Genomic DNA, 57,671 nt, shown 5'->3' with positions numbered 1-57,671 from the left:
CTGTCTTCAAGCCCCACATCTTTTAAAAGTTTTTCGGCAATACCCTTTGCTTCGTCCCTGCTCTTTCCCGCAATCAGGAGCGGCATCATCACGTTTTCCAGAGCAGTGAAATCCGGCAGCAGGTGGTGATACTGGAAGACAAAGCCGAGCATCCTGTTTCTCATCCCGGAACGATCCTTATCCGACATTTTTGTAACGTCATTTCCGTCTATCAGGATGGTTCCCGAACTGGGCGTGTCGAGAAGACCTATGAGATGCATAAGTGTGCTTTTACCTGAGCCAGAAGGACCTACAATTGCAACAAACTCTCCTTTTTTAATATTCAGGTTTGCATTGTTGAGCGCGCGAAATTCCACGCCATCTTTGTAAACTTTGGTCAGGTTCCTAAGCTCTATAATCGGGCTTTCGTCTGTCATGCTTTTCCTGTGTTTTCAAAACTTTAATATTTAAAATAAAGGGGTTCTTAAGTAAAGAGCTTTTGGGAAGAAAGACAAAAAACCCTTTTCGAGCTCTACATTTCCTTAAAAAATTCCCTTTAGTTCTAAAGAATTGGGATGAGTTATCAGGCTGGACGCAGGAAATACCCCCTGTTGAGTCGCCTGCTATTAAATTATCTGCCATTATACCTGCGGGCTTTTGAGAGCAGGTAAAAATAAAAATCAGGTTTCACGAAACCTCAGCTCTCAGATACCTCCACAGTTCCTTTTTCCAGATTTTCCGTTACCACGTAAATCTGGACTCCTGTGCCCTCAGGAGACAGGGCAAAAGCTAAGTCTCTTCCGAAGTGCAGACCTGTAAACCGGTGTCTTACCCTGTAAGTGCTCAGGCTTTTGATTTCTCCTCTTTCACCTGCCCCATACAAAGTGACAGCCTCCCGGGCTCCGTAAAGGGCCAGAGCTCCACCCACCTTTTTTCGAGGGACCTGGTGCCTCTTTCTCCTATAAACCCGAGCTCTACCGAGTTATAGGGGTCTTCTGTCTTAAAAAGCAGGACTCCTTCTTCTGAGGCGACTGCAAGCCTGTCTCCAGACAAAAGGAGATTGAAGTCATTCTGCCTCTTTTTCTTTCCGTTAGTGCTAACGAGGTATGCCACCGTGAGGACTACAAAACTATAGTTCCAAACCCAATATTTTTATATCAAATTAATTATATTTACTATGAAATGAGCTAGATGAATTAGTGTTAATAAGAGGACGCCTTCTGAAGAACTTGAATCTTTGATTAAAAGTATGATTCACTGAGTTAAAAACTATAATTAAATTATATAAGAGTTCTGAACATGGAATTAGAATACGTGCCCACACCCTGTCCCTATTGCGGAACAGGATGTGGCTTTAACCTTGTAGTAAAGGATGGAAGGGCTGCAGGCATCGAGCCATGGCACCGGGCTCCTGTCAATTCAGGGAAGCTTTGCTAGAAAGGCAGGTACGCACACGAGTTCATCCACAACAAGGACCGGCTTGTAAAGCCGCTGGTCAGGAAAAACGGGCAGTTTGTGGAGGTGGGCTGGGAAGAAGGGTGCAGAACTGCTTGAACAGGCAAAAACTGCAGGTGCGGTTGAAATCATTCTACCGGTCCCGAAAGGGCTGAAGATCCGGGAGAAAACGGAGCAGTCGATGCTGAACCTGGCTGAGGACTGGAGGAAGAAAGACTTCCTGGCCCTCGGGAAAGGAAAAACTCGCCTGCGGCAGATGGTGGAGGAGACTTCCCGCTGCATCAGGTGTTACACATGCGTTGAGGTCTGCCCTGCCATTCCCCATGCAAAACCCTCAGATTTTACAGTGGACACTTCCGAAAAAGTGCCTCCTGCTTTTGCGTTCCACATACTTCGCTATTCCCTTGTTGCGGATTCCTGCATCGACTGCGGGCAGTGTGAGGAACTCTGTCCCATGGACATCCCTAATGCGCTTTTCATGCATTCCCTTGCTGTGGAGCTTCAGGAACTCTATGGGTACAGGGCAGGTGAGGATATCTCCCTTCCGAAGGTCTCGCCTGTGGAAACTTTCTTTCGAGAAAAAGAGCACGAAGAAAAAGAGCACAAAGAAAAAGAGCATGAAAATCAGGCAAGCGAGGAAGAAGGTGAATCTGCCTGGGCCTCATCTGTGGGTCTTGCCCGGCTCACAAGATAAGCTGCTGTAAGGATGAGCACACAACCCAGCAAGGTAGAGGCATAGAGTGGGTTTTTCAGGACTGCGGTGTCAAAGAAGATTCCTGATACAGGCTCGAGAAGGGCAAGAATACTGCCTGTCTGTGCCCTGATACCCGAAATTCCTTTGAGGTAGAGGATAGCAGCGAATGTAATGGTCAAACCGAAGAGAAGCAGGGTATTGAAGTTTCTAAAGTAGACGGGAACCGGAGTCGAAAGGGCAGATGGCAGCATAAAAAGAAGGCTTATCCCGGTCAGCCAGAAAGTCTGGGATATCCCTGTATAGTCGTGCCTCAGGTAGCGAATCGTGACTATGGTGGTGCCAAAAGAGAGGCCTGAAAGCAGCCCGAACAGTAAACCTTTCATAAAATCGGACCCTGAACTCAGGTTTCCCATAATCTCTCCGGGGCGAGCAATGAGCAACACCCCTGCAAGTGAAAGGAAAAGAGGCAGAAAGCTTTTACTGTTACTTCTTTCTCCAAGGATCGAAGGAGCGAGCAGGTTGACATATACAGGAGCCGTATAAAGGAGCAGGACAGCAACGGAAATCCCGCTGTACCTTATAGCCGAGAAATAGCATATGCCTGTTACCGCATTCAGAAAACCCAGCAGCAGCAGATATTTTCGATTCCTGCCGGGCCTGAGCTGCTCAAGACTTCCGCTCAGCAGCAGGTAAAAGAAAATCATGCATAAACCGAAAAAGAGCCTGCAGAATAGAACGGACCCCACGGACATGTCCTGAACCCTGTCAAGAAAAACTCCTATGGTGCCATAGATAATGCTCCCCGTTATGACCTCGGAGTAAGGTCTGAAAGAGTTTTCCTGTGTGGGCATATTCCGGAAATAGAAGACTGCAGATATATATTTTTTGGGAATGGACAAAAAAGTAAGAGTTGAAAAAGCTCGAATTAAATTCAAAACCTATTTGCACTTCCCGATTTGGGATTCGCCCGAATTGCGCCTCGGGAGTACGCGGTCTGTTTCACTCGCTTCGCTCGCTCAAGCAGACTATATTATGGATTTTATCAATAAGCTGCGCTCGAGAGGACGAGCTTGATATCGACGGTAAATAAAGAGATGCAAGAGAGCGGTTTGTTTCGGTCTTATTTTCTCTTTCAAATATGTTTTTGTCTGTTTTTTCAGGGCTGTCAGACAGGCTGTCGGAGGCAGACTAAAATGAATGGATTCGAAACCAATCTCCGGAATTAAGGGAAGTATTCTCATCGGGGGTATTTTTTCCCTTATATTTTGATCTCTATAGTCGCGATCAGTATCGTTTTGCCTGTTGATTTTTACCTGACTTGCGGCCGTTTTCAATCCATTAGGGCGCGGAGGAAAAAACAAAAGATTGCACTTTAGAGATTGCAAATAATGTCAAAAATCAATCAGGGACTGCCGGATTTATCTAAAGTATAATTTTCAGGAATTGAATTTATCAAAAATAGGAGATCAAAAACAGGACTCTTGCAGGGAAATAAAATAAAAAAAGAAAGTGGGGTATTTATTTACCCTGTACCCTTAAAAGTTCTTTTTTCCAGGAGGGAAACTTTTTGCTTGATATTATCTTTTCCCCAAAGATCAACTTCTTCAGGAAATCGGAGTTTTCCAGGCTTATTACGATTGCTGCTGCAAGGATAAAGAAGGAGCCTATAAGCATTCCGCTGTGAATTGGACTTCCAAGAACCGTGTAATCAAAGAAGATACAGGAAACCGGTTCAAGAAGAGTGAGGATACTGCCTGTGATGGCGCTTACACCCGCAACTCCTCTGATATAGAAGACTGCACCTATGCCGGTGATGAGGACTCCGAAGAGCATGAGGACGGGAAGGTTTGCAGCGAGAACCTGACCTGGAAGAGTAACTGCGAAAGGAGACAGGAAGACCAGGCTGATCGCACTCTGCCAGACAAGCTGGGTAAGGCCGTTATACTCATCCCTCAGGAAACGGACGGATATTATGACTCCACTGCTGAAGAGGCCTCCTACGAGCCCGAAAATTACGCCTTTCAGATAGTTGCTTCCAAATTCAAGCTGCTCAAAACCGCCTTCAGGTCTTGTCACGTAGAAGACGCCTATAAGGCCCAGGAACAGAGCAAGAATAGTCTTTTCAGTATTCTTTTCTCCGAGAAGAACGGGGGCAAGTAAAGTCAGGTATATAGGGTCGGTATACAGGAGCAGGACAGCAGAAGAAGCTCCAAGGTACCTGATTGCAGAATAGTAGGAAAACATCTGTAAAACATATAAAATCCCTAGAAGAAGCAGGTATTTTTTCTTTCGTTTCAACGAGAGTTGTCCTAGATTTCCGGTAATTGCAAGATAGCATAATATGGCTGATAGCCCGAAAAGAACCCTATAGAAAATAATAGATCCTACAGACATATCCTTAAGCAATTCCATGAAAATTCCGACGGTACCGTAAATAATGCATGCAGTGAGTAGTTCAAGATGATGTTTGGGGGCAGCAGTCAAAGCAACAGTCATATATATTCAGGGGGTATGAATGTATATATATTTTTAGTAAGATAACGGCAATTCCAGTGGTATAATACTTCGTAAAAAAATTGGATAATTTAACACAAAATATTTCCCACAGCCGGGACAGGTCCTTAATGTTAAATTATATTTTAAGGTAAAAATTCAACTTTCAGACTTTTTAAGGTTAAGAACCACGTACTGCCTGCTTCCTGTCCTGTAGATTGTAAGCCCCTTCAATCCCTGCTCCCAGGCGTATATCAGAGCCTGCTCAATATCTTCCTTCCCGGCATCTGCAGGCATGTTTATGGTCTTTGAGATTCCTGCATGGCAGTGGCGTTGAAAGGCTGCCTGTATGTCAATATGAGTTTTCCACCCAATATCAAGAGCTGACATGAAGAGCTTTTTTTCATTCTCGGACACTATCTCAGGGTCATTTATGTCCTGCAGGGTTCCATGCGTGTAGACATGCTCAAGGAGTCCATTGTAATCAGATTCCGGGAGTCTTGGCTTGAAATATGCTTCAAAGAGCGGGTGTACGAGCAGGAATTCTTTTCCCACTGTCCGGGTCCGCCTGTAGACCCAGCTGAAAACAGGTTCAATCCCTGCAGAGCAGCCGGCAAGAATGCTGATAGTGCCAGTCGGCGCTATTGCTGTCAGTGTGGCGTTTCTTATTGGGAGTTCCCAGGTGGAGTTTTCATGTTCCGGAAAAGCCCCCTTTTCTGCCGCAAGTTTTCTTGATTCCCGGACCGCAGCCCAGTTAATCTGTTCCATAAGCTTTTCTGCAAGTTCGACAGCTTCTGTTGAGTCATAGGACAGCCCCAGTTTCAAAAGCATATCGTGGAATCCCATAACTCCAAGTCCGATTTTCCTCGTCTTTCGGGTCGCCTCCTCAATCTCCGGGACAGGGTACACATTGATATCGATTTCATTATCCAGGAAACGGACGGCTTTTCCGGCTGTTTCCCTTAGAGAATCCCAGTTGATTTTTCCGTCCTCAACGAAAAGGGAAAGGTTAAGGCTGCCCAGATTGCAGGATTCGTAAGGAAGGAGAGGCTCTTCTCCGCAGGGGTTTGTGGCAGTGATATCCCCCAGCACCGGGGTGAAGTTATCCCTGTTAATACGGTCGTAGAAAAGAACTCCCGGTTCCCCGTTTTTCCAGATCCCGTCAACGATCTCGGAGAAGATATCCCCAACTGTTTTACCTGTCCTGGGGTTCCAGACCTCTTCAGTGCTGCCTGCTTCAACAAGCCTGATAAAAGCATCAGGGACCATTACGGAGAGGTTAAAATTTCTAAAGCTCCCTTCAACATGCTTTGCCCTGATGAAAGGGATAATATCATCATGTGAGACATCAAGTATTCCTATATTTGCGCCTCTGCGCCTGCCGAACTGTTTGATGACTTCGGTTGCCTCGTTAAAGAGCCTCATGAAAGAAAGAGGGCCGCTTGCAACCCCGTCAACGCAGAGGGCCTGAGACCCTTTTGGGCGTACCTTAGAGAAGTTGAACCCGCTCCCTCCCCCTGTTTTCTGGATGAGGGCTGCGGTTTTGAGGGCATCGAAAATTTCCTCGACACTATCCTCCACAGGTACTACGAAACAGGCGGCAAGCTGGCCGAGTTCCGTGCCTGCATTCATAAGCGTGGGAGAGCTCGGGAGAAATATTTTACGGACCATAAGGTCTTTAAATTCCAGATATTCGTCTTCGCCTGTTGCAATTGCCCTTGCCACCCTCTCACAGACGTCCTCCCAGCCTTTTTCCCCTTCGCGCAAGTACCTGGCTTTGAGGGCTTCGGCAACAAGAACATCCCATCCTTCGGTTGTTTCCCACACAGAAATCATTCCCCAGATAGTCAGCAGACTTCGGTCCTCGATAAAAGAAGTTATAAAGAAGTTATATTCAATATTGGGCAGGATTTTTTATCATTGTATCCGAATAAGCGTTCAGAAATTATGATCAGAATCCATGATTAGAATCTATTTACTTGAATTTAAAAAGGTTTTTGTGGTTAAGGAAAATTATTTTTCCAGCATGGAGCACATTTCTCCAAATTATTGTTTCTCTAAATTGCGCACTTGTCTGCAGTTGTTTTTGATCTGGAAATAGCTGATCTGAACTTCCTGTGAGGCAGGGGAGAGAACTGAAAGATTTCCTTCAGGATTCCGGAACAGATCGACCGATTAATCAGGAACCACCGTATTTGGGAAAAACAAACTAAATCAAAAAAGAACAATCAGAAGAAATAGAATCCGAAGAGAAGAGATAGAAGAAATAGAATCGAAAAGGACAATCGGAATATACGGGCTTAATACTGTCCACCAACTTATTCCTATATCCGGGTTTCCTCTTTGTCCATTCCCAGGATGAGAGGACTTACTTTATTATCCATTTTTTCGATCAGCCCGTTCATCTGGCAGTACCATTCGTCAACATTCTTTTTTACCACCCGCTTCATTTCCCAGGGTTCGATAGCTACATATTCATGATAGTATCCTCCGCTTTCCAGAGATTTTGTTTCCCTGTAAACAACCCCACACGTTATGAGGTTCTGCAGAGAACGGTACGCAGTACTTCTTTCCCTGTTAAGAATTCCCCCAAGCCTGTCGGTTGTTAGAGGCCCGTGCATGAGCAGGACCTTGTATGCTTCGATGTCAAGAGCCTTCAAGCCGAGCACACATTTTACCATATCTTCACATCTGAAGCTTGTTCTGATCATCTCGTGAATAGAATCAACCATAAAACCACAATTTGAGAAATTTCGTTTTCATTAAAGCTAATCAGGGCAGATCTGTTTTTTTCCACTCTTAAATCCAATCTTTTCTATCCTTATTTGAGGATCACAGGAAAAAGCAAGTTTTTCGGACAATCTGGCAAATCAGATATTTGCAGACTTCCGTATACTCGCTTCCAGTGTGGTCCTTCTCTCCCTTTCTAATTAGAGTGTCCGGGTTTGTCGATGACCACCTGCGGAATCTCCGCTTCCGAAAAGGGAAAGGGTCATTATCCTGTGTACCATCCCTGTGGATTAAAGTAGAAAAGGCGGTGTCGAATCAACGTCCTGTCTTCTTTGTAGCAGAGTTCAACTTTCTCTTCTGCCCAGATAATATCCTTCAGGAAATAGCAATCTCTGGTATTCTCTTTTATTGTTCCTGGAGCAAGGATCTCAAAATTAAAGAATTTCTTTATCCTGAAAAGAGATAGGACTTCGGAAAGAAGAGTTAATTTTCTCTCGCCATGTTCCCCTATATTGATAAAGCTGGGTGGTTCAAGGAAAGAGTACCACATTGTTTTACCGTTGCTGAGAGGCATATGCATTTTATCCTTTTCGGGGATTGACAGCTTTTTTTCGAACACCGTTTTCCACTCCTGTGATCCTCAATTTGCCATTAATGCACACATACTATATATAACGTTATGTTTAAGCAAACATAACGACTTGAAAATTAATGGTAAGGTAAAAATGGAAAAGCCAGGTTAAACAGAGAGGTCATGAGAAACGTCAACTTGTACTGAAAATTGCCTGGACTATAAAATTTCAGAACCAATAAAGGACCTGAATATAAGAAATTTCGGAAAAATAAATTAAGAAAATTAAAAAAAGGCCAGGATTTTTTGGAAAACGCTCACGTCTCGAGCAGCCTGAACAAGTCTCAGACTACCTCTGTTTCAGACTACCTCTGTTTCAGACTACCTCTGTTTCAGACTACCTCTGTTTCAGACTACCTCTGTTTCAGACTACCTCTGTTTCAGACTACCTCTGTTTCAGACTGCCCCTGGCTGAATTTATACGAACTTATACCATTCTGAAACCGAGACCGATATTCTTTCCCGAATCCCCGAAATGGTTCCTTACTTTAGTTTTCCTCAGACCAGTTCGGCCTTCACGATTTTTACTTCGGTTTTCGGGCGGTCCTGACGGTCGGTTTTTACCTTTCCCATGGCATCGACAACGTCCATGCCTTCTACAACCTTTCCGAAAACAGGGTGCATTTTGTCAAGGTAATTGTTGTTTACGAGGTTAATGAAGAACTGGCTTCCGCCTGTGTTCGGGCCTGCATTTGCCATGGAGATAGTGCCCTTGTCGTTCCTGTTGTGCTTTGTGAACTCATCAGGGATCTCATAACCAGGTCCTCCCATACCTGTTCCTGTCGGGTCTCCACCCTGGATCATGAATTTATCGATTATCCTGTGGAAGATGACGCCATCATAGAAGCCCTGGTCCACAAGTTTTGCAAAGTTTCCCGCAGTAATCGGCATGTCCTCAAACAGTTCAATAGTGATATCGCCCATAGTGGTGTGTAAAACCACTTTCTTTCCCTTCCATACAGCCATTTATTTTCCTCTAAAGGTCTTTTAATCTGATTATTAAGCGTGCCTGGCTTTTTGCCGGCTTTTTGTGCATTGTATGTTCGCCTTGCATGTAAATCCTGCGCTTCCCGAGCTTCGCCTCCCGAGTTTCGCTTCGGGATCGCAGGAAATCGAAGATTTTCTGGGAGTTGCGATGTAATCGCAACAGCACGAGGTCCTTTTCACTCGCTTCGCTCGTTCAAGAGGACTACTTGAGGGTTTTTACAGTTAGTTTCGCTCAAGAGAACGAATTTATAGGTTGTAGTAGTGCGTCTCATTCGGGACTACAGGTTAATAATAGTGAGCTCATTCAAGAAGGTTGATTTGAAAGGTAACAGCCTTCATTTTCTTCTAATTGCACTGTGCGTTCAACATTCTCTGTTATTTTTTACTTTTACAGGATGGGAAAAAGGTCTGGACTTCGGGCATTTCATGAGGCAAAAGGGAGAGAAATTAAGTCTCTTAATTATTCGTTATTGTTATGGATTTTAGATGCCCGAGTGTTCTATTGATATCGTATTTGAGGAAGGCTATTGAAAAGAAAGATTTGAAACCTGATAGAACTCTCCAGAATCTATTTATTTAAACGTTAAAATATATTTATAATTAATTCAAATATATAAAGTTTTTGAGTGAGATTTGAAGCTTCTCTTTTCTGGAGGCACAAATTGAGACTTTTTTTTCTACACTTTCAAAAAACAGTTGTTTAAATTTTAAGGGAAATGAAAAAAATTGCACAAACTTTGCATAATATTGTCCGTTTAAAGGCACCTCACTTATTTAATTATTTCATACAAATCCTCACGTTTTTATAGGCAGCTTAGTTTATTTTTTATTGGGAAGAAATTACGAAAAGTTCCGTTAAGTTACGTCAAATATTGTTAAAATTAGATAGAAGTTCCTTTAAGTTCCTTTAAGTTCCTACGGGTTCCGATAGGTTCTGATAGGTTCCGAAAAAAAATAGTTCCGACAAACGACAGTGGGGGAAATTATTATGGACAGATTTCAGGTTTTTTGCCTGTGGATAGCCGCAGGACTCCTCATTATTCTATCTGTGATCCCGGTTTCGGCAGAAACGACCTATGATGCCGGGAAAATTCTTGATGAAAACGATGACATAAATTTAACAGAATACTCAACGGCTTCGTACAACGAAACCGAAGTTGTTGAAGAGGAACTGGGGCTGGGGCTCCGTTTTCTTGAATCGATGCTTCGGCTGCTCAGCCTCAACCTGAACCTCATAAACCAGACCCTCAGTGACCATTCTGCGGAATATCCTTTCCTGCAGCCTACAATAGAGGGAACGTCTACAGGCATAGAAGCCGTGGACTCTTCGATTGTCTTCGTGGAGGATCCCACGAACATGAGTAAAGCAAATTCAGCCATGAACAGCTTCGACGGTGCTATTTCAGACCTGAACGCAAGCCTCGTATATCCGCAGGACATGCTCGATGCTGCAAATGCAACCCTCGGACAACCGGAAGCCACAACCCCGATACTTGAAGACATGTACAAAATAACAAAGGCGATGGTCACGATTTATGACCATATTTAAGACTTAACGGAGAGGACGGGATCCGTGAGACTTTAAGGTTTTTTGTGCTCGGGTCCCAGCTTATCTTTTCTACTTTTAAGGTTTCGGGCAGTTCTTTTAATTGGAGAAATTATTAGCGTGAACCTTAATTGAGTGCTTCCGTGTTTTAGATCACCCGATCCGATGGGGTTTGAGCCCGGCGGTTTTAGCAAAATAATGAAGACATAAGCTGAACTGTGGCAATTGAATCCGAGAATATCAACTAAGTCTGCAGACATGAAGAAAGGAAAGAATGGTTAAAGGTGTAAAGGGATTTGTTGAAAATATGACTTCATAACTTGTAGTTAAAACTCCCCCTTTAGTCAATCTATTTATCAAAGCTGAAAGCCATTTGTCACAGACCATTTTTAAAGCATTGATAGCATACAGGTTTCTCTTTGGAAGTGTCTACTGGTTTGCCGCATTTATGACAAAACTTTTCCTTATACTTTGGATTTCCAAATCTGGCCCATGAATTATAACAGTCGATACAAAACGGTTCATCTGGGTTATACCTTATTTTTTCCCCACAACGAATGCAAGATCCAGAATCATTAATTAGGTCCTGTTTAGAGTAGTTTGCAATTTCCCGGAGGAAAACAGACCCGTATCTTTCAAGTTTCTTTTGCCCTACTCCTGTAATACTTAAAAACTCGTTAGAGTTCTTTGGAACCTTAGAGCATATTTCTTCAAGAGTTTTATCCGTGAATATATAGTACGCTGGTACATTTTCCTGTTCTGCAACTTTACTTCGAAGTATTCTCAATCTCTCGAAAAGATTCAGATCGCTTGAGCTACTATCATAACTTGCTATTTCTTTTTCACTTTCAATTTTCTCTTCTGTTTTCCATTGTTCGTTTACTTTTGAGGGCTCGATTGATCTTGAAACCCGATCATCGATCTCACTATCCCTTGGCACTATTTTTTCAACTGTCACTTTAATTTCTTCACTGATCCTGAATAACCTTCTCGCTTCATCATAAATATCTGAGTATAGTTTTGGGTCTTCGTCCTTTGCCACATATATACCCATTTCATAGTTATTGACCTGTGAATACTCGTACAAATTCATTGAGGTGACAATTGCCTCACTTTCATTTAAATAACATTTTGCATGTAAGTCCTTGCAAAACCCTGTACGAACGGAATTAAGTTGCTTAAGCCAATTATTTTCATCAGGCTGCAGTTCATTTTTTCCATAGACTATTGTTATGTTAATTTTCATTCTGTCTTTATCTTCAATTAAATCTTTAAGCTTATGATTTATTTTCAAATATGGACTAATTATAAAAACTTCTTGCCTCGCGTTTTTGATTATTTTTGTTAAATGATGGGTAGTTCCTTCAGTGTCTAAAAACTCAGCCATCTTTTTCCCCCAGTTATTTCAATTACGTTAAAACACTTTCTAAATCAATTAAGTATGAATACTTAAGAACTTTTTTTATATAATACTTGTCCAGACAAAAATATAAATAAATCTAAAATTATACAATTGTCGGTATTTTATAAAAATCGGCAACAGTTTATCCTCATCCAAAAGCTTTTTATAGCAAGTACCGTATTAGACATTGTAGTACACAAATATACATTAGTGATAATTTATGCACGATTCAATCCTCCACATCCTCAACACAACAAAGACCCGGATCCAGACTTTTGGGGCCGACGTTCATAAGGAAGAAACGCAACCGCAGTTCCAGAAAAGAGACTTTATTGCCGCCGTGGCAGCTGTAAGGGCAGATGGGCGGGTGCCTGTAATTGCGGAAGTCAAGCCGGCATCCCCGGGGAAGAACTTCAGGGACATACCGCCGGCAGCGGCTGCCGAGCTTGCATGGGAGATGGAGGAAGCCGGAGCTGTTGCAATTTCAGTTCTCACAGAGCCTGGGGTGTTTCGGGGCTCACTCGAAAACCTGAAAGAGGTCAGAAAAACCGTATGTTTGCCCGTACTCAGAAAGGACTTCATTATTGACAGGCTGCAGCTTGAGGAAGCGGGAAGTGATCTCATACTCCTGATTGCAGGCATCCTGGGGCAGGAACTCGACGCTTTTGTTGACCTTGCTCTTGAAAAAGGCTTTGAGCCACTGGTAGAAGTCCACAACAGGGAAGAGCTCGAAATTGCGCTGGAAACCGATACAAAGCTCATAGGGATTAACAACCGGAACTTTGAGACCCTTAAAATTGACCTGGCTACCACAGAAGCACTTGCACCCCTTATCCGGGAGTACGACCTGGACCATGGGACAAGCCATATCATCATAAGCGAAAGCGGGATGAATGGTCCCGGGGATGTCAGGCGTGTGGTGGAGGCAGGGGCTGATGCTGTATTGATAGGGTCTGCACTTATGGAAAGTAACTCTGTTTTTGAAAAAACTAAAGAATTCGTCCAGAGTTTTTGCTGGCGTGAATAACTGCTTTTCTTTGGCTTATCGGAGCTTTCAGCCTGCGGAAATGAGGTTGAAAAATCCGTTTTCATTTCAACACTAAATTCTGTTCATAATATCACAACGAAAAAGCTCGGGAATCAAAAATTCAAAATTCAAAAATTAAGGCTCACAAAATCAGGAATCAAAAATCAGGAATCAAAAATCAGGAACCAAAAATCAGGTACAACGGAGTAATCGAATTGACAGGAACTAAAACTTCAGAATCTCAGCTAAAAGGGAAATACGGAAAATACGGGGGACAGTACGTACCCGAAGTCCTCATGCCGGCCCTGGAAGAACTGGAAGCAGGGTATGAAGAGTACAAAAACGACCCCGAATTCCTTGCAGAGCTTGACCATTACCTCAGGGACTTTGCAGGCAGGGAAACGCCCCTTTACTTTGCCCGGAACCTGAGCAAGAAATACGGGACAAAGGTCTACCTCAAGCGGGAAGATCTGGTGCATGGGGGTGCCCACAAGCTAAACAACGCTCTCGGGCAGGCCCTTCTTGCAAAATTCATGGGAAAGACCAGGCTTATCGCCGAAACCGGGGCAGGACAGCACGGGACTGCAACAGCAATGGTTGGAGCAACCCTCGGGTTTGAGACCATTGTCTACATGGGAGCAAAAGACGTCAAACGCCAGCAGATGAATGCTTACAGAATGGAACTCATGGGGACCGAGGTAAAAGCCGTGGAGACCGGCTCAAAAACCCTCAAGGACGCGATCAATGAGGCTTTCAGGGACTGGGTCACGAACATAGGAAATACTCACTACCTGATAGGTTCGGTTGTGGGTCCTCATCCCTATCCTGTAATAGTCAGGGACTTCCAGAGCGTGATCGGGCGGGAGGTAAAGGAACAGGCGATGGAAAAAGAAGGCAGGCTGCCGGATTCTATTATTGCCTGTGCGGGCGGTGGGAGCAATGCAATGGGGATTTTCCATCCCTTTATCGAAGACAGAGAAGTCAAACTCATTGCCGTAGAAGCCGGGGGAAAAGCCCTGAAGTGCACGGAAAAAGCTGCCCTTCACTCAGCTTCCCTCTGCGCCGGAGAAGAAGGTATCCTGCACGGGGCCCGGACAAAGGTCCTGCAGGACAAAAACGGGCAGATCCTTGAATCCGAATCCGTATCAGCAGGGCTTGATTACTCGGGGGTAGGCCCGGAACTTGCTTACCTTTCGGAAAGCGGCAGGGTTACAGCCCGCTATGTCACAGACGATGAAGCGCTTGATGCTTTTAACGAACTGAGCCGGCTCGAAGGGATTATTCCGGCTCTTGAGTCCTCCCATGCCCTTGCCTACCTGAAAAAAGCCGCTGAGTCAGGGGAACTTGGAGAGTTTGTGGTAGTGAACCTCTCAGGAAGAGGAGATAAAGACCTGGAAACCGTCCTGAGCCTGAGAAAGGGGGTCTGAAATGGTAGCTGAACTTAGGGCAACTGAACCTAGAAAACAAAAAATTTCAGAAAAATTCGGTGAACTGAAGCAGAAAAAAGAAGGAGCCCTCATCGGCTATGTGATGGCAGGGGACCCTTCGGCAAAGGCAACCTTCGGGATTGTAAAAGCCCTGGCAAACGGGGGCGCGGATATAATCGAGCTCGGATTCCCGTTTTCAGACCCCGTGGCTGACGGACCTACCATCCAGGCAGCAGGACAGAGGGCACTTGCAGCCGGCATGGACATTGAACGCTACTTTGAGCTTGTCAGAGCCCTTGAGGTTGATGTCCCTCTTGTGTGCATGACCTATTACAATCCGGTGTTCAGGTACGGCGTGGAAAAATTCGTAGCACATGCCGCAGAAGCCGGAATAAGCGGGCTCATTATCCCCGATATCCCGGTGGAAGAAGCAGCTGACCTGAAGAGCAGCTGTGAGAAATACGGGCTTGATCTGATCTTTCTGGTCGCACCCACGACAACCGACACAAGGATCCGGAAGATCGTGGATAGAGGCTCGGGCTTCATCTACTTGGTATCAAGGCTCGGGGTTACGGGGGCCAGAGAAAATGTTTCAGGTTCCACAAAAGAACTGCTCGCCAGGGTAAAAACCGACATTCCGAAAGCCGTGGGGTTCGGGATCTCAACCGGAAAGCAGGCTGCAGAAGTCAGAAAAGCCGGAGCGGACGCTGTAATTGTCGGTTCGGCTTTTGTCAGGATCATCGAAGAGGGAAATGATGTAAACGAAAAGCTGGAAGCCCTTGCAAGGGAGCTCAAATCCGGCATACTTGAAGCAAATTGAAACAGGAAATTAAAAAGGAGGCAGACTGATGAAGGGAATGAAAGAATACATTAAGAAACTGGAAGAAGGCTCTGATCTGAGTTCGGAAGAAGCCGAAGCCGCAATAGGGGAAATTCTCAGCACAGCTGAAGACGAAGAAATCGGGGCATTCCTGTTAGCCCTGAGGGCAAAAGGAGAAAAATCTCAGGAAATTGCAGGTTTTGTGCGGGGCATGAAGAAAGCCGGAAATACCATCAAACCGGGAACCCCTTTCAGGGTCGTGGATACCTGCGGGACAGGGGGAGACGGGCTCAATACAATCAATGTCTCAACCGCAGCTGCAATCGTGACTGCGGCAGCCGGGGTTCCTGTAGCCAAGCATGGAAACCGGGCTGCAACTTCAATGTCCGGAAGTTCGGATGTGCTTGAAGCTCTCGGAATCAAAGTGGATCTTGCCCCGGAACAGGTCAGGAAGACCATCGAAAAGATAGGGATAGGGTTTATGTTTGCCCCGGTTTTCCACCCTGCAATGAAGCGGGTTGCAGGGATCAGGAAAAAGCTCGGGGTAAGGACGGTTTTCAACATCCTTGGGCCCCTGACCAACCCGGCAGGAGCAAAAGGGCAGGTTGTGGGAGTTTTTGATAAAAGCCTCTGTGAACCGATAGCTTATGCCCTTGCCGAGCTCGGGACCGAACATGCCCTTGTGGTGCACGGGGATGGGATGGACGAAATCTCAAACACCGGGGAAACCTTTATTGCGGAATTAAAGGATGGAAAAGTTTCCACATGCACCATTACTCCGGAGTCTATGGGGATGCTGCGGGCAAAGCCCGAAGACATCAAGGGCGGCACACCGAAAGAAAATGCCCGTGACCTCCTCTGCATCTTTAAGGGACAGAAAGGACCCAAGAGAGACCTTGTTGTCCTGAATGCAGCTGCAGCCCTGTATGTAAGCGGAATCGTAGGCTCAATCCGGCAAGCGATCCCCATCGCCGAAGATGCGATTGACAGCGGGAAAGTAATGGTTAAGTTCAACCAGTTCCGGAATTTCACTGCCGAACTTTCCAGCCAGGGCAAAGAAAAGGGCTCTTGCTCGGAAGAAGCTTTTCTTGCCTCTTCCGATACGTCCATGTTAAGCCCGGCTTCCGGGGAAAAGGCATGAAAACAGGGCCAAAAACAAGGGTAAAAATCTGCGGGATCCGCAGTCAGGAAGATATAGAACTTGCAGCTCTTTACGGTGCCGATGCCGTGGGCTTTATCACGGAAGTCCCTGTGGAAAGCCCTCGGAAACTCGATTCGGATACCGCTGCTGCCCTCATTGCAAAAGTCCCGAAATGCCTTGATTCGGTAATGGTCATAATGCCTGAAACCTCTGCCTGCGCCCTGGAACTTATCGAGAAAGTAAAGCCGGACATAGTGCAGATCCACTCAGGTCTGCTTCTAAGCGAACTAAAAACCGTCAGGGAAAAGACCGACATCCCAATCATTAAGACCCTTTTTGTGCCTGCCGGAGGGGGAGCTTCCAAACTCCAGAACCTTGTAACACGCCTTCTTGAGGAGGTCCGCGAGCTGGAAGAAAGCGGCACTGTGGACGGTGTGCTTCTGGACTCAGGGATTGCAGGAAAAACCGGCGGTACAGGCTGTGTACATGACTGGAACCTGAGTCGGAGAATCGCGGAAGAAACAAAACTTCCCCTTATCCTTGCCGGCGGGCTCAAACCCGAGAATGTGCAGGAAGCTATCAGGGCCGTTTCTCCCTATGCTGTGGACACGGCTTCAGGGGTAGAGACCCTGGGGAAAAAAGATGCTGTGAAAGTCAGGAAATTTATTGAAGAAGTGAGGTGTACCGATGCTTTCCTTTGATCTTGGAAAAGAAGAATTTCTGGAGCTTGTCTCCGGGCTCGAAAAGCCGGGCCTTGTCCAGCTCTTTGCAAAAGTTAACGGCTGCTCCCCTGCCTGCTCTCCCCTCGAGCTTTACGGATCCCTGAGGGATTCGGGGATAACGGGCTACTCTTACCTGCTTGAATCCGTAGAAAAGCAGGAAAGCAGGGCGAGGTACTCTTTTGTCGGAAACGACCCTGATGCCGTGCTGAAAATAAGTGACCGAAAAATTTCCCTTGAACTCCTGAACCCAAAAGCTTCTCCTCTCTTTGAAGCTATCTGCGCAAAGATGGCGGAAGTTTGCGGCCCGGGAACCGCAGAAAAGGAATCAAAGAAAAATACAGGTCCGGAAAAGTTTACGGTTGCAATTCCGGAGGGAAAAGATGTTTTTGATGCCCTTCGCCTGGCTTTTCCTCCTGCAAACGGGATAGAACTTTTCAATTCCAGGCGTTTTGAGAGACAGACCTTTCTGGGAGGGGCTATTGGCTATACAGCGTACGATGCAATCTATGACAGCTGGTTAGGGGTCAGGAAAGGTTTTGAATCCGATATCCCCGAACTACAGTACCTCCTTGTTTCGAAAAGTTTTGTCCTCGACCACCTGACTGAAGAAGCCTACATAGTTGTCACCCCCTTCGTAAGCCCGGGTTCGAATGCAGGAAAAGTGTATGAAGAAGCGCTCATGGAAGCAGAAAGGCTTTACTCCGTAATTAAGAAAGTTGCCCTGCCGGAAGATATATCAAAGGCATCGGTAGAGGGGGCAATTGTATCTGGAGCAGTTTCTGACCCAGGAGCAGTTTCTGACCCGTCTGCAGCATCAGGTTCACGTATGCAGGTCTGCAGCGTTGACAGGTCGGGGTTTGAGGAGTCCGTACTCCAGGCAAAGGAGCATATTTTTGCAGGGGATATTTTCCAGGTAGTCCTTTCCAGAAAATGTGAGTTCAAAATGGAGCAGTCTCCTTTCGAACTTTACATGCAGCTCCGGGCAATAAACCCGAGCCCTTACATGTATATTTTCGAGTTTGGGGACCTTGCAATTGTGGGGGCAAGCCCTGAAACCCTGTTGACCGTACACAAACGCATTGTTATCATAAACCCTATCGCAGGCACCTGTCCGAGGGGAAAGTCCGAAGCTGAAGACGAAGCCCTGGCTTCACACATGCTCAATGATGAAAAGGAAAAAGCAGAGCATGTAATGCTCGTTGACCTCGGGCGAAATGATGTCCGGATGGTCTCGGAAAGCGGCTCGGTTAAGGTCTCAGGCTTTATGAAAGTCCTGAAGTATTCCCATGTCCAGCACATCGAAAGCACGGTTTCTGGAACCCTCAGGCCCGAGTGCGACCAGTTCGATGCCTTCAGGGCGGTATTTCCTGCAGGAACACTTTCGGGGGCCCCGAAAATTCGAGCAATGGAGATTATTTCCGAACTTGAAGCCGTTCCGAGAGGGATCTACGGTGGCGGGGTCGGGTATTATAGCTGGAACGGGGACGCTGATTTTGCAATCGTAATCAGGACCCTGCTTATACAGGGAAAAAAGGCTTCGGTGCAGGCAGGGGCAGGGATTGTAGCGGATTCCGATCCTGCATATGAGTTCAGGGAAACCGACCGGAAAATGGCAGCAATGCTTGTGGCTATCGGCGGGGAAATCCGGGTTGAAAAATGAACCCGGAGTGAGGAAATGGCGAATCCGGGAAACAGTGAGTAAATGAAGATAATTATGGGGTTGAAATCTGTGGACAAAAATTTACAAAGGGACAATTCAGGAAAAATGGATTTAATGAAAAAGCTTTCCGAAGAAAAAGGAAGTAAAGAGATAAATCAGGACGAAAAGGCTGAAGGAGGTATTTTCAGATGAAAATCGTTTTCATAAATAACAAAGATTCCTTTGTATGGAACCTTGTCGACTACATTTCATACTTTGAAAAAGATACCATGGTCCTTCCCAACACGGTTACCCTGGAAGAGTTAAGGGATATAAAGCCCGATGCGCTGGTGATTTCACCCGGGCCCGGAAACCCGTCTGACCCGAAAGACATTGGAAACTGCCTGGAGATCATCCGTGAAATGGGCAGGGTAACTCCTCTCCTTGGGGTATGTCTGGGGCACCAGGCTATCAACGTAGCTTTCGGAGGCCCTGTCAGGCGATGTAAGGTGGGACCTGTGCACGGAAAGAGTTCCAGGATCCAGCATACGGAATCTCCGCTCTTTACAACACTTAAAGAGCAGTTTGAAGCCGGACGTTACCACTCCCTGGAGATAGGAGAACCGGCTCCCGGAATAAAGATTACCGCACGGGCAGAAGACGGGACCATCATGGCAGTTGAACATGAAAAGTATCCTATCTATGGTCTGCAGTTCCATCCGGAATCCGTGCTGACCCCCGAAGGGTTAAAAATAATAGAAAGATTCCTTGAAATTTCAAAAAACTTTAATAAAAGGCAGCCGGCTGTTTAAAACAGCCAGGAACTTTTTTCTGCCTGACCTTTAATTTTTCCTTTCCAGTAGTTCAGGTTTCAGATTATTCTTCCTTACCTTCACCTTCTTCCTCAGCCTCTTCTTCGAAGAATTCCTCTTCCGTGAATTCCTCATTGGGTCTGCTACCTCCATATCCTGCAGGCTGAAGATTCTGCATATCTGAGAATTCACTTACCGTCTGGGAAATGAGTTGAGGGTATTTTACAATCTGTTCCCTGGTAACGAACCCTGTCTCTTCGGAAGCTTCTATAATTCCTTCCCTTGCAGTTTTTGCTGCGTTGCTCAGGTCTTCAAGTTGTTTTTTGCTCGCGAGGTAAGCAATTTCTTCCAGTGCCATGGTTGTCCAGAGGGTTACAACTTCCATTCTTTTTTCAACGGCCCCTCTTCCGATCATTTCAAGAACCTTAACAGCACTCCCTGCAGGCTCCAGCATATCCGCCTGTGAGGCTCCTTTTCCGATTTCCTGTGCGGCCTTTGAGAAAGACCAGAGAGCGTTGGAGAAGTCTTTTTCTACGGAAGAGTCTGCAAGAGTACCAATAGCCTCTATTGCATTGGATGCAACATTTTCAATCCTTTTCTGAACAGCTTTGTTGCCGATATTCCGGAGTGAAATCGCAACCCTTTTTAAATCGTTCTCAAGATTTGTGTTGAGCAATTCTTCCCCGAGTTCTCGGAGATATCCGATATATTGAAGTGCATCATATTCGTTTTGTTCCCTTACTGCCTTTTCTCCAGATTCTCCGAGTTCAATAGCTTTCTGTTCGTTTAATGAGAACATGTTTAAACCCCTTTGCAGTCAAATACTGTAAAAAATTCTGGTTTTGAGAATTAAATTATTTATATAGGAATACTCTGATATTAGTCTTCCTATATTTTTGGGAATTTTTAGAGAGTTTTCAGGTTTTTATGTTAAAAAGAGACGTACACAACTCCGAAAATCAAATAAAAAACATTTTGGAACCTCAATAGAACATAAACCATGTTCGGGTTGCTTATTGTGAGATGGTTGATAGCCGAATAAGAGGACTAATTTGGCAATTATAATTTTTTCGATACAGGAGAGCGATTTTCCCAAAAAGAAACATGAAGAGAAAAAACAACAGCAAAAAACGACTGAAGGCACCTATAAGAAACTATCGAATAGAAATGGCCGGAGAAGAGTTCTTTTTCCAGTTTTTTTCACCTATTTTATCTCTTTTCATTTGACGGGCAGCCGGGCAAGCTGGCGGCTACATCCTAAAATCAGAAATAAAAATCTGATTTCCGGGGTTCACGAGAGGTATTATCCGAACAAAAGGCTGGCTTCAGCCCTACAAGAGGCAGAGAAATAATATGGGGCGATTTCCAGAGATCCCTAATAATATTTGCCGATTTAGTAATAACTAAAAATTAATTTAAAAAGTAAAACGACAACTTTATTTTTTATATAAATGATTTTATAGAGTCATGGGTTTTTATATATTGGTTACTTATTCGGTCACCTGAAAAGGTACCGGACTAATTGATCAAATCCGCCAAACATTCACATAAAAGGAAAAGAGTTAAATGCATTTCCTACATAATATATATTATATGAGTAAAAAACTCAACCGGGGTTCTGGCATATTTACCCGTGTGAGTACCAACAACACAACCTCCAGGGCAGGGGAAAGGGTTCCACTCCTTACCTTTCCCCTTCCAGAATAAACTATTCTTAAGACTTAAGTATAAAGAAGAAGGAACGGGACAACCATAAAAAACGAAGGAGTACCCTCCGAATTCATTCTTGACTTAAAAAGATAAAGAGCTGTTTTAAAGAATTGTTTTACGGCATCCCTACAGGGCTCCTCGGAGTAAATTCGAAAAATCAGAAATCTTCCATCAGGGCTGCGGCATTTATTGCAGCTTTTTCAAGCCCTGCATCTGCAGCGCACCTTCCGATGTCCCTGATTAAAGAAAAAAAATCTTCATTGAAGGTTTTAAATTCATTTTCCGAATCTATACAAAAATCATGGAGTTCTTTTAAACAAAACTGGCTTGCAATAGCTTCCTTTTCCATTCCCTGTCTGACAGCTTCTTTTCCTACTTCTTTAAGGGAGATGGCGATCAGTCTGAGAGAAAAAAGAGTTTCCATGTCAGCTGTTTTTTTCCCCAGAGCTTTAAGAGCAAGAACAGTCTCAAGCACCGCTTCACTAACGCCATTTCTTGCAGCTTCCTGTCCAACCAGCCCGAGGGAAGCTGCAGAGTTAAGAACACAAGCTGTCATATTTTCCTCAGCTGCCGCCAGCCCCAGGGATTTAATACACTCGATTGTCCCGCCTGTTACCTCCTGCGGGGGGCTATCGGAAAAAAATCTTATGCCAAGCTCACCCAGCTCATCTATTATCCGGAGAAGCCGAGCCTCTTCTCGAACCCTGACAGCTTCAAGTCCGGGCTCACGCAGGAGGATTTCTTCTGTTAAAAGCACATTTAGCCTCCAGTTCCACAGCCGTTATTACAATTTATGAACCCGCAGGTTATTACTTTTTCGTATTTTACCGATATGTCTTTGTCAATTTCAAAAGCCGGACTAAAAAAACAGGAGTCGGGAGAAAAATCCGGTTTAGAAATTGATTCAAAAATTGGCTTAAAAATTGATTCAAAACTTGGCTTAAAAATGGGCATAAAAATTGGCTTGAGAAGATAATTGATTAAAAAGAAAGCTGGTTAAAAAGAAAGTTGGTTAAAAAGAAAGTTGGTTAAAAAGAAAGCTGGTTAAAAAGAAAGATAGTTAAAAAGAAAGCTGGTTAAAAAATAGAACTCAACAAAGGAAAAAATAAGTGAAAAAGGAAGAAAAAAGCAGCATTTAAGGGGCTCTTCTCGAATTAGAGGTTTGAATAAACCTTTTCCTGTAGCTCCTTTATCTCCTGAAGTTTTTCAGTTTTTTCAACTGTTTCCGTGACTCCAGGGAATTTAAAGCTGTCGAGAGCCATTTCCGCAACAATAGGAGAATTGGTCAGGTCTTTTTCTTCAGCCTGTACTTTCAGGGTTTCAAGTGCCCACTGGCTCTGGAGTACAGCCTCACGAAGCTTGTTCTTCAATGAAAGTTTGCCTGCATCCTCAATTGAGAGAGCTACTGAACTCAGGGCCTCATCATAGTATTTTTCTGCAGCAAGCGCACCTATTTCCTCAAGCAGCAGAAGGGTGCTGATAGTTTCGGCCTCAAGGCTCTGTGCAGCTACTTTTTTTCCCACCTCTCCAAGGCAGGTTATTGCATTAAGCAAAGCTTCTTCCATACCCTGTAATGCAGCAGCAACTCCTATATCTCTTAGGAGCATGGAAAAAGCAACAATTTCTTCCTGATCTTTCTTCTCAGGAGGGGAGAGATTCCAGATTTCCATCATGGTAGTAGCGGCTACCTTTGAGCCTGCTTCCTGCGAACCTGAAGCGGACGTTCTCCCGAGCTTCCCTGCCTCTATCATAGTCCTTTTCAGAATGTACCCATATCCTTTTTTCCCGGCAATTTTTGCCAGTTTTCCGAGGGCAAGAACCGAGTTGATAGCAACCAGTTCCATTCCTTCCTTTGCAGCTGCCTGTGCGATATCCGAGATTGAGAGAATTACCCTCCAGACATCTGCCTCTTCATTTTCAGAGAGAAAATCTTCTGCAATTCCTGTAAGGGAATCCAGGGCCTGGAAAACTTTGCTCTCATTATTTTCCGCAACTGAAGATAAACCTGTGTCGACTGCCTCTGCCTCGTTTAATGTGATCATTCTTTTTGCCCCTCTTTATCAGTCTATAGTAAAAGCTTCTATAGTAATCAAGCTTCAAGCCCGTTTTTCTGCATATTCGTACAATAATTGTTATCCTTTATATGCCATTTAAGAATGTTGCACAGCATAAAATAATTCCGCTGATACGATTGATATACGGGATAATATTACCTGGCTTACTCTATGAAATTAGGAGATTATTAGTGTTGCTATTTTGTAATGGAGATGCTTCTATGAGAAGCCTGAGGTTTGAAGCTGTCGGTGAACCTGAAGAGCAACGAACCTGGAAAGCGTCTTTTTATGGAGAATAAAAAGCTTTCTTCAAAACTCCAAGAGAACGAACTTTTCAGGAAAACAGAGCTTTTTAGGAAAACAGAACTTTTCGGAAAAACAGAACTTTTCAGAAAAACAAATCCTTTCGGAAAAACAAATCCTTTCGGAAAAACAAATCCTTTCGGAAAAACAAATCCTTTCGGAAAAACAGATCCTTTTGGAAAAACAGATCCTTTCAGAAAAACAAATCCTTTCGGAAAAACAGATCTTTCGAGTAAAAAATGAAAAAAAAATTAAAGTAAGAACCGGATCTATCCAGTCAAAATAATTCATTCAAAAGATTCGGCTTCATGTATGTACTCGGAACCATTAAAGGTCTCAATGGAAAGTTTTGATACAAGCATATAACTTACCAGGAACTTTTCTTTTGGCTCAAGCATTATTGTCCCAAGAGCATCAGCAGCCTTTATAATGACATTTTCGAAATTTCTGAAATCAGCGTTTGTAAACTGGTTTTCAATATAAAAAGGCATATACTGGAGAGGATGGATTTCTCCCCTGTGTTCCATAAGGAAACCCAGAGTACCCTGAAGCTCATCAGATATTAATTGCTCATCATTTCCCTGGGGGAGAGGCGGAAGCGTGCCTGATGCAGGAGAAAGAAGACCGCCATTTTCCGGAACCTTTGCGTTCTTTTGCCTTGATGTCTCTTTTCCTATTGCTCCTATCGCAAGAGAAGATACGAGAGATTCCCTTTTCATCCTGTGAAGGGACGCAGAACTTGCAATCTCCCCGAGGTAAGCAACTGCGATCCTGACTGCTGCTTCCATTTCCTGTCCAACAGCGGACTTTCCGACTGCATAGAGAGAGTAGATGATACTTAACCCTGTATCGGACATTTTCTGTTCTCTTGCAGCTTCAGCCATCCTCCCAAGCGAAATGAGGGAAATTAAAACCCCGATCTCCATTTTTTGAAGGGCAGCTGCATTTCCAATATCTCTTATGCTGATTATAGCTCTTTTTGCATCGAGCTCAAGCCCTTTATTTATATACTTCGTCCCCTGCTCTGTTAAAAAATCTATGGACCTCAGTACACCAAGTTCATCATTTTCCTTAACCGAGCTCAATCCAAGGTCTATTGCCCCATTTTCGTTCAAAATAGACATTTAAACACCCCAATTTTCTTATCCCCGGAAAAAACATCTGTATATCAGTCTCACCGGCATTCAGGCCTCTTCCATATTAGAAGCAGGTACTGCACAGTTCAGGCATTCGCATGAGTTTTTGCCTAGAATGTTCCTTTATAAGGCTCGAAAAACTTATAAATCAATGTCAGGAAACTTTCTCTTTCCCCTCAAATTTTTGTTCAGTTTTTCTTCCAGTTTTTCTAGACCTGAATCCTCAAAATCCATGAGAGCCACCTCAGCTATGAGCGATGCACTCACAAGATATCGGTCCTGAGCATCAAACTTGATGGTTTCAAGAGAATAAGCTGCCTGGAGCAGTACCCTTTCAAGCCCCTGCATATCGGCAGTCCTCCCTATATCCCCAAGTAAACGCACGCTGGAGTCAGCAGTTTCTTTCAGGTTCTTTTCAATGGCCTCTGTTCCTATTTCCTGCAACAGAAGTTCAACGTTTAAAGCTGCGTCTTCGAAGTTCTGGTTTGCCGCAATTTTCCCCGTTTCCCCGAGTAAAGTCACCGTGCGGTTTGCGGCATCCCCCAAACTTTGATTCGTTACGCTTTTTCCAATCTCCCCAAGAGCAAAAATGACTGCTATTGTTTCTTTTCTGGTTCTTGTAAAGGCTGCAGTATTGCTCATTTCACCAAGACAGGAAGCTGCAATCTTTGCGGGAACTTCCATTTTCTGCCCTCCTGCCGCCTTTCCAATTTCTCCAATAGCAAGGGCGATACTGACAACGGCATTTTCTAACCCCCGCTTGCAAGCCTCTTTTGCAACAGGGGAGTAAAGAAGAAGAGCATTTGTAACAACCAATTCCAATCCAGCAAGTGCTGAAGCTATTCCTATCTCCTTTATACGTTCGATTAGTCTTTTAGCATCACTTTCCAGTCCTTCCTTTGCGTATTTTACCGCAAGCTCAGAAAGGTAGTAAAGTACCTCCAATATACTGGCTTCGTCTTTCTCCTCTACTGAAGCCAGCCCCATCTCTAACGCCTCGTCTTCATCAAGAGGTAGAATCCTTCACGCCTCCAGATTCTCTCTTGATTAAGTATGGATATGTGAGGATATTAGCTTTGTTATGAAAAAGATAAGAAAAGTGATCCGAAGAATTCTCCCTGTTTCTTTAGAGATTAGAAAATTTTTAAACAAATACCGGATAGGTTTCGGATGCCTTCGAAGTGAAAAGGCTTGCAGCAATACCAAAAACTATAAATAGAATTGTACGGTAGTAAGATACCGGTTGCTTGCGAGATCATCAAAGCCTCATTTCACACACACACGAGAATCGAAACGATTACTCTAGAAGGATAGGTTTCATCCCTTCTTCCTGTCCGTTCCTAACGTTGGCTCGTGAGCAACTACTCTCTTATCTTTTCTCTCAAACCCTGAGATTTAATTGAGATTATACTGCGGAAGCGCAGAGGGTCATGAATACCCTGACCTTCGGATCGGGGATGAAGTGAACACTCGCTGGCTGTTTTGTATTCGCTTATCCGTATTAATCATCGTTTCTTTGTAAAAGGAGTTTTTTTGACAGCATAGCCACAGGTGGTTCCAGCTACCCATAGCCTGGATGTGATACGCTTTGGAATTGCACATTTTTGGCCATGGCTATGGTCAAATCACCTGCTACATCGTACTGGCAAGTTCTATTCTACAAGAAAGGAAGCAGTTCTTGCAGACTGTTCAAGTTTCATCCTTAACTGAGAAAACGATTTTAGGGTGGAAGTCTGTGGTCGGGTGGAAAATTCTATCGATCCGTTGGGAATGTAACTGCTGACAAATCAAGCACTGCGTTAAGGAGTCGCAGAGAAAAACGAAAACAGGTTTTAAATCACGTAGTGTTGAAGTCCAAGCAACGGGAAATTAACGAGTTCTAAGTACCGGAATGACCGGGCAGACAGCCTGAAGCATATCCCGTCCGCTGGGCGGGGTACCGCACGTAATTTGATTTTATGGAAACCCCGATTTGAATAGACAAAGCAAATGTTTTTTTCTCGCGGTTGCTTTTCTTTGGTCTTCTCAGGCTATAGCTCCACCGGAAAAGTGATAGATATAGTAAAGAGTACAGAATACCAGTATTGCAAGAATTGCTTTGAAATCCATGGTTCGACTCCTTATTTGTAGCTATTTTTCTCAGGCTATGGCGCCGGCTGAAAAGTGGTAGATAAAGTAAAGAGTACAGAATACAAGTATTGCAAGAATTGCTTTGAAGTCCATAATTGCTATCCTCCTTTTAAAACTATCAGGAAAAATCCGTTTTGTGCGTAAAATTAGTAGTGAGGCGCAGGTATATAAAAATGCCGTTTTGTATCGTTTTTGGGTTCCATTCCTGTTTTTTTCAGTCTATTTATGTTTTTATTTTTTATCCGGCTGTCTATTCTGATTTTTAAGGTTTTCAGAACCTTGAAATAGCCAATCCAGAGGTTGATTCGAATTAATAATCAGGAGAAAATCCTTTCTTCTTTTGCAAAAGTAATCTTATATATTTTCCAGTAAAATTATACTTTGGGATCAAAATCGGGAGATGTTTTTCGAATATGCTTTCTATTTCTTTTTTCTGCCGGAGCCCGGAAAAAGTATTCATTTTTTTTATCCGGACTGATGTCAACTGCGGGAAGGATAAGGCTCTCATCTAATTTACAGCTTCATTGGTGGAGATAATACAGGCGGAAGGCGATATATCTGAACACAGGCGAAGTAAAAGCGGCTCTGCAGTCCGGGGACTATCCGACGGAAAAAGAAGCTTTCAAGTGTGAGTTGATAAGCTTTGGAGAGGTTGCTCGCCTCTCCAGGCTTCTTGCCTGGAAAATCAAAGCTTCGGGTTACCATCCCGACCTGATCATCGCTATAGGAAGAGGAGGCTATGTTCCCGGAAGGCTGGTTTCGGACTTTTTGCTTTTCAATGATCTTACCTCAATAAAAATCGAACACTATATGCGGGGAGCGGAAATGAAAGCAGAAGCCAGAATAAGATTCCCGCTTTCTGTCGACATTAGCGGGAAGAAAGTACTTATTGTAGACGACATCACCGATACGGGAGAGACCCTGCAGCTTTCGGTTGAATACATGCAGAGCCTTGGACCTGTTGAGGTCAGGACTGCAGTCCTCCAGCACAAGACCTCTTCTTCTTTCGTTCCGAATTTTTATGGTCAAAAGGTTGTCAAGTGGCGCTGGATCATTTACCCCTGGGCTCGCTATGAAGATCTGGCGGGCTTTGCGGAAAAGACTCTCGGGGATAGAACCCTCGATATCTCCCGGATCATCGCCGAGTTTAAAGATAGGTACGAGCTTGAGGTAGGGGAGAAAGAGCTTCTTGAAATCCTGTACGATCTTGCTGAGAGAAACGAGATCGAGAGGGTTGAAACGGACAATGTGGTCGGATGGAGAGTTAAGGAGAAGTAAGTGGGAAAATAATTAAACTCTATTTTTATGGAATGTGGCTTTTTGTAAGTATCTCAGTAATTTTCTCCTCCCTTTCTCCTCCATTCCCGGATTTTCAGTGGCGTTTTTGCAGCCTGACAAGGGTAAGAAGAAATAAAAAAGGAAGGAAAAAGACGAAAAGGAAATGCAAAATTTCTGATGCACCCTCACATTACGGTTTCCGTGACAAGTTCCAGGTTCCCCTGCGGGAAAACTCTGGAAACCCGGACATTCCAGTTGTTATTCTCTCCATTTTCAGCCTGAATCAGGTTAAAGCACTGCGTGGTTTTGCCTCTGGTCTTGGAAGAACAAAAGGTGCCTGCGTTTACCACAAGCATGTTGTTCAGGTTCCAGACATGGGGAATGTGGCAGTGCCCGCAAAGTACAAGGTTTACCTTGCAGCGGTTCAGGAGGTCAAGGACATCCCCGGCATCGACAAGGACGGTGTTTTCTCTCCCCGCAAGTGGGATCGGGACAAGGTGGTGGTGCAGGGCAAAGATCTTGAAATTCTCCCCGGAAAAGGCTTCTTTGATCCAGCCGTAGTTTTCCCTTCCCAGGTGTCCTTCATCAAGGTCAGGCTGTGAGGAATCGGCCCCTACAATAGTTACGTCCCCCAGGTTCCGGGTGGGGAACCTGTTTTCGAAAAGATCCTCAAAGTGCAGGTAGCCTGCGTTTTTGGAGTCGTGGTTTCCGGGAACAAGGACCTTGTCTTTACATTCGATCTTGTCGATAAACTTCTTTACCCCGTCATATTCGGCTGAAAACCCGTTTTCTGTCAGGTCGCCGGTAATTACCACTATGTCAGGGTCCAGCTGGTTTATGTTCTGCAGCATGGATTCTGCAATTTCCGGGACAAAGTATGCCTCTGAAAAATGAATATCTGAAAGGTGTACAATCTGTATAATTTTTTACTCCCTCTTTTCTCTGAAATTTTTATAATTTTATTTGTGTTCAAACCAATGGACTTTCGTTCCATTATATATAGTTATCTGTGAAAAATACATACTTTTAAGAATCTAATTATAAATCATTAAGAAAGCTGGAGTTTAATCTTGATCATTTTTCTAGCTCTATAAGTATTTACTTAATTTTAATTCGTGTAGAATATTCTTCCAAAAATACAGAGAATCAGATTTCCGTGCATATTCAGTCCTGCTTTTTGTGTAGTTCCCTGGCGCGCGCGTATAAAGGCTTGAGAAAGAGATTTTTTCAAAAAAGATATTTCTGGACTTCGAATAAAGTCAAATTTAATTCCTTTTTTCAGGCTCTGGAGTTTATAAAAAAGAGTCCGTAAGTAAAATGTCTATAAAAAGCTTGCATTCACCTGACCTTTCAGCTCACCCTTTCCGACATATCAAAACCCTGTTTCCAGAATGCCGAAGATTGAGGATTTATTCATCAAATTCGCCTTAAAGGGGAACGTTGTCCTCCCATAGAGAGGATTCTCATAATGCATGATTCGATAGCAAGAGTATGGATTGGATAAACGGAGAAATATCAAACTGTTTTCCGAAAAGTAATAAAATGGAACTCAACCAAAATGGAACTCAACCCGGAATGTTTCTGGATTTGACTGTACTTTTGGCATGTTCATTTCCTTTACACCGGATTTTTTAGAGGCTCTAAAGAGCCTCAGTCATTAGGATACAGACAAACATAGTGTTTAGTTGTCTTACCATTTTTGTTTTCCTCGTACTGGAGGGTATAGAGCCACCCTTTCCAGACTATTTCATCTTCAAAAGTGAGATTTGGCTTCCATTCCTTTGGCACTATCCCGGTTGCTACAAAGGAATCAATACTATGGAGTATTTTTGTTACTCCATCCTCTTTCATCGTCTTAGTCGGTGCACTTCTACACGCTGGATCGATCTCACTAATATCTATTTCGCCCATTGTCAGTCACACTCCTTTATCGTAGGGTTATTTATGACCCTATAAAAACTCTACACCCATCCATATATAAGCTTCTGAGAGCCGCCAAACAAGTTTAGAGCGTAATCCACTGCCAGGTCCAGAGGATATTTTCGCGGCTGCAGAAAGGATAAACAAAAGAAGATGAATGGGAATAAAAGTTCCCTAATTTTGATTTTACCGGGCCTATTTGAGTAGCTCCTTCGCTATTCAGGCTCCAACAATTACTTTTCCTTCCATCCAGGGGTGTAGTGTGCAGATATAATCATACGTCCCTTCCTGCTCGAAGGTGTAAGTAAAAGTCTCTCCCTGCTTAAGGTATTCGGATTCGATACCCGACCCTACAACATCGTGGAGCGCGGTATCGTAGTTTGTCCACCTGACAGTCTGCCCGACATTAACCGTAAGACTCTCGGGTATGTACTTAAAGTCCCTAATTTCTACATCAACAATCTCAGCTTCCGCGCCGGTCTCATTCTGCTCAGCCTCAGGTACAGTTACATTTTCTTCTTCCCCTGCAACTTCCCCGTTATCCACTTCTTCGACAGGTACTTCAACAGGCGTGGGAGGGACAGGTTCTTCCGAACCCCCATTTTCAGCACAACCCGCAACAAAAAGCACACCAAGCATTACCGTAAAAATTATTATTTCCTTTCTCACTCTATTTTCTCCTTTAAACCTCAGTTTTCCATAATTTATATTCCGCTTCTATCCTTTAACTTCTTTATCAAGGCTTTACTTTCCTCGTAGAAACTATTTAGAATCCCAGTTCAGTAAATAAGTTTTTACCATATTTCTTCTTCCTTTATCCGTTCATAGAGTCACTACTATAATTCACAAATTCAGTACTTAGCTAATTTTCATTTCTTCATTAAGGAGGATTTTCGACACCTTTATCTGTGATAAAAATGCCTCCCTATATCTCTTTTGTCCCATAAATGTGTATTTAGCTCTAAAATTGAATTGAAGTCAAAACACTGTATTGATGCTGTGTTAGAACCTCTCACATCTCATGTAACTATCAAGATCAATGGTTCACTTACAAGTGCAGACATAATTCGTACTGTTGTGAGTTTGGCAGTCGATAAGAATTCCGTCCATTCTGTCACAAAACAGTATTCTGCTGTTGCCTGTGAAACATCTCTCCGCCACCATCTTAAAAAACTAAACATGGATGAATTGATCTTATCCAATGAAAAAATTCTCCTTCAAAATCCTCTAAAAACGCTAAAAGCCGGTAAGTACTACGAATTCGCTGTTGATCTTACCAATGATCCTTATTATGGAAAAACAGATATGTCTAACGAGAAATATGTAATCCGTAGCCAGGCAAAAAAATCAACAAACTCTTTTTACTCATACATTTCCCTTTACATCACTGGCAAGAATGAACGGTTTACTATGTCTGTTCTTCCTGTAGAAAAAGACAAAACAATGGTTGAATACCTCTCCTATTTTGTTGATCTCATCAAGAGACTGAATTTTAAAATCAAGGTTCTCTGCCTTGATAGAGAGTTTTATTCCATAGACGTGTTTGAGTTCCTGCAAAATAATGGTATTCCTCACATAGTTCCCGTTGTTAAGAAGGGAGAGAAGATGAAGCAGATTATTAGGGGAAATAAGGCTCGGAGTGCACAATATGTCATGAAGAATTCTACGAAAAAGATTCTTCTGGACATTATCATTGGTGTCAAATATCTGAAAGGAAAAAGAGATAAAAAGGGATGTGAAAACCTCGGTTTTGTTGTTTTTGGAGTCAAATGGTCTCCAAGAAAGATCAGTACGGTTTACAGAAGAAGATTTGCTATTGAATCGTCATACAGGATGAGGAATGTGGTTAAACCAAAGACATCATCGAAAAACGCAACTATAAGGTACTTTTATGCACTGATATCTTTCCTGTTAAAAAACATATGGCTATACCTTCAGAAAAAACATTTTACGATCGTCAAAAGAGGCCCTAAAGTAATAGATGAGGATAAGTTCAGATTTAGTATGTTTATACTTCTCATTGAAGAATGGCTGAGAAGAAAGTTAAGGGTCAGGTTAATGGTGGAGTGTTTGAGGTAAATGAATGGACAGGAGACATGGAGGAGAGATGTTTAGCGAAGTACTGAAATTGGCTTTCTGAGCAAAGTTACAGCTAAAATCCATTATCAGTCCTCTTGAGCGAAGCTTATAACCCTGTCCTAAAAATTAGTCCTTCCGAGTGAGGCTTACGATTCTAATCTAAAAATTAGTCCTCTTGAGCGAGCGAAGCGAGCGAAAAGGACTTCGTGCTCCCGAAGCGAAACTCGGGTGCCGAAGCGAAACTCGGGTGCCGAAGCGAAATTCGGGCGGTGCAACAAATACATTAATAATGAGTTATGACTATTCACCTACGTTTCAGCTTCATTCTTATATTTACGTTTAATTTACCCCCGAATTAAGGTGAATTTATGTCTTTAGCAAATCTCAGAACACATTATACGGCTGACGTCAAACCTGAAAAAGTTGATAACGGTCAGAAAATTACTCTAGCAGGCTGGGTCCATGAGGTCAGAGACCTCGGAGGGATCTGTTTCGTTGTTCTCAGGGACAGGGAAGGAAAGGCTCAGGTCACACTTGTAAAGAAAAAAATTGACAAAGAACTTTTCGATGCAGCAAGAAGGCTGGTCCGCGAGTCCGTAATTTCCGTAACCGGCTCTGTCAAGTTCGAAGAAAAAGCTCCGAACGGTTATGAACTGCTCCCTGATGAGATCAATGTCCTGAACGTTGCAGGCTCCCCTCTTCCCATGGACACTACCGGAAAGGTTGAAGCCGAACTGGACACCAGGCTTGATTCCCGCTTCATTGACCTGAGAAGAGCAGAGACAACTGCGGTTTTTAAGATAAGGCATGAGTCCCTCCGGGCTATCAGGGAATATTTCGTAAAGAATAACTTTATTGAAACAGCAACCCCCAAGGTCGTTGCGACTGCAACGGAAGGAGGAACTGCCCTTTTCCCTATCACCTATTTTGACAGGGAAGCCTTCCTCAACCAGAGCCCACAGCTCTTCAAGCAAATCCTCATGAGCGGCGGGTTTGACAGGGTCTTTGAAATCGGGCCAATCTTCAGGGCAGAGGAACACGACACCCGCAGGCACTTAAACGAAGCCACTTCCATCGATGTGGAAGTCAGTTTTGCCGACCATTTTGATGTAATGGAAATTCTGGAAAATCTGGTTGCTTACATCTATAGCCGGGTAATTGAGAACTGCAAAGCTTCCCTTGAAGTACTTGGGGTTGAGTTAAAGGTTCCGAAGACTCCTTTCCTGAAACTTACCTATGACGAGGTAATCGAGATCATAAACAGTCGCTCTGAAGAGAAAATGCACTGGGGAGATGACCTTGGCACCCTCGGCGAGCACACGGTCGGAAACTATGTCTACGAAACGACAGGTGAATCCCACTATTTCATCATCGACTGGCCCACGGAGATCAAACCGTTCTATGCCATGCCTTATGAGGACAGGCCTGAGTTCAGCAAGTCCTTTGACATGATGCACCGCACAATGGAACTTTCCTCAGGAGCCCAGCGGATTCATATTCCTGACCTTCTCAAGAGCCGGATCGAATCCCAGGGCTTGAACCCTGACGGTTTTGAGTTTTACCTGAAAGCCTTCGAATACGGGATGCCCCCGCATGCAGGCTGGGGAATGGGCTGTGAGCGTTTTGTCATGACCATGCTCGGGACTGAAAACATAAGAGATACGGTACTATTCCCGAGGGACAGGAGAAGACTTTCTCCCTGATCCCCTCCAATTTTTTCTTTTAAGCTTGAAAGGACTTCCTGCTTTTGAAAAACGTTTGCTATCTTTTTTAAAGCTGAAAGGCGGAACATAACATGACAGAAAGAAATATTTCTACTGACTCTCCAGAAAAACGGGCAGCAGGAATTGCTGCAGCAGGGCTTGTCGGCTCAGGGATGGTTGTAGGACTCGGGACAGGTTCAACCGTTGCTTACACAATAAAGGAACTCGGACGCAGGGTACGGGAGGAAGGGCTCGATATCCTTGGGGTTGTTACCTCTTACCAGTCCGAGATGCTTGCAATAGATGCCGGAATCAGGCTGATCACTCTTGCCCAGTACCCCGAACTGGATCTTGCCATTGACGGGGCTGACCAGATCGATTCCGAGCTCCGTGCTATTAAAGGAGGAGGGGCGGCTCATACAAGGGAAAAGATCGTTTCTGTTTCTGCAAGGCGGTTTGTGGTCGTAGCCGACGAGTCGAAAACGAGCATGCAGCTTGATAAACTCGTGCCTGTGGAAGTACTGCCTTTTGCAAAAGAGCTTGTGACAAAAAAGATCCGGGAAATGGGCGGAAAACCAACGATCAGGTCTGCCGTAAAAAAAGACGGGCCCGTAATAACGGATAACGGGAACTTTGTCCTTGATGTAGAATTTGGTGTTATAAAAGACCCGGGAGCGCTTGCCCTTCAACTGTCTGCAATTCCAGGTGTGGTTGAGCACGGGATTTTTTGCAATGTGGATGAGCTTTACATAGGAAATAAAGACGGGTCTGTGAGAATTATAACCAGGCAGAAATAAACCGGACTCCAAGCATATTATTCCAAACAAATTAAAGGCAGAAGTGTTTCATAGAAGTGTTTTTCATAAACACTTGTTTTCCATAAACACTTGTTTTCCATAAACACTTGTTTTCCATAAACACTTGTTTTCCATAAACACTTCCCTTCAGGTCTCTGTGGTAAGCAGGATCTGATTCTGCCTTTTTCATCTTATTGCATAACAGGAAGCGGAAACAGTGCTCTTTTTGTAAAATCATATGTCTTACCGGCATATTTTTATAGAAGTATTATCAGTAATTTCCTGATCAATTACAATCTGCAAGATTAACAAATTGCGCAAAACAGGGTTCTCGGGTTCGATACCCGGGATCAAGCAACCGCAAGCCGGAAAATAACTTCAAATTATCGATCGTTTATCCTTTAATTCGTACTATGTATTTTCAGGAGGTTTTGTTCAGATGGATAAAGGTGGCCAGCCAGTCTTCATAATAGATCCGAGAAAAGAACAAACAAAGGGAAGAGACGCGCTCAGCATGAATATTGCAGCTGCAAAAGCAGTTGCAAACATAGTTAAGAGTACGCTTGGACCCCGGGGCATGGACAAGATGCTTGTGAACCCTATAGGGGACATCACCATCACAAATGACGGTGCTACTATTTTACACGATATGTCCATTGAGCATCCGACAGCCAAGATGATTGTGGAGGTTGCTCAGTCCCTTGAGAGTTCTGCAGGCGATGGAACTACAAGCGCTGTTGTGTTTACGGGTGCCCTGCTGGAAAAAGCTGAGGCCCTTATTGAAAAGGGAGTCCACCCTGCAGTTGTTGTCAGAGGGTACAGGCTTGCGGCCGAGAAAGCTGTTGAGCTGTTTGAGAACCTGGCAGTTTCCGCAGGTGAGGAAGACAGAGATCTGCTTGTAAAAACTGCAAGAACCTCTATCACCGGCAAAGCTTCCGAAAAATACAACCACCTGATTGCAGACCTCTGCGTTAGTGCAGTGCTCGCGATTCACGAGAAAGGAAAAGCCGACCTTAAACACATCATCCTCACAAAAGATGTAGGCAGGCGTGTTGAGGATACGGAATTCGTAGAAGGAGTTGTAATCGACAAGGTTGCACTCGATAAAAATTTCCCTCTCAAAATTGTAAATCCCAATATCGCACTTATCGATACTCCTATGGAAACCGCAAAGACCGCAAACAAGGCAAAGCTGCAGATCAGTACCGTAAGTGAGATCGAAAACTTTGTAAAACAGGAAGATGCAGCTCTCTTTGAAATGGCGGATTATATTATCAGGGCAGGTGCAAATGCTGTCTTCTGCTCAAAAGGCATGGACGACAAGATCGCAGCCTATCTCCAGAGCAGGGGAATCTACGCAACCCGCAGGGTTAAAAACGACGATATGCAACATCTTGCAGATGCTACGGGAGGCAGACCTGTCCGGAACATCAAGGAACTTACGGAAAAAGAACTCGGGCATGCAGGGCTCCTTGAGCAGGACAGGGACGACGATCAGGGTAAGACCTATCTCAGGGACTGCAAGGGTGCAAAATCCGTATCAATCGTTCTTCGCGGCGGGACCGAGCATGTGGTGGACAACCTGGAGCGTGCAATTGATGATGCCCTCAGGGTTGCGAAATGTGTGGTCGAAGACGGCAAGGTCGTTGCCGGAGGCGGGGCTTCGGAAACGGAAGTTGCCCTCTCCATCCGTTCCTATGCTTCCAGCATAGGTGGGCGTGAACAGATGGCAATCACAGCTTTTGCCGAAGCTCTTGAAGAAATCCCAAGGACAATTGCAAGAAACGCAGGCCTGGATGCTATTGACTCCATCCTGAACCTCCGCGCAAAGCATGCAGAAAATAAAAACGCCGGTTTGAACATACAGACCGGTACTGCTGAGGATATGCTTGAAAAAGGTGTTGTTGACCCTCTCAGGGTAAAGGTTAACACTATCAAAGCAGGGTCCGAAGCCGCAGCAATGGTGCTCCGTGTGGACAGTATGCTCCGCGCCCAGCGTGCCGATATGCAGGAAGTCAAACCCGAACATATGGCAAGCACCTATGACGGCATGTCAGCCCCTGCCCTTAACATGCGCAGATAAAACCGGAACCTTTTCAGTCTGAAAATTGAAAAGGATAACAATTAAAATAAAGTAGCCTGGTTCATTCCCGGAAGAGTTGCAGATTCTTTTCTGCAGCTTCTTTTTTTGGAAGAAGTGTCCTCTCTTCTGGTTTATTTTTTCCATTTCAGGATTCCTGCCCTCCAGTGTTATCGACATCAAAGACTTTTTTCATAACCGAATATCACTTCCGGTTTTTGTTGCTTTCTTTCCTGCTTTACTGGCAGTCCATTCGTTTATTAAAGGTGTTATCAGACATTTAGATTTTTTTCACATTCTCTTTTACCCTCTTTTTTCCATTCTTTTTGTCTTCTATTTTATGATTACTTTATTATTTTATCATCAAATTAACGTTAAACTGGCTCAATAATATATGTGTGTAATTATTATATTAAAATCTAAATACTTGAAATAATTCAAAGTCCGGCTTATGTTTGATCCGAAACTCGATTCACAGGATACTTTTCAAACTGCAGGTATCCGGCTCGGAAAATAATAGGCGCATAAATTTGATTCTCAAGCTGAGCCTCAGTGAACTGAATCCTGATCAATTGAACCTTATATCTGAACTCCAGTGAACCGGAACCGGTCAATTGAAGCTTTTCATCTGAACTTTAGTTCTCTGAACCTCAGCCTCCTGAGTCCGAATAAATTACATCGAAAGGATTCCGGGGAAAAGGATTTTGGACTGGGTTGAGCTTTGCTTTTCACTTGACAGGTTCAGAGACTTTAAATTCATTTTAAAGCATGAATTACCCCGAAGAGTATAAAAGAACCCCCCTTGAAGAGGTATATGAAGGTGTACTGCAATAACTGCGGATTGAAAGCAGATTCAGGAGACTCCTTTTGTTCTGGTTGTGGGAATCGAATCAAAAAAAAATCCGATATCACGAGCTCCGAGCTTGAGATGAAGGCTTTCGCGCTTGAAACTTCTGTTACCCGGAGACCAGGTAATACGAAGGAATTATCCTCCTCCAAACTATTCTCATTTTATAATCGGAAAACCTCTATTAGCAGAATTATTCTTAAGGGTATCTGGATTTTGGCTTTAATTTGTTTTTTAGGAACCCTATTCACCGCATACTCAACTTTTGCCCTTGGCTCCAGCGAATATCCTGATACAAGAAGTCCCATATTACAGTCGATGTCGCAGGAACGGGTTCAGACCGATAAGAATATCCGGCTATGCGAGCAAATAGCAACCGAGTACACCAGTGAGCATACCTACGCAAAAGACGATGTTTACGACTGTGATAACATGGCCCAGGATGTCTGGAACATGTTAAAGGCAAAAGGTATTAACTCAAGAATTGCAGTGGGAAATTTTGAATCCGCAGAAGGTGGGAGAATTGCAAACGGGACCGGTGCCCAGAAAAGCTCTGATGCCGGGCATCTTGGTGAAATTGAAGTTCCCAGCCGCACTTACAAAAGTATGAATGTGTCAAATTCGAAAGCCATTGACAGTTTCAATCATGCCTGGGTCCTTGCCGAAGTTTCTCCGGGTTCCTGGTTAGCCATAGAATGCACCGGTGGGTATGTTGTTTATAGTGATGAAAATGAGAAGTACTACCAGGGACTGACCTTCAGCAACCCTAAAAACTATAGAAGTTTCCTTTCCCTGTACCGGGACTGGAAAATAAAGGCTCTTGACTATGAGACTGAGAAGTCGTATTATGATGAACTCGTAAAACCGTACAATAATGCAAGTTACTCCGAACAGGTCGCTATGAGGAGCGGGATTGAAATCGCCCAGCGTATCCTTTACGAAAAAGAGAAAGCATTCCTTAAAACAGACTCTGAACTGAACGCTTTACTTAAGTACGGATAAATATTAATTTTTTAAGAAATTACGATTTCGATATTGACTATTTCGATATCGTACTTTTTCAATATTGATAATTTCGATATTGTACTTTTTCAATATTGTATTTATTGAGAAGTAGAAGGCAAGCTCTCAGATTTCCCCGTAAAAGCGGCGGTAATCCTCGATAGCTTTTTTTGCCTGTTCGGGAAATTCTTTTCTCAGGTATTCTATGAACTCATCCCTTGATCCTGTTTTCTTGAGGACTTCAAGCATGCCGGCAACAAATTCCCTTGACAGGGGATTTCCTTTCTGGATCTCAAAAGAGAGGCAAAGGGCTTCTTTTGGAAAATACCCCCTTCGAATCCAGGGAGAAACCGAACCCAGCAATACCCCTGCTTTCAGGACGCTGTAGGCCGGCACTCCGATCCTTTCCAGCCTGTCCCTTCCTGCGAGTTTTTCGAGGTTTTCTCCGGAATAGGAATGGAGTTCGATGTAAACTTCGGGGTTCAGGGTTTCAACGGCTTTGAGTATATCTGCCCCCATTACCGGATAGTAAGCCGGGTCCAGAGTTGAAATATATTCTCCCCTGCTGACAAGAGGGATTACTGCAAGTGTACCTTTTTCAGGTGGCTCTATTTTTTGCAGGATTTCCGTTGTGTCCTTCCACTCATCCCCATGTAGCCCTGCAACAAAGAGGCGGACCGGTTTTCCCTGCCCATGGACCTTCAGCCCGATCTCTTTAGCGTGCTTATGCGTGGTGTAAGTGTCCGTACAACCGGGGTCGTTTGGAAAGGAGCCAGCTTTTTCATCAACTTTCATCCGTTTGAGTTCCTCAGGTTCTTTTTCTTCAGATTGCTTCGTTTTCGGATTTCGCTTCGTTTTTTTCAAGCTGCTTCTGTTTTTTTTCAGGCAGATCCTTCTTCAGGTAGCGGTTTTTTTGCAACCACGTAAATTTCCTGTTTTTCGGAACTGACGACCTGCTGGATTTCAAGCCCCAGATTCTCGATCCTGCTCAGGATAGGCTTCGGGTTTTTCTTCTTTGGGATTTTTATTACCTGAAGCAGCTTTCCCCCTTCCTTCAGGAGAGGAAGCACTCTGGCGAGGGCTTTGATTGAGTCTTCAGGCTCAAGAGTCATGTCCGAGAGAATTACGTCCACGGGTTCTTCAGAAAGCTCTTTAAGAGGTATGGTAAATACATCCCCGAATATTACTTCTACATTTTCCCGCTCAAATGCAATTTTTCCAAGCTCACTCCTGAAATCCCGGCTGAACTCTATGCCTTTTACGTGAGCTGCAATTTCTGACGCAAAAAGGAGAAAACCGCCTGCACTTGATCCCAGGTCAAGCACTCTATCCCCGGGTTTAAGGACCCCGCTCTCTTCCTGAATAAACCTGAGTTTAAAGTAGCCCTGCGGCTGGTCCAGGCCTTCGGCAACTTCTATTATATCATCAATCGAGACGTCCCTGGAGACTTTTGTTACTGTAATGCCGTTGACTTTTACGTTTCCGTCAAGGATGGCAGTTTTTGCTCGTCCCCTGGACTTGAAATGTCCCATCTCTACAAGGTATGCATCCAGTCTCATGGGGCATTGTATCGGCAGAGCCTGTATATATAGGTAGCAACTGGACGTTAGAGATAGCAATAGGATGTTTGAGATATTTCGAGTATCCTGAGCTGTTAACGGGATTAAAATCAATCGGTATCATTTAACAGGATTACAGTTAATTGACCGCGCTTAACATGTAGAGTTAATCGGTAGCATTTAACAGGATGGCAATTAAATTTGAAGTTGAAATCAATAACAATTTTATTCTCCAGTTCTGCCAAATAATAGACCTTCTTTTTCGTTGTTACGATTTCTAAATTAATTACAGCTTTATTATTTATCGGAAATAAATAGATATATATTTAAATGACAATCTCAGTTTATTTACTGACTCAGTTGTCAATTTGATGTGATGGTGTACTAAAAATGCTTAAAAAGTTCACTTCATTATTTCCCCTCTGGGCAATACTCTTATCTGTGGTAGCATATCTGCGTCCCGAGTATTTTGCTCCTCATCAGGGGCTTATCGTACCCTTTTTAAGCCTGATTATGCTCGGGATGGGCGTTACACTCTCAGTGAGCAGTTTCCTTACTGTCCTGAAACGGCCCCATGTGGTTCTCCTGGGCACTCTGATGCAGTACACCCTTATGCCCCTGGCAGCATGGGCGGTAAGCCTGGCTTTAAAGCTTCCTGCCGACCTTATGGCGGGGATGATCCTGCTTGGCTGTTGTCCCGGAGGTACGGCTTCAAACGTGATCTGTTACCTTGCAAAAGGAGACGTTGCCCTCTCGATAGTGCTAACCTCTGTCTCCACCATGCTTGCCTTTCTTGCCACCCCGTTCCTTACCTGGCTCTTTATAGGGCAGACTGTGAACGTTGACGTTACAGGCATGCTTGTAAGTGTTGTAAGGATAGTGATCGTGCCTGTAGTGCTCGGGCTTGCGATCAATTATTTCTTTGAAGCACGGATAAGGGCGGTCAGGGACGTCTTTCCGGCAATTTCAGCCGCGGCCATAGTCGTCATAATTGCCATAATTATAGGGACGAACAGTGAAAACCTCGAACAAAGCGGGTTCCTTGTCCTGCTTGCAGTTGTTCTTCACAACGGGCTAGGGCTTGCAGGCGGCTACGGGGTTGCAAAAGCTTTGAAACTTAGCGAAAAAGAAGCAAGAACTCTGGCAATCGAGGTAGGGATGCAGAACTCGGGCCTCAGTGTTGCTCTTGCGATAAAACATTTCACTGCTGGGGCAGCGCTTCCGGGTGCCATCTTCAGCATCTGGCATAACCTGTCCGGAGCTTTCCTTGCAGGGCACTGGTCAAAAGAAACAGTGCCCGATCCCGATAAAAGTGAGAGACCCAAAACAATTGGGCATATAAACTAAGAGGTTGGGTAAGACCTGAAGGGTTTTACAGGAAGCAAGAATAAAACAGAGGTTGGGAAGCAGGAAAAATCCGGGAATACAACAACAGATTTCCCGGTTTTTCCTGTATTCATCTATTTCTCTATCTTTACGCTTCCTAATTTTTCATTTCTCTATCTTTACCACTTTCTAATTTTTCTTTTCTCTATCTTTACCGCTTTCTAATTTTTCATTTCTCTATCTTTACCGCTTTCTAATTTTGCCGTAGCACGGAATCCAGCCAGTTGAATATCCTCTCGCTGGATATCATCACAGCACCCGTCTGACAATGAAGTCCTGCACCCTCTTCTGACGTAAAGAGCATGAACTCCTTGGGAGATGTCAGCGCATCATAGAGCGGCCTTGCCTGACCTGGAATGAGTGTATCATTATCCGTTTCGATTACAAGCATGTTGCACCTGATCCGAGGAGCCACATCCTTCAGAGTATAAGGGGGTAGCATCCGGAAGTAATCGCTGGGCGTCCTGGCTCCGAAAATATACATCCCATTGCCTATAGCCCAGCCTATTTCAACGCTCTGGTCCATGGCCTTCAAAATCTCCCGGTCAAGGACCTTTGATTTGTTCTCATCGCTCAGGATGTCCTCGATGTCCGGAGAAACTCTTTGCAGAATACTGCCCCCGAAGTCATAAACTCCTCCATTGGCAATGCAGGCTTTTATGCGATGCTCGAAGGCCACGGCTCTCGGGACCAGGTAGCCTCCGAAGCTGATGCCCATGAGGGCGATCCTTTCCGGATCAACTATGCTCCGGCTCAGGGCATAGTTCGTGACAGGAGTGACAACTGATTCCCAGTTATACCTGAATGGAATCTTCTGGATACGGATAACTTCTCCCTGTCCCGGCCCCTCGAATATCAGGACATTGTAGCCTCTGTCGACTGCAAACTTCGCAACCTGAAAATAAAGCTCCTCACCTGTACCGTCATAGCCTGTTTGAACGATAAGCAGAGGTTTTTTCTCTCCGTCGGCGTCTGCAAGACAAAGGTAGCCAGGTAAAGTAGTGTTCTCGAACGGAATCCTGACAGGCCTGATGAGGTTATTCGACAGGTCGGCAGCCTTGAGGAAGCAGCCTTTGCTCCTTTCCCAGGTGGGAACAATGCGCGGGTCGTCCGGGTTTTTAGTTAGATAGAAACCTGCTGTTCTGTAGTAATTGGACGCCCGGAGATAAGTCTCTCTGGCGCTTACATTATTGCCCCGGGCCAGGAATTCATCTCCGGTTTTCTCCAGCCGGTCGGCAGTCCTGTTCCACTCCAGATACCAGCTTTCGATGTCGCCATTCTTTACGCGGTAGGCTGTGTCCAAGCATTCGTTAATATCCGCTCCTCCACTGGCAGCATAACCGATTGTGCGAAGAAATTGGAAGTTGAACTCCGGATCCGGAAATACGGCCCCGGTTGTACTCGTGCTGCTTTCGGCATCCGAAACGGTTACCATGCCGGTCGTCAGCAGCGTCGGTAAAACTCTGATGTTCTCAAAAAAATGCTTTAATATGTATACTCCCCCCTCAGGATTAATAGGTAATCCCATAAAAAGATATTTTTGCAATTCACTATAAGCCTTACCGCACTCTATTTTGTGAATTTTTGGTTGATCATCTTTTTCACTTGATGGTTTCAATCAAGAAATGCAAAAATCACTGATTTAGAAACTGAATTTACTTTTATTTTATCATGATTAATTTAAAATAATTACTGAGATAATTGTATATTCTATAACGGGAGCAAACGGGACAAACGAATGAGGAATAATCAGCAGGATACGGGAATATGGAATTGATGAAAGATTGATCCTGTTCCGGATAAACGCACCTGGAAGGGTATTTTCGGAGCAGCCGTATCTGGAGCTGCAGTAAAGGAACGGGACTTATGCAATTGAACTGGAAAATCAGTTGCATTAAATTAAAGATTTCTACATAACCCATATGAGCAGCCTCTACATGCTGCAGTGTAAGAGGTTTCTCAGGATCCATAGGAGTTGAGAGGGCATGGAAAGGAAGGGAGTAATATATCTATTATATCTATTCGTTTTTTGCATTTCACTTATCAACGCTTTAACCCCTGTATCTTCTGGTTCTTCCGAAACCTCGAAGTGTAACACGCGCACCTCGGGGTATGAGAAGGCCTTCGACCCTGGGAGCATGAACCTTTCAGTAAAACCCGGAGATGATTTCTATGAGTATGCTGAGGGAACCTGGATAAAAAGCCACCCTGTGCCTGCGGACAAATCCCGATACGGAGAGTTCGATATCGTAAAGGACAGGACATCCGACCGCGTCAAAAGAATAGTGGAGGACGCAGCCAGCAACACTTCTGCCCCTGAGGGAAGCCTTGAGCAGAAGATCGGCGAGTTCTACAGCGTGGGAATGGATAACTCCACCCTGGAAAAGCAGCGTCTGGACCCCATCAAAGCCGAGCTGAGGATGATAGACGATATCTCCAGCACCTCCGATGTCCAGGCCGTATCGACTCAAATGATGGATTATGGCATGGACCCTTTCTTCTCCATGTACGCCGCACCCGACAAGAAGAACAGCAAGGTCATGATTGCCACCCTAACTCAGGGGGGTCTGGGCCTCCCGGATAGAGATTTCTATCTCAGGCAGGACAGCGAATCTGTCAGGATCAGAGAGCAATACCTGACCCACGTTACCAGGATGTTCGTCTTCCTGGGTGATAACCCGGAAACCGCTGAAAATAATGCCAGAACCGTGATGAGACTAGAGACCAGGCTTGCCAATGCATCCTTTAACAATGTGGACGACAACGATGAAGTCAAAACGTATAACAGGATGAGCCTTGAGGAGTTTCAGGCCTTTGCTCCGGGCATGAACTGGTCCTGTCTCTTCGGCGTCCTGGGCCGCCCTGACATAGCCGAGGTCAATGTCAGAAATCCGTCTTACTTCAAGGAACTGAGTGTCGCCCTTCAGGAAGAGAGCACAGCTGACTTGAAGACCTTCCTGCGCTGGAAGCTGATCTCAGCTACGTCTCCCTATCTCAGCTCCGACCTTGAGAAGGAGCACTTTGACTTCTATGAGAGAAAACTTAACGGCCAGCAGGAGATGGAGCCCCGCTGGAAGAGGGTCCTCGATGCGGAAAACAGAGCCATAGGCGAAGCCATAGGCCGTATCTATGTGGACAGGTATTTCGACCCGGGCTCCAGGGCCAGGATGCAGGAAATGGTATCTAACCTGAAGAAGGCCTTCAGGGAAAGAATTCAAAGCCTTACATGGATGGAGCCTGAAACAAAGAAGGAAGCCCTGATGAAGCTTGAGTCCCTGGATGTCCAGGTAGGCTACCCCGACGAATGGCTGAATTATTCGGAACTCGAAGTGAAAAACGATTCGTATGTCATGAATGTTCTCCGGGCCTCCAAATTCCGGTTCCACCACGGTCCCTACGGCCTGGACAGGATAGGCAAGCCCGTAGACCGCAAGCTCTGGGAGATGAACCCCCAGGAGACTAACGCCTATGCAGATTGTAATAAGGTCATCATAGTCTTCCCTGCAGGCATTCTTCAGCCTCCCTTCTTCAACGAGGAAGCCGATGACGCAGTCAACTACGGTGCCATAGGCGCCATCATAGGACACGAGATGACGCACCACTTCGACAGCCAGGGCAGGAAGTTCGATGCCAGCGGAAATCTGACGGACTGGTGGACGCCAGAGGACGCCGATAACTTTAACAGGAGCACGGAGGTCCTGGTGGATGAGTACGACAAATTCGAGGTGCTGCCCGGCCTGCACGTTAACGGCAACCTGACCCTGCAGGAAAACATAGCAGATTTCGGCGGCCTGACCGTGGCCTACCACGCCTATAAGCTTTCATCGAAAGAGGAGCCGGAGGTGGTCGACGGTTTCACCGGAGATCAGAGGTTCTTCTTAAGCTTCGCCCAGATATGGAGGGAATCGGACACAAACGACTCCCTTAGGACGCGAGCGCTGACCGATACCCACTCCCCCGCCAGGTTCAGGGTAAACGGTGCGGTCTTCAACATGCCTGAGTTTTACAGGGCGTTCCCAAGCGTAAAGCCAGCTGATAAACTCTACAGGCCGGAGAGTGAAAGGCCGGTTATCTGGTAGAGTGACCTTCGTGAAGTCTTTTCACTCCGGTCTGAGCGTTGATCTTGCAGTAAAACATTTCATAATTGCCACAGCGTTTCCGGGTGGCGTCTTCAGCATCTGGCACAACCTGTCTTAAGAGGGTGGGGTGGGGTGAAACCTGAAAGAGTTTCACTATGAGGTAGAAAGACAGGGTTGGAGCCAAAACGCGGTCTGTTTCGGCAGAGTTGCGGCTCTGCAGCCCGAATTGCGCCTCGGGAGTACGCGGTCTGTTTCGCTGCGCTCAAGCAGACTAATTTGCAGGTTAAAATTGAAAGCTTCGCTCAAGAGGGCCAATTTTGGGATATAGTAGTGAGCTGCGCTCAAGAAGACTAATTTTATGAATTTTAGCAATAAGCTTAGCTCAAGAGGGTCAATTTCGGGTTATAGTAGTGAGCTGCGCTCAAGAAGACTAACTTAAAAACAATGGTAAAATAAAGAGATGGAGGAGAGCGGTCTTTTCCAAAAACACACATGATACTCTTTCGAATAACAGGCGCAAATACTGAAAGTAATTGAAAGTACTTTCATGTCAAAGACTGAGAAGAAGAAATGAGAGACAAAAGCCAGTAAATGAAGAAGATTGATGAGGTCCAGAAACTAAATGTAAAGGCGACCTGAAAGCCAATAATTCTGTTTCTTTTTCTGCTTTTTGGGCAGGGCCGCCAGACGAGCTGGCGGAGGTTTCCTATTTATCCCGACATTAAAATGGGTTTTCCGGGATGAAAGAGCGTTTTTATCTCGTCCTTGTACTTTTTTTCATAATTATGTCTTTACTTCCAAAATAGCATAAGCGGATTTTTTGTTGTTTTTTACCTATCTGGCAGGCCGGTTACATCACTGCTCTGTAAGACCCAGGCTATTGCTTTTAGCCAGATGGCCCTTTTCCCCGACATAATTTAGATTTCCAGGTGTTCCTGTGCTAAGACTATAGCCTTTACTTCTCTTATAGCCGTTGACTAGTTTTTCCTCGAAGTTCCAGATCCGGAATATAGAGAAGTTTATGAGATAATTGTGGAAGGGTGGTGCAGTACATCTATCTGAAGGCGCATACCTCGAAGCAATGTCAAAGGCCAGAGCTAGACTTTCGTTCCGGCTTTGATGATTCCTGAACTTTACGATAGACTGACAAGGAGAGTCTAAGGGAGAATCATGCCTGAATAATCCTATTAATACATATTGTGTCCACTGATAGTGGAAAAAACCAAACCTTTAGTACTGATCTAAAATTCCAAATAGTTATATCATTTTGTCTAATATTATCTTGTAATAAATATAAAAATATTATAATCTGAGCGTTATGTTACTTGATGGATAAAAAATATCTGAGTCAAATTAATGATCTCATCCCAAAACTAAAAATCGGTTCCCTTAATCTCGAATTTTGAACGATTAATCTGGTTTCTTATCATAGATTATAGTTCTTTAATTTAAATTATTTCGAACTGTTGGGTTATATGGGGGAAAAGATATGCTTGAAAATGCCCGAAAAGAAGAGCAACAGAGAAAAGCCTCTGAAAGATATTATAGCCGGCAGAAAGCTGCTGAAGCAGAGCGGCCAGGCGAGGGATTCAGACATGAAATCATCAGGTCCTTGACGGAGGCACAACCTATAGAGAAGCGCCTGATCTTTCTTGAACCCGGTGACGGGCTGGCTCTGGAGAGAATCATGGGAAAGAGCGATCTTGTCGACATCTCATATCTGGAACTTGGACTGCTCGCGTCCAGACCCGTCTGCAGGATCCAGGTCGTGAACCCCTTCGGCAGGCCAGAGGGTTACGGCACGGGCTTTCTTGTCAGCCCAAATCTGTTACTGACGAATAACCATGTCCTCGATACAGCAGAGCTGGCAAGGAAGAGTTTTGCGGAGTTTGAATTTGAGCAAGATATAAACGGTCAGCGAAAGACATCCAAATCCTTCGACCTGCGACCCGACGAGGTCTTCGTCACCGATCCGGACATAGACTTCACACTGGTATCCGTGGCCCCCGTTGCCACAGAAGGGACAGAACTTACCGATTACGGATTACTGCGTCTCGTTGAAGACACCGGCAAGGTCCGGACCGGCGAATACGTTTCCATCATTCAGCATCCTGAGGGCGGGCTCAAGCAATGCTGCCTGCGGGAGAACAAAGTTGTGGATCTCTTCGACAGCTGGTTACACTATCTGACCGACACTCAGCCCGGGGCATCAGGCTCGCCCGTATTCAATGATCAATGGCTTGTTGTGGGTCTGCACCACTCAGGAGTACCGATGAAGGATGCCCGGGGCAACATCCTCAAGACAGACGGTCAGTCCTACCAAGAAGGCATCGACGATCCCAGCACCATAGCCTGGGTGGCCAATGAGGGCGTGCGCATCAGCCACATCTTCCAGGCACTGGAGTTGCGAAGCGAGAACGAGCCGATGGTGGCCGAAGCTCTGCGCAGGCTTCGCAGCCATGACACTGGCCCGGTCGGACCTGCGATCTTAACCGCCCCAGAAACTATTCCAGGCGCAGCAATGGAGCTGGGAGAACTTCCCGCGGAACATTACCGCCTGGCGGATGGCTACAACCCCGATTTCCTGGGCTCTCTGCACCAGCTGCCGCTTCCCAGGCTGGCCGATGATCTCCAGTCCAAAGTCGCAAAGCTCAAGGACGGGAGCGAGATTCTCACCTACCTGCACTTCTCGATTGTGATGAATGCCGATCGAAGGCTGGCCTTCTATACCGCGGCCAATATTGACGGCAAGAAGCTGAAGAAAATCAAACGTACCCGCGACAAATGGTACTTTGATCCACGCCTCGACCAGAAGTATCAGGCCGGACCCAAATTGTATGTAGGCAATCCACTTGACCGCGGACATCTGGTTCGCCGGCTGGATCCCTGCTGGGGGCCAAATGCCAGGGATGCGGGAGAGGACACGTTCCATTTTACGAACTGTTCGCCTCAGCACGCGCGCTTAAACCAGCATGATTGGCTCGAAGTGGAAGACTACATACTGAAGACCGCAGATAATGCCAATGTGCAGATATCGGTATTCACAGGTCCCGTCTTCCGTGAAGACGATATGATTTACCGTGATGAGTACCTCCTGCCTGCCGATTTCTGGAAGGTGGTGGCATTCGTCAATAAGAACGGGAAGCTCAGCGCCACAGCCTACCTGCGCACACAGAAGAATTATCTGGAGAACTTGGAGTTCTTCGACGACGAGTTCAAGACATGGCAAGTGCCGGTAGCGCAGGTTGAGACGCTGACCGGCCTATCATTCGGCTTGCCTGCAGATGCCGATCCAATGGTCCGGGCAGTAGCCGGAAAGGGTCTGAAAAGCCAGAGAGGCAATATCCGGAGGATTCGCTCTGCTTCGGACATAATGCTCTGATACGATCACTTGATGGTTGTTGCCTCGGATTAGTAATGAAGCACAGTCTTGCCGGTGAGCTTAAAGGACTCAAGCCGACATTTTTTTTTACATGTCGGCTTCACTTCATTTTGCTGGCAAGCCCGATGACTGTAGCTTCATATCTTATCAATGGAGTGGCAAACATCATCAGATTGTAAATGGCATCGATCTTGAAACCGTTGTCCGGACATCTAATGATGCTATAATCTCTGTTGACTTTAGAACTTACGATATAGATACCGACGGAAAAACAAAAAATGATCACTTCCTTGACACGTTGAACAGGGCAGAAGAACGTGGTTTAAACCCGAATTCGTCCTGTTTGATCCTGGTATTCCAGCATAAAGTATCTCAAAGCAATCAGGAAAAAAGGATGGCACTGATTAACAAGGTTGAAGAAAAACCGGTTAGTTAACCCTGATAAGACTGGTAATGCAGCAATCGAATTGTATTTAACCAGAAGGAATGACGGTTCATCTGAAAGAATACGGTTTTATTAAGGTATTTCGGATAGTTTCCAAAGATGGAGACATGCAATACTGAGCTACAGATATACTGGATATGCAGGACGAAAAAAGGAAAGAACTAGCAAAGAAAGCTTGGAAAATTGAAGAGTATCATAGAGGAATAAAACAGTTTTGTGGAGTAGAACGTTGGCAGGCAGGGAGAAATAGTGTGTAGAGGGCACATATCATGACGGTAATAAGAGCATTTCTAAGATTTGAAATCCAAAGAATAAAAGAAGGTATTACATGGTTTTAAACGGAACGGAACATTACGGTCGTCCTTCTTTCCATGGTTGATATTTTTGAAAAAAACAAGTCTGACTCAAATTCCTGAATTCTGCCCCGTACAATGTCATTCGCTTTATTGTGTCGTTCTTGTCCCGCTCGACGCAGGAGAGCGGTCTTTCCCAAAAAGACAAAAAAGATATAGAAGGATGAAAACAACAGATTATCAAGTAAAAGCTGCTGTAGGCGTTTGTGAGTTTAAGAGAAGGACAAAAGGCTAAAACGGTACCAATTTCAGTATCATTTCTCATTCATTTATTCTTCCTTTTGTGAAGGGCCGCCAGGCAAGCTGGCGGAGGCGTTTATATTTAACTGTGAGTTTTAGAGAGATCCCCCAGATCAAGATATAAATTCGCTTGTTCATTTTTTGCGTTGCAGAAGAGAAAAGTTCAGCCCTGCAAAAAGTAGAATCAAAAAACAAAAGATCTTAGTTTCAGATATAGGAATAATATCAACTGATTAATACAGGACCACCAACATTACAAGAAATGAGTTTAATCAATTTGTAAGAAATCCAATATATACCTTAGCCTAAAAATTGAGAAAATTAAAAAGTTGCCTGCAAAGCAGGCAAATGCGTAAGTTCTATTAATATTAAATCGTTGTCCGACTTTGAAATATTTTATATGGAACTATCTTTTGTTCAGAAACAATTTTTCGCATAATTATTTTAAAATAATACAGGAACATTGTATGTAACGTGGGTAAATAGGTCAAAAGAGAGGAACAACTGATAGAGTATGTGAATAAGAACTGCCAGGAAGAATTGATCCAACTCCAAAGAAATGAACTTAAAAAAGAATATCTTTGAGTAACTGTATTGGGGTTACAGTAAAATGATCAAAGCTCTTCCGGGTTTTCTTCTTAATCACTTAATGCAGTCGGGACTTACGCACCTGGGGCATAAAATCAAGGGGTATAAAAACAATTGCAACAAGCACTGCAGCTTAAATTTTCATTTTAGAGAGTTAAAGGTTTGATGCTGTTGATTTTAAGTCCAACTGCAGAAGTCCTGGTATTGTGATACATTATCACATACGGAGCATATCCGTTCGTATGGCTCTTAAGGGCTCTATCGTTTTGATCTTATCTCTTTTGAGGATGCGTTGTGATATCGAGTGCTTACAGTTAAAAAATTGATGTTATCTAAATAGCGCTTATGCAATTGAACTGAAAAATCAATCGAGTTAAAAAAATCAATCACATCAAAAGTTTAACTGTACAATCATAGGGCACTTTTTAAATAGGTGATTGTTATGTCAGTAAAAATCGAATGGCAAATCTTTACAGCTGAGACACGGAGCGACTACACATGGAGATCGAGCAGTCCAGCTCTTGAGGAGCTGCTCAACGTTATAGCATGCCCGGAGAGGATTAAGGAACCCACTCCGGATGTCGAGGAATCTATGGCTCGTCTGGCCATCAAGGAGTTGCCATATTTCAGAATAACCGAGACCAACTCATAAATACCAGGACAAAAACCTTACCTGAGCCCGTATACTAAAACCATGAATTCTAAAGCAAAATTCGTTTAAAAAGGATCAGTCTCGAAAATATCGAGTTCAAAGCCTTTTTTATTTTTTCTGATATTTCCTACCGCACTGTATAAACCAGTGCAGCAACGAAAAAGCCAGATCATTGCCATCTTCACTACTCGAAGTTATCTTCACTACTCGAAGTTATCTTCACTACTCGAAGCTACCTAAACCACTCGAAGGACAGGAAATCCGTAAAAACGAATATAAAATCTGAAAAATAGCAATGTTTTATCAGGAAAGGTTGCTGTCATTCCTGATCTTTCAGGTCCTGCGGTTCCGGTACTTCAAAAAGGGCAGGATACTTCTCTTTTAGAGACATGAGGAGTTCTTCGTCTAATTTTGCATCATAAAGTGTTTTCACTTTAGAAAGCTGATCAATTGTTAAATGGTGAGCTCCCTTAAGGTTAGCTCCCTGAAAGTCAACCTTTCCGAGGTCGGTCATCTTAAGGTGAGCCTTTTCAAGATCAACCCCCTGGAGGTTAGCCCCTTGAAGATTGGCTCCATAAAGATCAGCCCTTTGAAGGTCAGCCCCTTGAAGATTGGCTCCTTGAAGATTAGCATTTTCAAGATTAGCTTCTATAAGGTCAGCCCTTTCAAATTTAGCCTTTTGAAGGTTAGCCTCCTGAAGATTAGCTTCCTGAAGGTTAGCTTCATGAAAATCAACTCCTTGAAGGTTAGCCCCTTGAAAGCGAATTCCTATAAGGTAAGCCCCTTCAAGTTTTGCTCCTCCGAGTTTAGCTCCTTGAAAGTTAGTCTTTTCAAGGTTAGCCTCTTGAAGATTAGCCCCCTGAAGGTCAGCCCCTTGAAGGTCAGCCCCTTGAAGGTTAACTCCATAAAGGTCAGCCCCTTGAAGGTTAGCCAGATGAAGGTTAGCCAGATGAAGGTTAGCCAGATGAAGGTTAGCTCCCTGGAGATTAGCCAGATGAAAATTAGCTCCCTGGAGGTTAGTTCCTCCAAGTTTAGCTCCTTGAAGGTTAGCCAGATGAAGGTTAGCTCCATATAGGTTAGCCGAATGAAGGTTAGCTCCCTGGAGGTTAGCTAAACGAAGATTAGCTTCATAAAGGTCAGCTCCCTGGAGGTCAGCCTTTTCAAAGTTAGCCCCCTGCAGGTTAGCTCCTCGAAAATCTTTTTTCTCTGGAATATCCATTTACAATTAATCGGTCTTTAACTAAAATAAGCATTACTATGCCAGAAAAATATTTTCTGTTCTTCAGGGTTTGGTTTTTAAAATATAACAAAGGAAAATAATTTCTAAACTATTGCTCTTACTGCAGGTTCGGGAAGAGAACTTATCATTGTGGTCCACGAATGCCCTGAGCCTGTATTTCAGGCAAAAAATTAAAAATAATCCTGTGACTCTTATGGGTGACTCTTATGGGTGACTCTTATGGATTTGAAAATGCCAGATTCAAATAAACAATTTTAAGTTTTGGGGCCGACTCTCAAAAGAACATAATTTAGCGAACATACTTTTAGCGGAAATAAGGAAACTCTGACCCCCTCTCTACTCCTCTCTACTTTTGCACTAACTTGATATGTAATCTAATTTAATATGTAATCATTAAAATATTCCAAAGTAGATAAATATTTATACAATAAACATAATTTACCCACTCATCATATGGTTGAAGCCACAAACTTTACTCTTCTTGCATTTTCCCGATTGATTTCCTCTTCATTTTTTTGGGGCGATGCTCCGGTTTCACAGGTTTATTAACCTACTTTGCAGGAGGAACGGTTTTTCCAAGCTGAAAGTATTGAATGAGAACAGGATAAAAATTAAAAATGAGAGCAATGAAAGATTCGTTTACGGCAGATCCGGTTCAATATCTCTTCATTAGAAAATTATCTATTTTGCTGACTAATACTTTCAATCCGCTATATCACTTTATTAATAAAAGGGCTCTCTTTTTGTTATATATGCTGAATTTTCACACATTCAGACCCGAAGAACAGACTCCCATACATTAAACTTTCACTTTAAACATCCACACACTAAATTCTCATCTTAAACATCCACACACTAAATTTTCACCTTAAAATTCTCACTAACCGATTTACCGAGACAAGAAAAACCTGAGAGAAGGAAAATGAAAAATATTATTATCAAAGGGGCGCGGGAACACAACCTGAAAAATATCACAGTTGAACTCCCGCGGGACAGGTTCATTGTAATTACAGGCGTCTCAGGCTCTGGGAAATCTACCCTGGCTTTTGATACTGTTTATGCCGAAGGACAGAGGCGTTATGTAGAATCCCTCTCAGCTTATGCGCGGCAGTTCCTGGGGCTTATGAACAAGCCGGATGTGGACAGCATTGAGGGCTTATCCCCGGCAATTTCCATTGAGCAGAAAACAACATCCAAAAATCCCCGGAGTACCGTTGGTACGGTCACCGAAATTTACGATTACCTGAGGCTGCTTTTTGCCAGAGTCGGGACGCCTTACTGTCCGGTCCACAATATCAAAATCGAGTCTCAGTCCCCCGAAAGGATTGCAGACAGCATCACCAGGGAATTTGAAGGTACGGTTACCATCCTTGCACCTGTAATCCGCCAGAAGAAAGGAACCTATCAACAGCTTTTCAGGGATCTGAACAGCGAAGGATTTACCAGGGTCCGCGTAAATGGGGAAATCCACAGGACAGATGACGAGATTACCCTTGACCGTTACAAAAAACACGATATAGAGGTAGTGGTTGACCGGCTTGACCCTGCAGAAGACCGTTCAAGGCTTGTCGAAGCCTGCGAAAACGCCCTTAGAAAAGCAGAAGGTCTCCTGATCGCTGTCGATTCGGAAGGAAAAGATCACCTTTACTCCTCAAATATGGCCTGCCCGGTCTGCGGCATGGCTTTTGAGGAACTCCAGCCCAGGATGTTTTCCTTTAATAGTCCCTTCGGGGCCTGTGAAGCCTGTAACGGGCTCGGGATCAAGATGGAGTTTGACCCTGACCTGATTATTCCGGATAAAACCCTCTGCCTCGCAGACGGGGCTGTAGCCCTGTACAGAAATTACCTTGACGGTTACCGGAGCCAGCACCTGGCAGCTGTGGCGAAACATTTCGGTTTTGATATATTCACCCCTATCGAAGCCCTCTCGGAAGAACAGTACAACGCTCTCATGTACGGTTCGGAAGAACGCATCCAGTTCAGCATGAGCATGAAGAACGGCGATGCTCAGTGGTCCCATAAAGGAACATGGGAAGGGCTTCTCCCGCAGTCTGAGCGGCTGTACGGTCAGACCAAGTCCGAGTACAGGCGAAAGGAACTCGAAAAATTCATGCAGGTCCGGCCCTGCCCTAAGTGCGAAGGCAAACGCCTGAAGGAAAAAGTGCTAGCAGTAAAGCTCGGTGACAAATCCATTGTTGATGCAACGGACCTCTCAATTATAGAAGCCATACTTTTTTTCGAGAACCTCATACTTTCGGAAAAGGAAAAAGAGATAGCGAAACAGGTCTTAAAGGAAATCCGTTCCCGGCTTGGATTCCTTGAGCATGTGGGACTCGGATACCTGACCCTTTCCCGCAGTGCAGGAACCCTCTCGGGTGGAGAAGCCCAGAGGATCAGGCTGGCAACGCAGATCGGCTCAAACCTGATGGGCGTACTCTACGTACTTGACGAGCCTTCGATAGGGCTGCACCAGAGGGACAACGAGCGGCTTATCCAGACTCTCCAGACCCTGCGGGATTTGGGGAACACCCTCATCGTGGTGGAGCATGACGAGGATACTATCCGGGCTGCGGACTACGTGCTCGATATAGGGCCTAGAGCCGGGATCCACGGAGGATTTGTGGTTGCCGAAGGAACACCTGCAGAAATCGAGAGAAATCCGGAGTCTCTTACAGGCAAGTACCTCTCAGGAGAAAAGCAGATAAAGCCCCCGACTCTCCGCCGACAGAGCGAAGCCTTCATCCGGTTGAAAGGCTGCCGGGCAAATAACCTGAAGGATATAGATGTAAACATCCCCATAGGGCTCCTCACCGTAGTTACCGGAGTTTCGGGTTCCGGAAAATCCACCCTTATCTATGATACTCTCTACAAAGCCCTGACGAAAAAGATCTACAAATCGAATGTAACGCCCGGGGAATATGAAGAGCTGGTCTTTGACTCCGAGCTTGATAAGGTAATTGTTATCGACCAGAGCCCTATCGGCAGGACTCCGCGTTCGAACCCTGCGACCTATACCAAGGTCTTTGATGCGATCCGGCAGGCTTTTGCCGAAACGAAGGAAGCAAAAATCCGGGGTTACAAAAACGGGCGCTTCTCTTTTAACGTAAAAGGAGGGCGCTGTGAGGCCTGCCAGGGAGACGGGCTGATCAAGATCGAGATGAACTTCCTGCCCGATGTTTATATTGAGTGCGAGGAATGCAAGGGCACACGCTATAACCGGGAAACCCTTGAGGTCAAGTACAGGGGGAAGTCAATCGCCGAAGTCCTGGACATGACGGTGGAAGAGGCAGCCGAGCATTTTGAAAACGTCCCTTCGATCAAAGGCAAGCTCGACACCCTCACGCGCGTAGGACTCGGGTACATCAAACTCGGGCAGAGTTCGACGACCCTTTCCGGGGGAGAAGCCCAGAGAATAAAGCTGACCCGCGAACTTTCTAAAAAAGGTACGGGAAAGACCATTTATCTGCTTGACGAGCCCACAACAGGACTGCATTTCCATGACGTCAAAAAATTGATTTCGGTCCTGAACGGTCTTGTTGCAAAAGGAAACACCGTGGTCGTTATCGAACACAACCTGGACGTCATCAAGTCCGCAGACCATATAATCGATCTCGGCCCCGAAGGTGGAAATGCAGGCGGGGAGATTGTTGCCACAGGCACGCCGGAAGAAATTTCCTTGGTCCAGGAAAGCTATACCGGACGTTTCCTCGCTCCCAGACTTTCAGTACGGTTGAATTCCTATTTGAACTCGGGAGCACAGCCCGTTGAGGCGGTTTTTGAGGAAGGGGAAGATTTCGAGGCCGATTACGGGGAATTTGAAGAGGACTCCGAGGAAGAATTTGAAGAAGAGCCTGAAGACTTCGAAGAAGGATCGGATGAGGTATTTGAGGGACATGCACTTTAAGGGATTCCTGAAGAAGGATTACTGGAAAAGGACTCCTGATAAGGATTCCTGAAGAAGAATTCCTGAAAAAGGATTACTGAAAAATCAAAACATGAAAACCGGATTTGAGTAAACTAAATTTGAACGCAATGAGGCTCAAAAATGATTGATCTGGAAGCTCTTCCGCACCTGCCCGGTTGCTACCTTTTCAAAGATGAGGACGGGATCGTGCTCTATGTGGGGAAGGCAAAGGACCTTAAAAAAAGGGTGAGCAGTTATTTCCAGAAAAGGGACCATGACCCCAAAACAGCGAGCCTTGTGCAGGTCGTCCGGAGCCTTGACTTCATTGTCACAAATACCGAGGTAGAAGCTTTACTCCTTGAAAACACCTTGATCAAGAAGCACTGGCCCAGGTACAATATCCTCCTGAAGGACTCAAAGCGGTATGCATGTATCAATCTAACCGGAGAAAAATTTCCCAGGATCAGGATTGCCCGGAAAAACACCGGAGAAGGAGAATTCTTCGGACCTTTCGTTTCTGCAAAGGAAAGGGACTACATCTTCGAGGTGGTGAGAAAAACCTTCCAGCTCCGAACCTGCAAAAAAATGCCATCACGTGCCTGCCTCCGCTATCATATCGGAGCATGCAGCGGGCCCTGTATAGGCAGCATTTCTGCGGAGGAGTACGGAGAGAAAGTAAAAAGGGCTGCTTCTGTCCTGAAAGGCAACATAAAGGAACTCATCGAGTCCATGGAAAAAGAGATGAAAGAGATGGCTGCAAAGCAAATGTTTGAGCAGGCCATGGCGCTCAGGGATGAGATTGCAGCCCTCGAGTACCTTCAGGAAAAACAAAATATGGAGAGGCAGAAGAAGCATGATGAGGATATCCTGAACTACATTGTCAGGGACAATACCGTCTATCTGATGCTCTTCAAAGTCTATAAGGGGACCCTGGAAGGCAAACAGGATTATGTCTTTGCCTTTGGCCCGGAGTTTCTGGAAGAGTTTCTGGTTCAGTACTATTCCGAAAATGACCCTCCTGAAGAACTGATCGTTCCCGAACCTCTTGAAGAGTCCCTTGTCGAATTCCTGGCGCATGTGAAAGGAAAGAAAGTTAAGGTTACGGTTCCGAAGCAGGGGGAGAAAAAAGAACTTCTCGACCTGGCCCTGAAAAATGTTGAGATCGGATTTTTCGGGGACAGAAAAAAGCTTGAAGCCCTGCAGGGCAAACTCTCCCTCCCCAAACTCCCGAATGTCATCGAGTGCTTTGATATCTCCCATCTCTCGGGCACGGCTACGGTCGGTTCAATGGTCCAGTTC

Annotated in this window: 48 protein-coding genes and 2 pseudogenes (2 of these 50 running past the window's edge); 26 read left to right on the top strand and 24 right to left on the bottom strand. The window is 44.7% G+C overall.

Annotation, left to right across the window (positions count from 1 at the left end):
* The 3 genes from ACSAZL_RS11285 to ACSAZL_RS11275 form a co-directional block, all read right to left on the bottom strand.
* On the bottom strand, positions 1–416 hold the 5' portion of the coding sequence (locus ACSAZL_RS11285) for an ABC transporter ATP-binding protein (RefSeq protein WP_440948756.1). 268 nt of this gene lie to the left of the window's left edge; 416 of the gene's 684 nt are visible here — the first part of the coding sequence; its start codon is at positions 414–416; its stop codon lies beyond the left edge, outside the window.
* A 260-nt stretch (positions 417–676) separates the two neighbouring features.
* Entirely contained in the window at positions 677–862 is a 186-nt protein-coding gene (locus tag ACSAZL_RS11280; protein WP_440948755.1) for a hypothetical protein, read from the bottom strand.
* Complete coding sequence (locus ACSAZL_RS11275; RefSeq protein WP_440948754.1) at positions 823–1,092, bottom strand: hypothetical protein; 270 nt, start codon at positions 1,090–1,092, stop codon at positions 823–825. The genes ACSAZL_RS11280 and ACSAZL_RS11275 overlap by 40 nt, the downstream gene beginning before the upstream one ends.
* Positions 1,093–1,278: 186 nt before the next feature.
* Here ACSAZL_RS11275 and ACSAZL_RS11270 point away from each other — a divergent pair.
* Positions 1,279–1,515, top strand: a pseudogene (locus ACSAZL_RS11270) (formate dehydrogenase subunit alpha); the annotation flags it as partial.
* 100 nt (positions 1,516–1,615) lie between these two features.
* A complete protein-coding gene (locus ACSAZL_RS11265) occupies positions 1,616–2,128 on the top strand; it encodes a 4Fe-4S dicluster domain-containing protein (RefSeq protein ID WP_440948838.1) in 513 nt (170 codons plus the stop codon).
* On the opposite strand, the gene ACSAZL_RS11260 is transcribed toward ACSAZL_RS11265, so the two are convergent.
* From ACSAZL_RS11260 to ACSAZL_RS11230, 7 genes are all read right to left on the bottom strand, one after another.
* Positions 2,059–2,979 (bottom strand): DMT family transporter, encoded by a 921-nt coding sequence (locus tag ACSAZL_RS11260; protein ID WP_440948753.1) that lies wholly within the window; start codon positions 2,977–2,979, stop codon positions 2,059–2,061. The genes ACSAZL_RS11265 and ACSAZL_RS11260 overlap by 70 nt on opposite strands.
* Before the next feature lie 667 nt (positions 2,980–3,646).
* The gene (locus ACSAZL_RS11255) at positions 3,647–4,624 is read right to left on the bottom strand and encodes a DMT family transporter (protein ID WP_440948752.1); all 978 of its coding nucleotides are present in this window, start codon (positions 4,622–4,624) and stop codon (positions 3,647–3,649) included.
* Positions 4,625–4,780: 156 nt separating this feature from the next.
* Positions 4,781–6,457, bottom strand: coding sequence for an adenosylcobalamin-dependent ribonucleoside-diphosphate reductase (locus tag ACSAZL_RS11250; RefSeq protein ID WP_440948751.1), 1,677 nt, complete (start codon positions 6,455–6,457; stop codon positions 4,781–4,783).
* 488 nt (positions 6,458–6,945) lie between these two features.
* Complete coding sequence (locus tag ACSAZL_RS11245) at positions 6,946–7,353, bottom strand: helix-turn-helix domain-containing protein (protein WP_440948750.1); 408 nt, start codon at positions 7,351–7,353, stop codon at positions 6,946–6,948.
* A 263-nt stretch (positions 7,354–7,616) separates the two neighbouring features.
* Positions 7,617–7,970: a hypothetical protein gene (locus ACSAZL_RS11240; protein WP_440948749.1), complete on the bottom strand. Its 354-nt coding sequence runs from the start codon at positions 7,968–7,970 to the stop codon at positions 7,617–7,619.
* 510 nt (positions 7,971–8,480) lie between these two features.
* On the bottom strand, positions 8,481–8,948 hold the full coding sequence (locus ACSAZL_RS11235; protein ID WP_440948748.1) for a peptidylprolyl isomerase: 468 nt from the start codon (positions 8,946–8,948) through the stop codon (positions 8,481–8,483).
* 33 nt (positions 8,949–8,981) lie between these two features.
* On the bottom strand, positions 8,982–9,149 hold the full coding sequence (locus tag ACSAZL_RS11230; RefSeq protein WP_440948747.1) for a hypothetical protein: 168 nt from the start codon (positions 9,147–9,149) through the stop codon (positions 8,982–8,984).
* An 808-nt stretch (positions 9,150–9,957) separates the two neighbouring features.
* Between ACSAZL_RS11230 and ACSAZL_RS11225 the strand changes: the two genes are divergently transcribed.
* Complete coding sequence (locus ACSAZL_RS11225) at positions 9,958–10,518, top strand: hypothetical protein (protein ID WP_440948746.1); 561 nt, start codon at positions 9,958–9,960, stop codon at positions 10,516–10,518.
* Positions 10,519–10,891: 373 nt separating this feature from the next.
* On the opposite strand, the gene ACSAZL_RS11220 is transcribed toward ACSAZL_RS11225, so the two are convergent.
* Complete coding sequence (locus ACSAZL_RS11220; protein ID WP_440948745.1) at positions 10,892–11,902, bottom strand: HRDC domain-containing protein; 1,011 nt, start codon at positions 11,900–11,902, stop codon at positions 10,892–10,894.
* A gap of 235 nt (positions 11,903–12,137) precedes the next feature.
* Between ACSAZL_RS11220 and ACSAZL_RS11215 the strand changes: the two genes are divergently transcribed.
* The 8 genes from ACSAZL_RS11215 to ACSAZL_RS11180 all read left to right on the top strand — a co-directional run bounded on the left by ACSAZL_RS11215 (position 12,138) and on the right by ACSAZL_RS11180 (position 19,505).
* Positions 12,138–12,944 carry an indole-3-glycerol-phosphate synthase gene (locus ACSAZL_RS11215; protein ID WP_440948744.1) on the top strand — a complete coding sequence of 269 codons (807 nt, stop codon included), beginning with the start codon at positions 12,138–12,140 and terminating at the stop codon, positions 12,942–12,944.
* 215 nt (positions 12,945–13,159) lie between these two features.
* The gene (gene trpB, locus ACSAZL_RS11210; protein ID WP_440948743.1) at positions 13,160–14,371 is read left to right on the top strand and encodes a tryptophan synthase subunit beta; all 1,212 of its coding nucleotides are present in this window, start codon (positions 13,160–13,162) and stop codon (positions 14,369–14,371) included.
* A gap of 1 nt (position 14,372) precedes the next feature.
* A complete protein-coding gene (gene trpA / locus ACSAZL_RS11205) occupies positions 14,373–15,191 on the top strand; it encodes a tryptophan synthase subunit alpha (RefSeq protein WP_440948742.1) in 819 nt (272 codons plus the stop codon).
* 28 nt (positions 15,192–15,219) lie between these two features.
* The gene (gene trpD, locus ACSAZL_RS11200) at positions 15,220–16,332 is read left to right on the top strand and encodes an anthranilate phosphoribosyltransferase (RefSeq protein ID WP_440948741.1); all 1,113 of its coding nucleotides are present in this window, start codon (positions 15,220–15,222) and stop codon (positions 16,330–16,332) included.
* Entirely contained in the window at positions 16,329–17,033 is a 705-nt protein-coding gene (locus tag ACSAZL_RS11195; RefSeq protein ID WP_440948740.1) for a phosphoribosylanthranilate isomerase, read from the top strand. Before trpD ends, ACSAZL_RS11195 begins: the two co-directional genes overlap by 4 nt.
* On the top strand, positions 17,020–18,714 hold the full coding sequence (gene trpE / locus ACSAZL_RS11190) for an anthranilate synthase component I (protein WP_440948739.1): 1,695 nt from the start codon (positions 17,020–17,022) through the stop codon (positions 18,712–18,714). Before ACSAZL_RS11195 ends, trpE begins: the two co-directional genes overlap by 14 nt.
* 42 nt (positions 18,715–18,756) lie before the next feature.
* Complete coding sequence (locus ACSAZL_RS11185) at positions 18,757–18,906, top strand: hypothetical protein (protein ID WP_440948738.1); 150 nt, start codon at positions 18,757–18,759, stop codon at positions 18,904–18,906.
* A complete protein-coding gene (locus tag ACSAZL_RS11180) occupies positions 18,903–19,505 on the top strand; it encodes an aminodeoxychorismate/anthranilate synthase component II (protein ID WP_440948737.1) in 603 nt (200 codons plus the stop codon). The genes ACSAZL_RS11185 and ACSAZL_RS11180 overlap by 4 nt, the downstream gene beginning before the upstream one ends.
* Before the next feature lie 64 nt (positions 19,506–19,569).
* Here the strand turns inward: ACSAZL_RS11180 and ACSAZL_RS11175 are convergent, their stop codons facing one another.
* Together ACSAZL_RS11175 and ACSAZL_RS11170 are read right to left on the bottom strand one after the other, a co-directional pair.
* Positions 19,570–20,304, bottom strand: coding sequence for a hypothetical protein (locus ACSAZL_RS11175; RefSeq protein WP_440948736.1), 735 nt, complete (start codon positions 20,302–20,304; stop codon positions 19,570–19,572).
* A gap of 1,068 nt (positions 20,305–21,372) precedes the next feature.
* Positions 21,373–21,972 (bottom strand): hypothetical protein, encoded by a 600-nt coding sequence (locus ACSAZL_RS11170; RefSeq protein WP_440948735.1) that lies wholly within the window; start codon positions 21,970–21,972, stop codon positions 21,373–21,375.
* A 36-nt stretch (positions 21,973–22,008) separates the two neighbouring features.
* On the opposite strand from ACSAZL_RS11170, the gene ACSAZL_RS11165 reads away from it, so the two are divergent.
* Complete coding sequence (locus ACSAZL_RS11165; RefSeq protein WP_440948734.1) at positions 22,009–22,191, top strand: hypothetical protein; 183 nt, start codon at positions 22,009–22,011, stop codon at positions 22,189–22,191.
* A gap of 178 nt (positions 22,192–22,369) precedes the next feature.
* On the opposite strand, the gene ACSAZL_RS11160 is transcribed toward ACSAZL_RS11165, so the two are convergent.
* The 3 genes from ACSAZL_RS11160 to ACSAZL_RS11150 form a co-directional block, all read right to left on the bottom strand.
* Complete coding sequence (locus tag ACSAZL_RS11160; protein ID WP_440948733.1) at positions 22,370–23,257, bottom strand: hypothetical protein; 888 nt, start codon at positions 23,255–23,257, stop codon at positions 22,370–22,372.
* A 602-nt stretch (positions 23,258–23,859) separates the two neighbouring features.
* Entirely contained in the window at positions 23,860–24,696 is an 837-nt protein-coding gene (locus tag ACSAZL_RS11155; protein ID WP_440948732.1) for a hypothetical protein, read from the bottom strand.
* Positions 24,697–24,849: 153 nt separating this feature from the next.
* Positions 24,850–25,695, bottom strand: a complete 846-nt coding sequence (locus ACSAZL_RS11150) for a hypothetical protein (RefSeq protein ID WP_440948731.1) — start codon at positions 25,693–25,695, stop codon at positions 24,850–24,852.
* A 641-nt stretch (positions 25,696–26,336) separates the two neighbouring features.
* On the opposite strand from ACSAZL_RS11150, the pseudogene ACSAZL_RS11145 reads away from it, so the two are divergent.
* Positions 26,337–26,591: pseudogene (locus ACSAZL_RS11145) on the top strand (transposase); the annotation flags it as partial.
* A gap of 880 nt (positions 26,592–27,471) precedes the next feature.
* Positions 27,472–28,116 carry a phosphoribosyltransferase gene (locus tag ACSAZL_RS11140; RefSeq protein ID WP_440948730.1) on the top strand — a complete coding sequence of 215 codons (645 nt, stop codon included), beginning with the start codon at positions 27,472–27,474 and terminating at the stop codon, positions 28,114–28,116.
* Between the two features lie 185 nt (positions 28,117–28,301).
* Here ACSAZL_RS11140 and ACSAZL_RS11135 read toward each other — a convergent pair whose 3' ends face one another.
* The 3 genes from ACSAZL_RS11135 to ACSAZL_RS11125 form a co-directional block, all read right to left on the bottom strand.
* A complete protein-coding gene (locus ACSAZL_RS11135) occupies positions 28,302–28,979 on the bottom strand; it encodes a metallophosphoesterase family protein (protein WP_440948837.1) in 678 nt (225 codons plus the stop codon).
* A gap of 787 nt (positions 28,980–29,766) precedes the next feature.
* Complete coding sequence (locus ACSAZL_RS11130; protein ID WP_440948729.1) at positions 29,767–30,027, bottom strand: hypothetical protein; 261 nt, start codon at positions 30,025–30,027, stop codon at positions 29,767–29,769.
* A gap of 228 nt (positions 30,028–30,255) precedes the next feature.
* On the bottom strand, positions 30,256–30,705 hold the full coding sequence (locus ACSAZL_RS11125; RefSeq protein ID WP_440948728.1) for a cupredoxin domain-containing protein: 450 nt from the start codon (positions 30,703–30,705) through the stop codon (positions 30,256–30,258).
* A gap of 258 nt (positions 30,706–30,963) precedes the next feature.
* On the opposite strand from ACSAZL_RS11125, the gene ACSAZL_RS11120 reads away from it, so the two are divergent.
* From ACSAZL_RS11120 to thsA, 4 genes are all read left to right on the top strand, one after another.
* Positions 30,964–32,115: an ISH3 family transposase gene (locus ACSAZL_RS11120; protein WP_440948836.1), complete on the top strand. Its 1,152-nt coding sequence runs from the start codon at positions 30,964–30,966 to the stop codon at positions 32,113–32,115.
* Between the two features lie 368 nt (positions 32,116–32,483).
* Positions 32,484–33,818, top strand: a complete 1,335-nt coding sequence (gene aspS / locus ACSAZL_RS11115; RefSeq protein WP_440948727.1) for an aspartate--tRNA(Asn) ligase — start codon at positions 32,484–32,486, stop codon at positions 33,816–33,818.
* 92 nt (positions 33,819–33,910) lie between these two features.
* The gene (gene rpiA / locus ACSAZL_RS11110; RefSeq protein WP_440948726.1) at positions 33,911–34,615 is read left to right on the top strand and encodes a ribose 5-phosphate isomerase A; all 705 of its coding nucleotides are present in this window, start codon (positions 33,911–33,913) and stop codon (positions 34,613–34,615) included.
* 439 nt (positions 34,616–35,054) lie between these two features.
* On the top strand, positions 35,055–36,698 hold the full coding sequence (gene thsA / locus ACSAZL_RS11105; protein ID WP_440948725.1) for a thermosome subunit alpha: 1,644 nt from the start codon (positions 35,055–35,057) through the stop codon (positions 36,696–36,698).
* Here the strand turns inward: thsA and ACSAZL_RS11100 are convergent.
* Positions 36,669–36,842 carry a hypothetical protein gene (locus ACSAZL_RS11100; protein ID WP_440948724.1) on the bottom strand — a complete coding sequence of 58 codons (174 nt, stop codon included), beginning with the start codon at positions 36,840–36,842 and terminating at the stop codon, positions 36,669–36,671. The two genes, thsA and ACSAZL_RS11100, sit on opposite strands and share 30 nt — an antisense overlap.
* Positions 36,843–37,860: 1,018 nt before the next feature.
* Here ACSAZL_RS11100 and ACSAZL_RS11095 point away from each other — a divergent pair.
* Positions 37,861–38,544 carry a hypothetical protein gene (locus ACSAZL_RS11095; protein ID WP_440948723.1) on the top strand — a complete coding sequence of 228 codons (684 nt, stop codon included), beginning with the start codon at positions 37,861–37,863 and terminating at the stop codon, positions 38,542–38,544.
* Between the two features lie 126 nt (positions 38,545–38,670).
* On the opposite strand, the gene ACSAZL_RS11090 is transcribed toward ACSAZL_RS11095, so the two are convergent.
* Together ACSAZL_RS11090 and ACSAZL_RS11085 are read right to left on the bottom strand one after the other, a co-directional pair.
* Positions 38,671–39,408 (bottom strand): DUF2119 domain-containing protein, encoded by a 738-nt coding sequence (locus ACSAZL_RS11090; protein ID WP_440948722.1) that lies wholly within the window; start codon positions 39,406–39,408, stop codon positions 38,671–38,673.
* A 17-nt stretch (positions 39,409–39,425) separates the two neighbouring features.
* Positions 39,426–40,103, bottom strand: coding sequence for a S4 domain-containing protein (locus tag ACSAZL_RS11085; protein WP_440948721.1), 678 nt, complete (start codon positions 40,101–40,103; stop codon positions 39,426–39,428).
* A 390-nt stretch (positions 40,104–40,493) separates the two neighbouring features.
* Between ACSAZL_RS11085 and ACSAZL_RS11080 the strand changes: the two genes are divergently transcribed.
* A complete protein-coding gene (locus ACSAZL_RS11080; protein WP_440948720.1) occupies positions 40,494–41,450 on the top strand; it encodes a bile acid:sodium symporter family protein in 957 nt (318 codons plus the stop codon).
* A 232-nt stretch (positions 41,451–41,682) separates the two neighbouring features.
* Here ACSAZL_RS11080 and ACSAZL_RS11075 read toward each other — a convergent pair whose 3' ends face one another.
* Entirely contained in the window at positions 41,683–43,017 is a 1,335-nt protein-coding gene (locus ACSAZL_RS11075; protein WP_440948719.1) for an alpha/beta hydrolase family protein, read from the bottom strand.
* A 457-nt stretch (positions 43,018–43,474) separates the two neighbouring features.
* On the opposite strand from ACSAZL_RS11075, the gene ACSAZL_RS11070 reads away from it, so the two are divergent.
* The 4 genes from ACSAZL_RS11070 to ACSAZL_RS11055 all read left to right on the top strand — a co-directional run bounded on the left by ACSAZL_RS11070 (position 43,475) and on the right by ACSAZL_RS11055 (position 51,228).
* Positions 43,475–45,568: a M13 family metallopeptidase gene (locus ACSAZL_RS11070; RefSeq protein ID WP_440948718.1), complete on the top strand. Its 2,094-nt coding sequence runs from the start codon at positions 43,475–43,477 to the stop codon at positions 45,566–45,568.
* A 1,489-nt stretch (positions 45,569–47,057) separates the two neighbouring features.
* Positions 47,058–48,950: a DNA/RNA non-specific endonuclease gene (locus ACSAZL_RS11065; protein WP_440948717.1), complete on the top strand. Its 1,893-nt coding sequence runs from the start codon at positions 47,058–47,060 to the stop codon at positions 48,948–48,950.
* Positions 48,951–49,041: 91 nt separating this feature from the next.
* The gene (locus ACSAZL_RS11060) at positions 49,042–49,386 is read left to right on the top strand and encodes a hypothetical protein (protein ID WP_440948716.1); all 345 of its coding nucleotides are present in this window, start codon (positions 49,042–49,044) and stop codon (positions 49,384–49,386) included.
* Between the two features lie 1,632 nt (positions 49,387–51,018).
* A complete protein-coding gene (locus tag ACSAZL_RS11055; protein WP_048065670.1) occupies positions 51,019–51,228 on the top strand; it encodes a hypothetical protein in 210 nt (69 codons plus the stop codon).
* A 319-nt stretch (positions 51,229–51,547) separates the two neighbouring features.
* Here the strand turns inward: ACSAZL_RS11055 and ACSAZL_RS11050 are convergent, their stop codons facing one another.
* A complete protein-coding gene (locus tag ACSAZL_RS11050; RefSeq protein ID WP_440948715.1) occupies positions 51,548–52,447 on the bottom strand; it encodes a pentapeptide repeat-containing protein in 900 nt (299 codons plus the stop codon).
* 943 nt (positions 52,448–53,390) lie between these two features.
* On the opposite strand from ACSAZL_RS11050, the gene uvrA reads away from it, so the two are divergent.
* Together uvrA and uvrC are read left to right on the top strand one after the other, a co-directional pair.
* A complete protein-coding gene (uvrA, locus tag ACSAZL_RS11045) occupies positions 53,391–56,372 on the top strand; it encodes an excinuclease ABC subunit UvrA (RefSeq protein WP_440948714.1) in 2,982 nt (993 codons plus the stop codon).
* A gap of 141 nt (positions 56,373–56,513) precedes the next feature.
* A protein-coding gene (uvrC, locus tag ACSAZL_RS11040; protein ID WP_440948713.1) for an excinuclease ABC subunit UvrC crosses the window boundary here: on the top strand, positions 56,514–57,671 show its 5' portion. It continues 393 nt past the right edge of the window; the window shows 1,158 of its 1,551 coding nt (coding positions 1–1,158); the start codon lies at positions 56,514–56,516; its stop codon lies off the right edge, out of view.

Source organism: Methanosarcina mangrovi, from assembly GCF_052057765.1.
GTDB lineage: Archaea > Halobacteriota > Methanosarcinia > Methanosarcinales > Methanosarcinaceae > Methanosarcina.
This window is presented reverse-complemented; position numbering and strand designations above follow the sequence as displayed.

Coding starts and splice junctions, on each gene's coding strand:
- ACSAZL_RS11250 (WP_440948751.1), bottom strand. CDS start 6,457: ATGATTTCTGTGTGGGAAACAACCGAAGGATGGGATGTTCTTGTTGCC.
- ACSAZL_RS11195 (WP_440948740.1), top strand. CDS start 16,329: ATGAAAACAGGGCCAAAAACAAGGGTAAAAATCTGCGGGATCCGCAGT.
- ACSAZL_RS11150 (WP_440948731.1), bottom strand. CDS start 25,695: ATGGGGCTGGCTTCAGTAGAGGAGAAAGACGAAGCCAGTATATTGGAG.
- ACSAZL_RS11055 (WP_048065670.1), top strand. CDS start 51,019: ATGTCAGTAAAAATCGAATGGCAAATCTTTACAGCTGAGACACGGAGC.
- aspS (WP_440948727.1), top strand. CDS start 32,484: ATGTCTTTAGCAAATCTCAGAACACATTATACGGCTGACGTCAAACCT.
- ACSAZL_RS11060 (WP_440948716.1), top strand. CDS start 49,042: ATGTCGGCTTCACTTCATTTTGCTGGCAAGCCCGATGACTGTAGCTTC.
- ACSAZL_RS11220 (WP_440948745.1), bottom strand. CDS start 11,902: ATGGCTGAGTTTTTAGACACTGAAGGAACTACCCATCATTTAACAAAA.
- ACSAZL_RS11155 (WP_440948732.1), bottom strand. CDS start 24,696: ATGTCTATTTTGAACGAAAATGGGGCAATAGACCTTGGATTGAGCTCG.
- trpE (WP_440948739.1), top strand. CDS start 17,020: ATGCTTTCCTTTGATCTTGGAAAAGAAGAATTTCTGGAGCTTGTCTCC.
- ACSAZL_RS11260 (WP_440948753.1), bottom strand. CDS start 2,979: ATGCCCACACAGGAAAACTCTTTCAGACCTTACTCCGAGGTCATAACG.
- trpA (WP_440948742.1), top strand. CDS start 14,373: ATGGTAGCTGAACTTAGGGCAACTGAACCTAGAAAACAAAAAATTTCA.
- ACSAZL_RS11095 (WP_440948723.1), top strand. CDS start 37,861: ATGTCGCAGGAACGGGTTCAGACCGATAAGAATATCCGGCTATGCGAG.
- uvrA (WP_440948714.1), top strand. CDS start 53,391: ATGAAAAATATTATTATCAAAGGGGCGCGGGAACACAACCTGAAAAAT.
- ACSAZL_RS11215 (WP_440948744.1), top strand. CDS start 12,138: ATGCACGATTCAATCCTCCACATCCTCAACACAACAAAGACCCGGATC.
- ACSAZL_RS11065 (WP_440948717.1), top strand. CDS start 47,058: ATGCTTGAAAATGCCCGAAAAGAAGAGCAACAGAGAAAAGCCTCTGAA.
- ACSAZL_RS11130 (WP_440948729.1), bottom strand. CDS start 30,027: ATGGGCGAAATAGATATTAGTGAGATCGATCCAGCGTGTAGAAGTGCA.
- ACSAZL_RS11075 (WP_440948719.1), bottom strand. CDS start 43,017: ATGGGATTACCTATTAATCCTGAGGGGGGAGTATACATATTAAAGCAT.
- ACSAZL_RS11080 (WP_440948720.1), top strand. CDS start 40,494: ATGCTTAAAAAGTTCACTTCATTATTTCCCCTCTGGGCAATACTCTTA.
- rpiA (WP_440948726.1), top strand. CDS start 33,911: ATGACAGAAAGAAATATTTCTACTGACTCTCCAGAAAAACGGGCAGCA.
- ACSAZL_RS11185 (WP_440948738.1), top strand. CDS start 18,757: ATGAAGATAATTATGGGGTTGAAATCTGTGGACAAAAATTTACAAAGG.
- ACSAZL_RS11085 (WP_440948721.1), bottom strand. CDS start 40,103: ATGAGACTGGATGCATACCTTGTAGAGATGGGACATTTCAAGTCCAGG.
- ACSAZL_RS11255 (WP_440948752.1), bottom strand. CDS start 4,624: ATGACTGTTGCTTTGACTGCTGCCCCCAAACATCATCTTGAACTACTC.
- ACSAZL_RS11050 (WP_440948715.1), bottom strand. CDS start 52,447: ATGGATATTCCAGAGAAAAAAGATTTTCGAGGAGCTAACCTGCAGGGG.
- ACSAZL_RS11235 (WP_440948748.1), bottom strand. CDS start 8,948: ATGGCTGTATGGAAGGGAAAGAAAGTGGTTTTACACACCACTATGGGC.
- ACSAZL_RS11160 (WP_440948733.1), bottom strand. CDS start 23,257: ATGATCACATTAAACGAGGCAGAGGCAGTCGACACAGGTTTATCTTCA.
- ACSAZL_RS11180 (WP_440948737.1), top strand. CDS start 18,903: ATGAAAATCGTTTTCATAAATAACAAAGATTCCTTTGTATGGAACCTT.
- ACSAZL_RS11070 (WP_440948718.1), top strand. CDS start 43,475: ATGGAAAGGAAGGGAGTAATATATCTATTATATCTATTCGTTTTTTGC.
- thsA (WP_440948725.1), top strand. CDS start 35,055: ATGGATAAAGGTGGCCAGCCAGTCTTCATAATAGATCCGAGAAAAGAA.
- ACSAZL_RS11225 (WP_440948746.1), top strand. CDS start 9,958: ATGGACAGATTTCAGGTTTTTTGCCTGTGGATAGCCGCAGGACTCCTC.
- ACSAZL_RS11245 (WP_440948750.1), bottom strand. CDS start 7,353: ATGGTTGATTCTATTCACGAGATGATCAGAACAAGCTTCAGATGTGAA.
- ACSAZL_RS11175 (WP_440948736.1), bottom strand. CDS start 20,304: ATGTTCTCATTAAACGAACAGAAAGCTATTGAACTCGGAGAATCTGGA.
- trpD (WP_440948741.1), top strand. CDS start 15,220: ATGAAGGGAATGAAAGAATACATTAAGAAACTGGAAGAAGGCTCTGAT.
- ACSAZL_RS11165 (WP_440948734.1), top strand. CDS start 22,009: ATGAACCCGCAGGTTATTACTTTTTCGTATTTTACCGATATGTCTTTG.
- ACSAZL_RS11100 (WP_440948724.1), bottom strand. CDS start 36,842: ATGGAAAAAATAAACCAGAAGAGAGGACACTTCTTCCAAAAAAAGAAG.
- ACSAZL_RS11265 (WP_440948838.1), top strand. CDS start 1,616: ATGCTGAACCTGGCTGAGGACTGGAGGAAGAAAGACTTCCTGGCCCTC.